Source organism: Clostridioides sp. ZZV15-6388 (genome assembly GCF_020657755.1).
In the GTDB taxonomy this organism is placed as follows: Bacteria; Bacillota; Clostridia; order Peptostreptococcales; family Peptostreptococcaceae; genus Clostridioides.
This window is the reverse complement of record NZ_JAGWCU010000003.1, coordinates 115,343-173,013: the sequence shown is the minus strand read 5'-3', so window position 1 is coordinate 173,013 and position 57,671 is coordinate 115,343. Positions and strand designations below refer to the sequence as shown.

Genomic DNA, 57,671 nt, shown 5'->3' with positions numbered 1-57,671 from the left:
ATTTCCACTGATTTTTTACTTAGCATAAGTAACGACAAATAAAACAGAAATATTATTATGATACAAATTCATGATATTTCTGTTTTATAAGTTATAATTTATAAATATTTAATTATCTTTATATCCTTACTTTGGTAATAAAAATAATATAAGTTGAGTAACAAAAAGAACATATAGTTATAGCCTAAAAGACTATAACTATATGTTCTTCATTTACATGTATAATTTATATTTATTTTGCAGTGTATCCAGCCTTGATTAAAGTTTCAACAGCTAAATCACCTTTAGCATCATTTACAAGAACTATTGGCCCTGTACAACCCATACCACTTTCAGCATAGATTCCATTTTTCCATAGTTCAGATACTGCATCTTCTAAATCCATTATATCAACACCAGCTATTTGACGAGTAACAACCTCTTTATCTGGCATTTTAACTTCTACTTTTTCAGTTTTAACTTCTTTTTTAGTAAGAGAAGCTATAATATCATCAAATTTTGCACCTTTAACTTTTGCAAATTCACTTCTTGCAATATTATTTATTTCTCCCTTTACAACATCATAAGCATATTTTAATGCATTGGCTACTACTGGAGAACCTGATGCTCTCGATACTATAAGTACTCTTCTATCATAGTCTTCTCCAACTCCAGGGCCATACCCAAAGCCTTGAGCTTCATAGTCTCCACCTGTAGTATATGAAGAAAATACTTTCATAAATATATTTCCAGATAATGTATCAGTAACCATAACATCAGGTGCACCTACAAGTAAATCATTACCTCTCATAACACATCCACCATCTGCTCTAATTGAATCCGCAAATTCTATATCATATCCATTATCTTTTAACTCTTTTAAACTTTTTTCAACTTGTCTAGCTCCATCAACATTAAGTATTCCAACTTTTGGGCATTTATTTCCCATTGATTTGGCTGTAGCAATACCATAAATAGCATTTCTTACCATTGCTTCTATTCTATTAGTAGCACTTGTTCCTGTTGTTGTTGCAAGTATCATTTCTTTTCCTTTTGCTGGAGTTATTACTCTACCTACTGTAGATACTCCTATTGGAAAATTATAATGCATAGTAACACAAGCATCTATATATCCTGAGTCTAATAATTCTTCCATTTTTCCATGCATTTCTTTTTCATCATTAACTTCAACTACTTCAAGGTCAGTTTCCACCTTTGGTCCAATAAGTACTATATCAAATAAATTAGATTTTGCTAAGTGTGCACCATTAACCATGTTCTCTACACCATGTTCACTTCCAAGTGTAGTCACACCAATTCTTATTTTTTTGCCAAATTCGCCGCTTTCTATTGCATTAGCTACTTCTAAGAATACATCTGCGATTACTTTTTTTGACATATCCTCACCCCTATTCTTCTAACATATCTAATGCTAGTTTTTTCATAGATTCAGCTATTATCTTCTTAATTTCATCTTTAGATATTCCTGAAGTCTCTTCAGTAACACCTGTATTTCTTTCAGCTATAAAAGATACTCCATCAAATAAATTAGTCATTCTTCCTAAGAATAAACTACCTTTTCCAACTATCATAGCTCTATTTCTATCTCCTGTAGTTAAATCATCTATTAAAAATCCTATATAAGGAGCTCCTGATGGTATATGTCCTTGAGTTGGTGCCCATCCTGGTAATCCTTTATTAGCTACAAAATCTTTTAATTCTTTCTTCTCTAAGTCTCCACGTTTAACAGCAAGTGCACCTATCATTTTGTAGTTTGCTTCTGGAACATCTCCTGCTCCTGCTGGCTTAGTTATATCTGGATTTTGCATTTCAACTGAATATACATCAACATCTGTTATTTTTAAATTAGCTCTATCAAGACCTGAAGTTATAAGTGCTGTCATAACTGCTTGAGGTGAAGAACCAGTTCCCACTGTATGCTTACCTGTTAAGTCAGTTCTTATAACTGGGTTTATACCATCATTTTCAGATACAAGTACTGCAAATCCTCCAACAACATCTTCAAGTACAGGAAGACCTTTTTTAACGTGGTCTTTAGCATTCATTCCAAGTTTAGCGCTTGCTCCACCTGCTACTACCATTACATTTTTGTGTATTCCAGATTTTACTAAAGCTGCAGCTTGAATTAATGCATGTGTTGGTGCTGCACAAAATCCTCTTGTATCAGAACCAGTTGCGTTTTGAAGTCCAGCTATTTCAGCTATTGATTTAGCAAAGTTTCCTCCACCTCTTTGGTTTATATCTCCACAAGCTTCTTCTGAACACTCAATAACATAATCTATTTCAGCAGGGTCTATTTTGCTATGTCTTAGCATTTGAATAGCAGATAAAACTCCAGATGCTTTTACTACTAAATTTTCAAACATTGTATGAGCATTTAAGTTAACATCTACATCATGTGCTCTTTTTACATAGCCAACGAATTTTCCATCATGGTATAATCCTTCTGCTATGTGTGTTGCTACTAATTCCTTACCTTCTTCTATATCATCACCCTTTAATTTCCCTACAAATGGTGCAATTTCAGGGTAGTTATTTTCGATTTTTGGTTTTACTTCATCAATAAATTCTTGTGACAACTTTACTAAGTCAAATGCATCACTTATTTGCATTAAAGCTATAAACTCATCTTGAGGCATTATTTCACCAAATTTACCATTTCTAGTTCCCTCAACTTTTTGTTCACACCATGGCATTGGTAAATCTCTTAATTCTTCTGGTCTTCTGTTTCCTATGTAAACTTGATTTGGCATGTAGTTAACTACATCCTCGTAACTTCTTATATGACTACCTACTTCTTGTAAAAATTCTGAATCTGGATTTGTTGCTCTTTCAACTGTACAAGTACTTCCATTTTGCACTATCATATCTGGAGTATGAATAAGTACATAGCCTGCCCCTTTTAAAACTGGATAAGTCATTTTGTGCACCTCCATAAATTTTATGAACACCTAATTTTAATTTCATTAAAGACTTCAATTATTATATTTTTATTTTATTGTATATTTGATTTTATTCTTTTTTTATGTATTTTGGTATTTTTTAAGATTTCATGAATGAATAACTCACATTTACCCATTCATGAAATCTATATTATTTTTTTGTGTATAGTTATTTTTTATTTTTAGTGTGTGTTTATATTTTTATCTATATAATATATATGTGTGTTATTTTTATTTTTCAAATACTGTTTGACCATCTACTTCTGTAGTTAAAGCGTTTAATGCTTTTTCTACAAGGCCTCTTCTTAGGGCTTTTTCTTCTGTAGGGTCAAGTGCTGGATTTCCAAGTGGATGAGGTATTGCTATAGTTGGAACTATTCTGTTAGCCCCTACTGTTAACGAAATAGGTACTACTGTACACATATGAACTACTGGAAGTCCAGTTTTTTCTATTTCTTTTACCATCGTTGCACCGCAACGAGTACAAGTACCTCATGTAGAAGTTAAGATTACTGCATCTACACCATCAGCTACCAATGCTGCTCCAATTTCAGAAGCATATTTTTTAGAGTTTGCAACAGATGTACCATTACCTACAGTTGTATAGAAAGTTTCATGTAATTTTCCTATTACACCTTCTTTTTCTAACTCTCTAAGAACATCAACAGGTAATACTCTATCTGCATCTAAGTTTGCATATACTGGGTCATATCCACCATGTGCAGTTTCATAAGTTTCTTCTGTTAAATCCATAACTCCTGCTATAGAATAAGTTCCATATTTAGAAGCTGAAGAAGATTCTATTCTATCTGGATTTCCTTTAGGAACTATACCACCAGAAGTAACTAAAGCTATTTTGCATTTTGATAGGTCTTTTACAGGATTACTTGGGTCAACTCTATCAAAGTTTGGCATTGGATATTCAGTTTCAAATGGCTCACCTTTTATTTTCTTAACTAACATGTCAACAGCTCTCTTAGAACCTCTGTCTTCATGGAAGTAGTTAACTCTTATTCCTCTAGCTATGTATCCTTCTTCTTTAGGAGTTCCAATTTCTTCTTCTTTAGCAAGTTTTATTGCAAGTTTAGCTATCTTAGGAAGTGCTTTTCTCATACCTGCTGCAGAATCAGAAGTTTCTACTACATAAACATCCTTTTTGAACATATCTGCACCTGGATTTTCAATGTACATACCTGTTAAAGCTGGTATATTTAAAGCCTCTTTTACAACTTTAGTTATTGTTCCAGCAGCAACTCCGTATCTACCAGCGTTAAATGCAGGCCCAGCTATGAAAAGTTGTGGTTCAAAACCTTTTATCATTGCTAAAACTTCTTCACTTGCACTATCTATATTTTCATTGAAATAACTGTCTCCGCACACTACTGTACCAACTATTTCAATATCTTCACCTAATAATTTATCAAGTTGTAAACTTATTGGAGGTAAAGTTTCTGCCACATGTGGCTTAGTATCAGCTTTTTCTTCTCCACCTATACCAGCAAAGAACTGATTAATATAATGTACTGCTCTTAGTTTTCCCATCTCTTAGTTTCACCCCTTTTGCTTTTAGGCATTAAAATTTGCAAAATTCTTCTCTTATACCAGACATTTCTTCTGCTATTTCTTCAACTTCTAAAACCATTTCCATCATACTTATTTGATCTTCATATACAGTGTCATCAAATAATTCTTTCATTTGTTCCTCTACAACATGGTAAACACTTAATCCTAAGGCAACTCCAGCAAGTGGTCCAGCGAAAGTTGGATCCCCTGCAGTTACTGTTTCGGCTGCAAGACCTGCAGCTTCGGCTTCAGCAGCACCTAGTAAAATCACAACATTTTCAGCTCCGAATTTATCAGCAGCTTCTTTAACTCTGTTTTGATTTTCTAAGTCCATAGCCCCAGCAGCTGTTCAGACAAAGCATTCTGTAGATGAGAAAACAACCTCTGCTCCTTCTACTGTTTTTACACATTCTTCTATTGCAGGTCCTGGTATACCATCACGGTCACCTATTATAAGAACCTTTTTATTACTAAGTAAACTCATAATAATCCTCCTTATTATATTTCTAATTATTTATATATCTATAACATTCATTATGTTTTGATAGATTTATTTACAATCTTTTTAATTGATATTACTCAATCATAATATTACTAAATCGTTTAATGAAATAAATCTTAATATCCTTTAGCAGTTAAATGACCAAATCCTGTTTCATTAGTTGCACCTGTTATAGCTTGGATTTCAACTTCAATAGTTCCATCAGCTTTTAAACTTCCATCAGAACCACCAGCTATTACATCTACTACTTCTAAATGGCCAATTACCTTATCTAACTTAGGAAGTACTACAACTTGGTTAGCATTTCCACCTGTTACAACAGCATCTGCTCTTACATCTGCATCTGCAAGTGATTGAGAACCTCCATCACGTCCAGCATATTCATCTGTAACTATAACTGTTTTTACACCTTGCATTTCTATTTTTTTGCAGTTCATTATAAGGTCAGTATCTGGATTTCCAAAACCTTCTTGTGAAACTATAACTGCATCTAATCCTAAGTATTTACATAGCTTAGAAGTCCAGTTTGAAGATCTTTCTTTATCTGCTAGGTAAACATTTTCATTAGTTATAATTACACCTACAAAATTTATATCTTTACCATGTCTTGCATATAAGTCTTCAACAACTCCATTGTTTATATGAACATAACTTGGGTTTTTGTCACATGCAGAAACACAGTTACCACTTACAATTGCTCCGTCCATTAATTCTGTTGGATATAATAATGTTGGCACTATTTGTTTTGCATCTACACCATATACATAAGTGTCATGTAATAATCCTTGAGTTTGAAGCATGTAAACATATCCTACTTTTGGAAGTTCTGGATACTCTTTTATTGACTCAAGAAGAGGTTTAGTTTCATATACTGAAACTTCATCTGGAGTAAGATTTCTTGCTGCTTCTCCTAAATACATTGCTGCTTTGAATCCTATCATTCTAACAGCTTTCTCATGAGCATATTGTTTTAAACCATCAATAGGTTCAGCTACTACTACTACATTATTTAATTTAGAAAATGGAGTATATTTAGCTCCTTCTCCAGTCATATCTACTATACCTTCTTGGAAACCTACTATCTTTCCAGTAGTTACAACAGCTACACCTTTTAAAGCATGAGTTTTTCCTTCTCCTACAGTGTCAACCTTTGATATGATACCTGGGAATATTCCCCCATTACCTTCAACTTTTACTCTTGGCTCAATAACATCTTTTACAGGTGTTATTCTTATGCTTTCACCTGGACGAGCTAATTCTATATCTATAGACTTAATATGCTCATCTCCACCAATTTCTTGTAGCATCTCTTGCTTATTGATGAATAATACTCCATCTTTCACTTCTGTTACATCACCAAATTGAATATCTTTTATAAAGATTTTCCCTAATTCAAGACGCATACTTGCACCTCCTGTTATTTAATTTTGTATATATGCATTTGAGTTTTTCTCAAAGTTATATCAATATTTTCTAACTTATTTTTAAAGATGTTTCCATATTATGTTTTTATGTCTTGATATTTGTTTTATTACTAAAAATTCTTTATCGTAAAAAAAATATTTTATCTAAAATTATTTTTTTAACAAACTTAGACATAAAAACCTTTTTATTTTACTTCTAGACTCAAATAGATTTTTTCTTTGTTTTTGTTAATATTATATCAACATATTAAAGATATTTTTTAATCATGTCTTCTATATTAGCAATTGTAGCATCATCCTTAGTAACTTCGTCTACTTTTTCTCCATCTTTGTATATAGCCATAGTTGGAAGTCCTAATACTTTTTGTTTTATCGCTAATCTTCTAGCTTTTGTTGTATCCATTTTACAGAACTTTATTTTATCCCCATAAGTTTCAGCTAATTTATGAACATCTGGCATTAAAGCTTTACAAGGTTCACAACCTTCACTCCAGAAATCAACAAATACAAAACCTTCTGCATTTAAAACTTCTTCATCAAAAGTACTTTTATCTAAATCTAACATTTTCATGTTCCCCCTTAAAATTTTTATTTTATTTTAATATTTTAAATATTATTCATTGACTTTACCTTACAGCTTTTTAGTTTTCAAACTTTTCATCAATATATTTTTCAGCTACTATAGATGCAATTGCTCCATCGTTAGTTGCAGTTACAACCTGTCTTAGAGTCTTAGATCTACAATCACCTGCTGCAAATACACCTGGTATATTAGTTCTCATGTCTTCATCAGTTATTATATAACCTTTTTCATCCATATCAACTTTGCCTTTGAATAAATCAGTTTGAGCATCTAATCCAACGAAAACAAATACTCCCATTGTTCCATCTTCTTCATCTGCAAAGTACTCATGAGTTTCCCCAGTAACTTTGTTTTTAAATACAACTGATTCTAATATTCCATCACCTTTTATTTCTTCTATTACTGTATCTAGTAAAAACTCTATCTTTGGATTAGCCTTTGCTTTTTCTTCAACACTTTTAGCACATCTAAATCCTTGTCTTCTATGTACAATTGTTACTTTTCTAGCAAATTTAGTTAAATACATTGCTTCCTCTAATGCACTGTCTCCTCCACCCACAACAAATACTTCAAAGTCTTCAAAGAAGTCTGCATCACAAGTTGCACAATATGAAACCCCTTTACCAGTAAGTTCTTTTTCTCCTGGACAACCAATTTTTCTTGGTGTTGCTCCTGTTCCTATTATTACTGCTTTTGCTCTATATTCTGCCTTTTGTCCTTTTAAAACTTTTATATCTCCATCTAGTTCAGTATCTACAATGTTGTCTCTTAACATTTCTGCTCCGAACTCTTTACATTGCTCAACCATTCTAGCTATTAGACTTGGTCCTGTTGCATTTGGAACTGACCCTGGATAATTTGCAATTTCATGTGTTATTACAATTTGCCCACCAGTCTTATCTTTTTCTAGGATTAGAGTTTTCAACTTTGCTCTTGCTCCATAAAGACCTGCTGCAAGCCCTGCTGGTCCTGAACCAATTATTACTAAGTCATACACATTTTCCATTTTGACTTATCCTCCCCAATTAAATTTCTTAATTTTTATTTAATATTAAATCAGATTTAATATTTAGGCTATTTTAACAACTTTTTAACAAATTCATTTATTCATACTGCATTCTTTGTATTGTATTATAAAATATGTCATAATCGATTACTCTAAAGTCATCTTGAACGCTTTCTGTCCATGCTGGAGTCTTTTTATTATTCTGAAATTTACTTGCAGTGATGATTGCTTCTTCAATTAAGGTTAAAGAGTTTATATCCAAACGATTTCCTTGTTTTAGTATAATTGTTCTATAAGGTGTTTCATTTGGTTTTACACTCCCATATAGTGGATGAGATAAAAGTTCATATCCTTCGTGTATCAAATCTCTACTTGTTTCTAAGATTCCAATATAAGTTGTATCTTTAAATAAAACTTCTCTGTCTTGAACTTCTTCTTTTACTTTTGGATTATTTGTAATTATTATCATCTTTTTACTCTCTTTCAAACTTTTATTTATTACTCGATAAATAAAAAACAGGAAAAACAAATCTCCCAATTTGTCTTCCCTGTTAAAATCATTTTCAGAGACCCGTCCAAGCACAGTCATCTTTACCTGAGAATTTCATTTAATCTTCTGGGTATGTAAGATTAAATTTGTCCCTTCGGTCGCTTTTTTATAAAGCAGTCTCCCATACTCTTCGCCCGGATTATTATATTTTCAGAAAATTGAAAAGTTAGCAATTTATCTTTTATTTCTATAAATAGCTTTTTTCTATCTCTGTTGACTTAAGTATATAAACATTCTATAAAATTTGCAATAGTTTTTTCATATGTATTTTGTATACATTTTTACCTTTTTTTCCAAATGTTGATATTACATATTTCCTGTATTTTCTTTTTTTTTTAAGTACAAATCTTTTTTGGTTTATTATTTCGTATTGATTAAAAATATAACTATTTTTGTAAGAAAGATATTTTTTTTAAATTTTTGCTCTTACAGAATAAATTTCTCATAATTTTTTACAAATTGATGTCATTTATTTCATCAAACCATGATTTTACATCGTCTATAACAGATTTTATACAGTCATTATCAAATGGAGAATATAGATTTCCTATACTTACAATATCTAAAAATGACTTTGTTCCACCTACTTTACAGATGTTTATATAATCATTCCATCCAGATTCTTTGTCTTTAATCATTTTTTTCCAGAATTGTAATGCGCAAATTTGAGCTAATGCGTAGTCTATATAGTAAAAAGGATTTTTAAATATGTGACCTTGTTTAAACCACCAGCAACCTCGTTCTAAAAAAGAATTATCATCATATTTTCTATGTGGTAAGTATTTTTTTTCTAAAAATCTCCATATTTCTTTTCTTTTTGATTTGTCGATATTAGGATTTTTATAAATATAATGCTGAAATTCATCAACAACTACTCCATATGGTATAAACTTAATTGCAGATGATAAATGAGTAAACTTGTACTTATCTGTATCTTCCTTAAAAAATAACTCCATCCATGGCCATGTTATAAATTCCATACTCATTGAATGAATTTCGCAACTATCCAGTGTAGGAAAATTAATCTCTGGCATTTCAATCCATCTGGACATATACAATTGAAATGCATGACCTGCCTCATGCGTCAATACATCTATATCATCAGATGTTTGATTAAAGTTAGAAAAAATAAATGGTGACTTATAATCCGGTATATAAGTACAGTATCCACCAGCCCCTTTTCCTTTCTTTGTTTCTAAATCCATAAGTTCATTTTTCAACATAAAATCAAAAAATTCATCAGTTTCTTTAGATAATTCAGCATACATTCTTTTTCCATTTTCAATTATGTATTCTGAATTACCCTTTAAAGTTGCATTTCCTGTTAAAAATTCTAAGTCTTCATCTATGTAACTCAAAGATTCTAGACCTATTCTTTTAGCTTGCTTTTCATAAAGTTCATCAGCCAGTGGCACAATATATTTTAGTACTTGTTTTCTAAAATTTTCAATCCTATCTTCTCTGTAATTACTTCTCATCATTCTAATATATCCAAGCTCTACAAAGTTTTTAAAACCTAGTTTTTTTGCTATTTTATCTCTCAGTTTAACTAACTCATCAAATATATCATCAAATTTAGATTCATTTTCTTCAAAGAAATTATAATATGCCTTATTTGCTAATTTTCTTGTTTTTCTAGACCTAGAACACATAAACATTCCCATTCCAGATAAGTTTCTTTCTTCTCCTTCAAACATTATCTGTGCAGATGCTAAAAGTTTAGTATACTCTGAACACAATTTATTTTCTTCTTGTAATTCCTTTATTATCTCTTTGGAAAAACTTTTTAAAGAGTAATCCACTATTGTAAAAAATTGTTCTCCAAATTCTTTTTTTAAATTAGATTTAAATTTTGAATTTGCTATAGAATTATAAAAATATGAATTTAATTCTTCATATAAAGGCATGTATTCATCCCAATAATTTTTTTCCTCTTGATAGAGTTTATCAAGAGTGTTTATACTGTATCTTATAGATGCTATGTTTGACAACGTTTCTATTTTATTTCTCAACAAATTAATTTTATGTATATTTTCTTGTTGTTCATCATAACAACAAGAATTATCTATTTCTTCTACACACTTTAAAAACTCTTTTTTTATACTATTATAATTTGGTCTTTCATACTTAAACTCTGAAAACTTCATTTAAAACTCTCCTTTATAAATTTGTTCTTTATATTTATAAATATAGTTTTATATGTATTACATGCTATTATTTACATGTATTACATACTACTATGACTTTATAACTCATTATTTTGAATAACATTTACATTGTAATCATGTTGAATAATAACATATGATTATTGTAATTACAATATTTTATAGAATAAAACTAATTACTGTACAAACTTTAATAAAGTTTGTATATAAAACTATTAACCTTTATAATAGGCTTATATCTATATCAAAATGCAAACGATACCATTTTTTATAGATAACATTTATATACTCATAAAAGATACAATATTACATGAATATGTTGTATAAATAATAACTTTATCAAAAAATTAATACTATTAAACTTTCTAAATTGCTTATCTCTTGGTATAATAATATACACATTAAATTTTCTACTGAAATTTTGTTCAACACTAGCTGTGTCAACGTTTTCATTAGAAAATTGAGGATATAAATTACTGGAGGTTGATATGTACAGATTAATCGCACTAGATATTGATGGAACAATATTAAATACAAAAAGAAAAGTTACTCCTGAAGTATTTGAATCTATTCAAGAAGCAAAGAAGGCTGGAGCTAAAGTAGTTATAACAACAGGTAGACCCCTTCCTGGTGTCAAAGGACTTTTAAATCAGTTAAATCTAACAGATGAAGGTGATTATGTTATATGCTTCAATGGAGCTATGATTCAAGAGGTTAAAAGTGAAAAAATAATACATGATGTAGAGATGACTTTAGACGACTTTGATTTTATATACAACAATGTTTGTAAAAAATATAATACCAAAATACACATAAATACAATGACAAATTTAGTTACGCCAAACGAAACTCCTGGTAAGTACACACTTCATGAAGCTAAATTGAATGATATAGAAGTTAAGTATATACACAAAGATAAAATTGATAAATCTATTAAAATCTGTAAGGTTATGATAGTTGATGAACCAGAAAGATTAGAAGAAATTATAAAACAACTTCCTAAAAATTTATTCAATAGATATACTATAGTAAGGTCTGCCCCTTTTTATTTAGAATTTTTAGGTAAAACTACTAATAAGGGTACTGCACTTCAAACATTATGTAATAATCTAAATATACCTATAGAAAATGCTATTGCTGTTGGTGATGAAGAAAATGACCAACATATGATAAAATATGCAGGACTTGGTGTGGCTATGGGAAATGCACGTAGTAGCATAAAAGAAATTGCTGATTATGTTACTGATACCAACAATGAAAATGGAGTTGCAAAGGTTATAAACAAATATATACTTAATAAAGCTATCTAAATACCTAAAAAAACTAAAAATATCCCTTTAGATTTAAATCCATCTTGTATATATGTCAAATACTAATAATGTATATTACTGATATTATATGGTGTTTTTGTCTAAAGGATATTTTTAGTTTTTGATAGATGTATTCTTATACTAATACTTTTTGTTCAAGTTTAAATATTTTATATGACTCTACTATTGCTTCATTAATATCCAAACAATATATATCTTCATCATCTGATAACCCTGCTTCTTTTGTCCATGCATCAAAATCATTCTTCGTCCAGAAGAAATTCATTACATTTCAGCAACTTGCTGCCCAATTTGAATGCTTATCAAGATTTATATGAAGCACTCTTAAATCTGGATTGTTTACATATTCAATTTTTTCATCTTTTATAAATATTTCTATTTCTTTACCTGTGGCACTACAAATAGAATTTATTCTTACATCTTGATTAAATGTACAAGAAGTTCCTATTGCATCTATAGCACACATTGCACTAAAGCTTCGATTATCACTTAATGTAACTTTATGATTAGTAGGTAATGCTGATACTGGATATATAAAATTTATACTATCTTCATCAACAACCATTATATTTTTATCAATAAAATGTTTTAGTGTAGTTTCTAGATATTCTTCTTCTAAATTTAAATTTTCACTTATATGTTCAATTACTTCTTTAAGTGTAACACTAGAACATTTATCTATTATCATATCCATAATATATATTCTTATTTTTCGTTGTGTATCATCTAAACTATTGTATTTTTCTATTTGACTCATTTCTACTCCTCTTTAAACATCATAACATTTTGACAAAATGTCAGTTAATTTATTCTTATATTCTTCATATTCTTGGCTCCCTCTAGCCCTAGGTCTTGGAATATCTATATTTATATCGTCAAGAATCCTTCCCTTATCTCTTGACATTACTATAACTCTATCACTCATATATACAGCTTCATCAACATCATGAGTTACCATTAATGCAGTTATTTTCTTTTTTATCCATATTCTTTCAAGTTCTTCTTGTAAGTTTTGTCTCATTTGAAAATCAACTGCTCCTAATGGTTCATCCATCAATAATACTTCAGGATTACATGCTAAAGCTCTTATCATAGCAACTCTTTGTTTCATTCCTCCAGACAATTGATGAGGAAACAACTTTTCTTTCCCTTTTAAATCAGACATAACCAAAAGCTCTTCCAACATCTCTTCTCTCTTTTCTTTTGGTATTTTTTGTTGTTTCATAGGAAATAGAACATTGCCTCTTATAGTCTTCCACGGAAATAGAGCGTAGTTTTGAAATATAAAAGCTCTATCTATACCTGGTTTTTTAACTTTTTTATCATTTATAAAAACATCTCCACTCTCTGCCTTTTGAAATCCACCTATTATAGTAAGTAAAGTTGTTTTTCCACATCCTGATGGTCCTAAAAGACAAACAAATTGACCATTTTCTATATCTATACTTATATCTTCCAAAACCTTTGTATCTACTTTGCTATTTACAAATGTTTTATTTATATCTCTCACACTTAATTTCATTAATCTGCAAACCTCCATCTACAAAGGATTTTATTTATAAATTTTAGTACTCTATCTATTATAAATCCTATTAAAGCTGCAAATATCATAAGCCCAATTAATACATCTGTATGCATCAATGTCTGAGCTTGTACCATGGAGTAACCGAGACCGGCACTCGTAGCTATAAACTCAGCTCAGATAACAGACATCCATCCTGTACTTATAGCAATTCTTGAACCAGTCAATATATCTGGAAGAGATGCTGGTACTATTACATTTGCAAATATTACAATTGGTGATGCTCCCATACTTCTAGCTGCATTATAATAATCCTTTGATATTGCTCTTACACCTTGAATAGTATTTAAAATTATGGGAAAAACACCTGAAAAAGCTATTAAAAATATTGTTGGACCATCTCCTATACCAAACCATACTATTGTAAGAGGAACCCATGCCATTATAGGAACTTGTCTTACAGAATCTACTACTGGAGATAAAAGCTTTTCAAAAGTCTTAGAAAATCCCATAATAAATCCTATTGGAAGTCCAAACAATAATGCATACATAAATCCTTTAAGCACTCTTTGCAATGTTATAAACAGATTAGTCACTGTCTCTGCATCTGTCACACAGTAAAAGAAACCTTTTATTACATCTACTGGCATTGGGAGTAATAAAGAACTCCCTATATCTTTTGCTGCAAAATGCCAGGCTAAAAATATAATAACTAAGAGTATTATTTTATATAAAATGTCCATACTACTTTTAGATTTTTTCTTAGCTATTCTATCTCCTCTATCTTTAGAAATTTTAATTTCCAACTTCTTATTTCCTCCATATCTATATTTCTTATATTCTTATACTCTTTTAATGATTTCTTAAATATAGCTTCATTCTTTAAATCATCAACACTTTTATTGTATAGTTTTATAAAATCACTATACGACTTGCTTTTCTTAAACTCTTTATTCACAACTAATACATATGTATCATAGTCACCTAATTCAGCTGTAGATTTTTTTTCGCCTTCTAACCCAATTGCTTTTATGCAATCTATTACAACACCATCTACTAAATTACTTTCTAGTCCATATGCTAGCGCTGTCCCTAATAATGGATAAACTTTTATATTTTCATAGTATTTTTTTACTAATTCAGATTGATAATTTCTATTTTGAATTATTCCTATTTTTTGAGGATTGTTCTTCTTTAATAAAAATATATCTGAATTTTGAACTACTGTACCAACAATTTCAAACTCACTCGTTGCATTTACATACTGCTTTGCTGCATCTTTACATATGATTGCTATATCTATTTCCTCTGAACTCAGAGCCCATTGCATTGTACTTGCTCAGCAATCATTAATTGTAAAAGTCTCCATTACATCGCTTACTTTTATGTTTTCAAAGTAATCTTTATTTATCATATAATTTATTACAAAACCAGAGGTATCATCAGATACCCCTATTCTTAATTTTCCTCTTATTTCTTCTTTATCTTCAAAATTAAAAAATATTATAAATATACTTCCTAAAATAATGATAAAAAGTATTATTATATTTTTTATTCTCTCCATTTACTTATAATACCTTTGCCTTCCAATCTTCATAACTCATGCCTTCTGGAAACTCTGGATTAACTTTTTCTTTTATAAACTTATCGAAATCGTCTGCCCCACAAGAATCTAATAAACTTGTATCAATTGTATCTTCATATTTAGGTATATCGTCTAATGCCTTTAAATCTTTATACATTTGTAAATTGTTTTTATATTCTTCTCCTGTAACTTTCCAAGTAAGCGTTCTACCTTCTCCAACTGTCTTTTTATAAATAGTTCTAAGTGCAACTTCTTCTTCTACATTATAATATTTTGCAAATATTTTAGCTGCTTCTGCTGGATTTGTATATATATATTCTATTGCTTTAGTATGAGCTAAAACCAATTGTTTTGCTAAATCTGGATGCTCTTTTATAAAGTTTTTATTCAATGAGAATGAGCAACAGTTATATTCTTTATCATTAGCTTTTTCTTTATATTGAGTTGATGCTATTATTTTTCCTACTCCATCATTTTCAGCTACAGAACCCCAAGGGTCACAAGATGTAAATGCTTGTATCTTTCCAGTTTTAAGAGCTAAATATTTATCTTTATCTGAATCCATATTTACAACTTCATATTTTGATGAATCAGTTGGTAATCCTGTTTCTGGTCCATAATCACTTGTCCATAAGAAATCACTCATATCTGTTGCAATTTTTTTACCCACTAAATCCTTAGGCTCTTTTATATCATTTGAAACTATTAGATATTCAGACCCACCTGTGTGATTATTTGCTGCTATTGTTATTGGTGAACCTTTAGGTATGGCTCCTACTAGCCCCTTTGTTCCTATATAACCAGCATCCATCTTACCTGCTGCCATGGCTTCAGGAACTTTACCATTCCCAACAGTTTTTACATTAAGACCTAAATCTTTATATATTCCTGCTGCTTCTGCTACTGGTCCAGCTGTCATATGGTCACAATTATAATACCCTACTGTTATCGCATAATCATCATTTCCAGCTTTTTTCCCCTCTTCTTTCGGTTTACTGCTACATCCAGTTAGTATAGATGCTCCCATTACACTAACTAAGATTGATGCTTGAATCTTTTTAGATACTTTCATTTCAATTCCCCACCTTATTATGTATTATTTTTATTTTTAGCAACACTTGTCCATATCTTCTCCAAATAAATCAACAAGTTTTTTACCCTCTACTCTGTAAATAGCGTATCCTACATTGCCATTTTTAGAACCTGACACTATTACTTCTATTGGTGGCTTCTCATCAATATTTTTAAAAGTTATAGTTTGATTCTCTATAGGTGCTGGTATTGGTTTTGTTATATAATGACCATCTTTATCAGAAACTACCACTACCATTTCATTTGAATTATTACCTTTTTTATATATAACTACTAAATCTTTTTTTCCATCATTGTTTAAGTCTTCTTCAGCACAAGTTATTATATCTTCCTTATAATTTTTCTTGAAATATTTTAATGTTTCTTGATTTACATTTGGAATAGAGCCATTTTGTTTAAGGTTATCATCAACTACCCTTGATAAAACTATTAATGCAATCACTACACATGATATTATAAGTACCTTTTTAAGCATGATTTCCTATGACCTCTTTCATCTTTGGTATTACTGCTTTAAGTGCAAATAAAATAATTAAAATAGTACATATATATTCAAAACTATCTGGTATATTTAACATTAGTTTATTTGCTAATTGTATTGAAGAATTTGTTGTCTCTAAATTCACAGTATTGTTGTTTGCAAAAAGTAAATTTGTTATATAACCTATTATTATTGAACAGAGTGTTAGTGTAACTGAATATATAACAACAGTTCTTTTTCCAATAAGTTTACACATGCTTATAAGTTCTGGTAAGTTTGTCGCTGCCCCAGCTATCAAAAATGTTATGGCTATCCCAGGAGATGCTCCACTTGCAACAAGAGCTGCTATAAATGGAATATGTCCTACAGCACATACATACATAACACATGCAAGTATTGAGATACTTCCAAGAGATAGTAAACCTGGATTGCCTAAATATTTTTGAATTATACTATTTGGAAAAATTGTTGTTATAAATCCGGCAAAAAGCATCCCCATTATTACATATTTACTAATAGTAAGTGCTAACTCTCCAAAAGACCATTTAAGCCCATCAATCATATTTTCTATAAAACTTCTCTTTTCTTCTTCTAATTCTATAGCTTCTTCATCTGAGTCATTTTGCAGAAATAATTCTTCTTTTCCAAAAGTATTCCCCAAAACTCCTACTAAAAATGGTACTAAAAATCCAGATATAAGATAAATGATTGTAATTTTAGGTCCCAAAAGACCTAAGCAAAGAACTACAGCTATTGGATTTATTATTGGAGTTGATGTCATAAAAGCAAGTACTGGACCTAAGTATGCTCCCGAATAGTACATACTTATCCCCAATGGTATTACACCACAACTGCAAATTGGTAAAAACATCCCTGAAATAGTGCTCTTAATCAAAGAAGAAAACTTCTTATTTCCAAGTTGTTTTTGAAACCTTTTTGGCGTTAAAACATTGTGAAGAACTCCTGCCAATACAAAACTTATCATAAGCCATCCCGATGCTCCATTTAGTGTAACTATGGAAGCTACTACAGTGTTTTTCACTCCACTTAAAACAATTTCTAATATATTCATTTTTACTGCTCCTAATTTTTAAACTTTTAACTATTATTTATAGCTTCTACTATTGCCTTTTCGATTGTATCTTTATTTAATCTATCGTACTTCTTTTTTTGGTTTATTATTAATGTTCCTTTTGTTATAATTCCATACTTCTTGACATATGAGAAATCCTTACCTGCTTGGTAAAGTTTTACTTCTAATTTATCAGTATACTTCTCAGATATTTTTTTTATAAACACTCCATGCTCATCACAAGATGGTCAAGTATTTATGAATTCAACTAAAATTTTAGCCATTTGTCCATCCCCTACTCTAAACAATTTATCTTTTACTTAAAATAATCCATAGAAAATTTTTTCTATGGATTGTATACCTCAAGATTTTATAATGTTATAACTTGGTCCACACCTGCACCACCTAAACAAGCATATAAATTTGGGAAACATCCAATTGTAGCTCCATCAACCAAGTTATCCTCTATACCTCTTTCTATAGCACACTGGTCACAAGCCATTATTATCATATCTGTCTTTTCATGTAATTTACTTAATCTTTCTCCTACTGGATTATCTTTAGACAAAAATAAGGTGTTATCCATAAAGAAAAACATACCTAAGACATCTACTCCATGAGTTCCTTGTTCTAATTGTGGTATTATCATTTTGTCTAGAATTTTGTGTGCGTTAGTACTACTAAAAATATAAGCTACTTTCATTTTTATTCCCCCTATACTTTTTCATCTAAATTTTATACAAAATTTTACATATGTAATTATATTATAAGTTTATTCGTATTTATCTGTAAAATTGATAATAACTATATTATGAAAGTTGTATATAGCGTTTATCTATATTTATTCAATTACTTTTTTATTATTTTGTCTTTTCAGTTAACTTTAATAAATAAAAAATAGATTACTTAAATTTATCTAACTTATTTAAGTAATCTATTTTAATTATTTATCATATTATTAAATTAAATCTATTTTAATACTTTTTTATATATTTCTTAAGTTTTTCATACTTATATCAAGAGCTTTTACTGAGTGTGTAAGCGCTCCCACAGAGACAACATCAACACCAATTTTTCCTATAGATTCTATTGTATCTAAATTTACATTTCCAGAAAACTCTACAACTGCTCTCCCATCTATCATTTCTACAGCCTTTTTTGCTGTCTCCAAATTCATATTATCTAACATTATTATATCTGCTTTAGCCTCTATAGCTTCTTTTACCATCTCTAGAGTTTCCACTTCTACCTCTATTTTTCTGACAAAAGAAGTGTTTTTTCTAGCTAATTCAACTGCATTTTTAACACTACCTGCAGCTCCAATATGATTATCTTTGAGTAATATTCCATCAGATAAATTAAATCTATGATTGCATCCTCCACCTACTTTTACAGAATATTTATCTAAAATTCTAAGATTAGGTATTGTTTTTCTACTATCCAATAGTTTAGTATTTGTACCTTCAAGTTTTTCCACATACATGCTTGTAGTAGTAGCTATTCCGCTCATTCTTTGTAAATAATTTAAAGCTACACGTTCTCCCACAAGTAAGTTTCTAGTATTTCCAGTTAATACAGCTATCTTTTCACCATTATTTACCCTATCGCCATCATTTTTATACAACTCTATCTCTACATCTCCAAGTATTTCAAAAACCCTTTTAAACACACCTAAACCTGCTATTATACCATCTTGTTTACAAATTAAATCTACAGTAGACTTAGAATTTTCATCTACAATAGAATTAGTTGTTATATCCTCACTTGGAACATCTTCTATTAAAGCATCTTGTATCATTTTATCAATAATCAAATAATTCATCGCCAAAATCCTCACTTGTTCTTTCTATTTCTTTTATAACTAATATTTTATTCTCTTCCTTTACTTTTTCCACATCCACATCTATATTTGGTACATCTATAAACTTCACTTCTATACTACCTATAACTGAGTTTATATTTTTAGCTGCTCTTTTTGAAAATACAAGACCTTCAAGTAGTGAATTGCTTGCTAGTCGATTAGCTCCATGAACACCTGTACAACTAATTTCACCTACTGCATATAGGTTCTCCATAGATGTTTTTGAATCTAAATCAACATGTATTCCCCCCATAAAATAATGTTGTGCAGGAGATACCTTTATGTATTCTTTGGTTATATCTGTTCCTCTATTTAAACATTCATTGTATATAAAAGAAAATCTATTAATTAAATATTCACTATCTAAGTGTGTTGCATCTAAGTATACATAAGGTAAATCATCTTTTTCCATTTGTTCAAAAATAGCTTTTGAAACTACATCTCTTGGAAGGAGTTCATCTACAAATCTTTCTTTGTTTTTGTTTAAAAGCTTAGCCCCTTCTCCTCTTAAAGATTCAGATATAAGCATCCTTCTGCCTTCACTATTTTCTTCATAGAAAGCTGTTGGGTGTATTTGAATATATTCTAAATTTTCTATTTTAATATTATTTCTTAATGCTATGGCAATTCCATCACCTGTAAGGTGTCTTTGATTAGTAGAATTTTTAAAAAGTCCACCAATTCCACCTGTAGCTAAAACTACTACCTTTGAAAAGATATGAATTTCTTTTTGAGACTTAAAAATTCTAGCTCCTACACACTTATTACCATCTTTTAATATATCTAAAAGATAAGCATCTTCTATAAGAGTTATATTTTCTCTAGTTTTAGCTTCTTTTAATAGAGTCTTAAAAACAACCTCTCCTGTATTATCTTTGCTATGAACTATTCTATTTACGCTATGAGCTCCCTCTCTTGTATAATCTATCTCTCCATTTTCTTTGTCTAAAGGCATACCATAGTCTACTATTTGACCTACATTTTCTATAGATTCATCTGCAAGAACTTTGACTGCTTCGACCCTATTTTTATACTGACCAGCCTTCATTGTATCTTCTACAAAAGACTCTATATCATCAATATTTCTAGCAGTCGAAATTCCACCTTGTGCAAGATATGTATTATTGTTTTCAATTGTAGATTTTGATACTACTAACACATTTAAATTTTTATCCAAATTTAATGCACAATATAATCCCGAAACACCACTTCCAATTACTAAAACATCCTGTTCTAAATTCATAAGTCTATCCCTCTATCCTTCTGCTAATCTGTGCATATTAAGCAGTGAATTTAAAGCTTTTTCCATAATTTCATCTTCTACAATAACTTCGTTTTCCATATTTTTAAGAGTACTATGCAAATTCTCTAATGTCGTTTTTTTCATATCTGTACATAGTATTCTTCCACCTGGAATATAAAAATTTTTATTAGGATTGTTTTTCTTTAATTCATGTAAGATACCCTCTTCAGTTGCTATTATAAAATCTGTATTTTTGCTGTTAGTAGCATATTTTATTATTCCTGATGTACTCCCTACATAATCTCCTAAGTCTCTTATTTCTTTTTTACATTCTGGATGTACCAATACTTCTGCATCTTTATACTTTTCTTTTAATTCAATTATTTCTTCAACTTTTATATTGTTGTGATATTTACAATATCCATCCCAAAATATAAATTCTTTATTAGGGAATTTTTCTGCAATATATCCTCCTAGGTTCTTGTCTGGAAGGAATATAATTTCTTTATTATCTATGTTTTCTAATATTTTAATTGCACTAGATGATGTAACTGAAACATCACAATGTGCTTTAACTTTAGCTGTAGAGTTTATATAACATACAACCAAAGCATTTGGATACTGTTGTTTTAGTTTTATCACGCCTTCTTCATCTACCATATCTGCCATAGCACATCCAGCATTACTTACTGGCATCAATACAGTTTTTTCAGGTGATAATATCTTAGCACTTTCTCCCATAAATCTCACACCACAAAATACAACCACTTCTTCTTTACAATCTCTAGCAATTTCACTTAAGTAATACGAATCTCCAACTGCATCTGCTAATTCTTGTATTTCTGGTGGTTGATAAAAATGAGCAAGTATTATTGCATTTTTTTCTTTCTTTAGCTCTTTGATTTGATATGTTAAATCTTTATCCATAATTGCACCGCTTTCTATATGTACTAGTGTATATACACCTGTAAATTCATTATATCACTTGACTATTTTTTCTTCAAGAATTTTAGATCTCTTAATATTGTTAAGATATAGACACTTACACTATCAATTGATTTATCATTTTTTCATAGCTATTTAAATTATTTTTTTGTATTTTTTAATTTTTTGTAGAGTATTATCAGAATATTTTTTATATTCTTTCTCGTTATAATATTGAATTTTTTTCCAAATACATGTATACTAAGTGCATGATTATGTATATGTATTTATTTCTGAAATTATATTAGTTTTAATACTTTATAGAATTTGTAAGCACTTTAAGTATAAAATCTTATAAAAACTTACACATTCAGATAATATGTATACAGAATCCAAAAAAATTTTATAAATGGGGTGATGTTATGACAACATTCTTAATTGGTTTGGCTATTTTACTAATAGGAGGTGCTTTATACGGCGCTTATTGTGAAAAAGTATTTGGCCCAGATGACAGAAAAACACCTGCACTTGCTCAAAGTGATGGAGTAGACTATGTTCCAATGAAAAAATGGAAAAATAGTCTTATTGAGTTGCTTAATATAGCTGGTACAGGACCGATTTTAGGACCTATACAAGGTATTTTATTTGGTCCAATTGCATTTATACTAATTCCTATTGGTTGTGTATTGGGGGGAGCTTTACATGACTATATGAGTGGAATGATTAGTATAAGAGAAAAAGGAGCACAGATGCCTTCTCTTATCAGCAGATTTTTAGGTAATAAGGTCTTTCAAGTTTATAATATCTTCCTTTGCTTATTAATGCTTTTAGTTGGTGCAGTTTTTATTTATACACCTGGAGATTTGGTAGTTACTCAAATTTTAAATATGAAATCAACTATCAATAATCCAGTCGTTTGGATAGTTTATGGAATCATCTTTGTATATTATTTATGTGCAACACTATTTCCAATTGATAAAATAATAGGAAAAATATATCCAATATTTGGAGCCATTCTACTTTTATCTGCTGCTGGCGTTGGAATTGGAATATTTACACAAGGTTATGACTTAGCTAATTTAAGCCTAGCAAACTGGAAGGGCATCCATCCTAATGGAATTCCTCTTATCCCTACATTCTTTGTTACAGTTGCTTGTGGTATTGTTTCTGGATTCCACTCAACTCAAGCTACTCTTATAGCAAGATCAGTTTCAAATGAAAAAGAAGGTAGAAGTACTTTTTATAATATGATGATTTTGGAAGGTTTAATTGCAATGATTTGGGCTGCAGCTGCTATGGGTATTTACAATAAAGGAATACCTAGTGAATTGGTAGGTTCTCCTGATGTAATAGGTTTAGTTGCTAGAGACTTACTTGGTTCTGTTGGTGGCATTATAGCTATAATAGGTGTTATTGTTTTACCAATAACTTCTGGAGATACAGCTTTAAGATCTTTAAGATTAATGCTTGCAGATTACTTCCATTATGACCAAAAAGAAAAGAAACATCGTGTTATATTATCAATCTGTATATTTATTCCTGTTATAGCTATCCTTATATTTGCAAAACTTAGTGCTTCTGGATTTAATATATTATGGAGATATTTCTCTTGGAGTAACCAAACTATTGCTATATTCGCCTTTGCTATGATTACAGTTTATCTTATAATCAAAGAAAAAAATTATATCATAAGCTTAATCCCAGGTATGTTTTATTCTTTTGTAATTTCTAGTTATATATTCAATGCTCAAATTGGATTCAACCTAAGTATAAACATATCATATATTTTAGCTACCATTTTTACTGTTTTATATGCGGTTTTAACTGTATACTATGGTAGAAAACTAAAAAACAAAACGGATACAAATCTAGCTAGCTAAATATAAATATTATTAGATTTTTATTAAAACTTTTAATTTTAAATAATTCAATAAAAAGAGGCTGTCTCAAAATAGAGATTAGCCTCTTTTTTATTAGACACATTAATAAATAAACAGATACCTTTTATTGGAATATTTATCCTATATATCTAATATAAATAAATAAAAGATTTAAAATAATCTACTTGTTTATATACTCAAAATAATTTTTTGGAGGAATACTTATGAATAATAAATTACATGAACTAGAAAAAAATTTACCAGAAACATCTTGTTCTTTTTGTACACACCTTTCATTGAAGGGGCCTAGCCTAGATTACAGATATGATATTAAATGTGTTATTTCAGATACCAAACCTGATTTTAGAGGATGCTGTGAATATTTTGAACCAGAATATACAGACTTAAATACAGGAGATTTAGACAATCTATACATAAACTTTCTTGAAACATGCCTTAAGGTAAACTATAATGATTATATTAATTCTATATATTGGAAGTTGTTTAGAGAAAGAGCTTTGCTAGAAAATAACTTTAAATGTTCTATATGTGGTTCAACTGAAAATATTGATGTGTATCATGTTAATAAAAATTTAGGAAGAGAAACTTCTGAAGATGTAATTGTTAAATGTAAGAAATGTAATTGTAAATAAGTGTATAAAATTTAAATAACTTCACATAATAAGTTTAAATAAAAAACTTAGGAGGTTATTTATGAAAAATAATAATTTAAATTGTGACGCTACTAACTGTGCTTATAATACTAGTGGATATTGTTATGCTGGTAGCATAAAAGTAGATGGAATGCAAGCAACTACTACAGGAAATACTTATTGTGCTTCTTTTGAAGACAAATATACATCTGGTATAACTAGTCGTTCTAATGACACTAACCAAGTTGATACAGATAATATTCACTGTGAGGCTGTAAAATGTAAATACAACAAAAATGAACTTTGCAAGGCTGAAAAAGTTCATATAAACTCAGGAAATGCAAGCTGTGAAACTTTTGAAATGAAATAATTTCATTGATACTTAACTATATAGTGTTTATAAAAAATAAAATGGAACCTATAAAACAGACACCTTTTAAAAGATATCTATTATAGGTTCTTTTTTACAATTAAATCATTATGTATTAGTAAATTAACATCATATAAGTTATCATCTTGAGGTAAACTTCACACCAAATATATCCATAAGGAACATAAATGTTGGAACTCCAATTAATAATCCCCATACACCTAAATAATGCTCTCCCACAAGTAAAATAATGAAAACAAAGCAAACTGGAAGTTTTGTTCTATTTGACATCAACTTAGGATTTAATATATATGTTTCCACTGCATGCACTATACAAATCATAGCCAAAACACCAAATACTTTTGCTACCCCTCCTATATTAAGTGCTATTACTGTTAATGGAATTAGAGACACTATAACTCCAGCTACTGGAATAAGACCCAAAACAAAAATCATAAGCCCTAAAGCCCATATTTGAGGAAAACCCATAAATCCTAAAAAAATCATAGAAACAATAGAATTTATAAATGCAATCATTACTTGTACTTTCATTACATCGCCAAAATTTTTCACAAAACTTTTTCCAAAAAATACAAGAGAATTATAGATGAAAGATATCTTACTTTCTGCAAGTTTATTTCCAAATTTTTTAATATCATTTTTTTCAAGTAAAAGCAGTAAACTCAGTAAAAAAGCTAGTAATATATTTATCCCAAAACTTCCAACTTTGGTTGCTGCCGATGCTATTAACAATCCTGCCTGTGAAATATACTTATTAAAATCCAACTTTGAAACAATAGGATAAATCTTTGGCCCTAAAGACTGAGCAAATTGATTTACATCAAAATTACTTAAAATCCTGCTTAACTCTGTAAGTTGAACTATAATTATTGGCACAACTGCATAACTAATCAATACTAATAATATAGCAAATAATGAATATAATACTATAATTATCAATGAATCAGGAATATAGAAAGAAAATAATTTCCTAATTCTTTTTCTTATGGAAACCAATAAATTATAAAAAACAAAAGTCATTATAAATGTTAAAAGCACCATATTTAACATATACCAAAATGTAATTAAAATAATCACTACCACAGATATAGAAACAATCTTATATTTTGAACTCTCAGATGTCAATTCTTTGTTATTCTCCACATCATAATCCTCCCCAAATTTTTACTACTTAACAATCAAACTTATTACTCTAATTCTAAAATCTAATTAGGATAACATTAAAAATAATGTATTAATTCTCCCTAATAAAACATTAAATTTTAGAGAAGATAATTTTAGATAGTACATACTTATATCTAATTCTGTCTACATTATATATTTAAATCATAATTATCTATATCAGATAGTAAATCATATATCTCTGGATATTCAAAAAATAAGCCTTCTTTTAACAATTGTCTTATTTCACCTGTACTTACCCATTTTATATCACTTACTTCTTCTTTTTGCAAAATTGCATTTGATACATCATACTCTTTTTTAACTAAATATACATCCCAAAGAGTATCTCCATGAATCATACTTCTAAAAATCTTTATCTCATCTTTGGATATATCAATTCCTATTTCTTCCTTAGCCTCACGAATTGCACCATCTAAACTTTCTTCTCCAGAAACAATACATCCAGTTGTCATACCCCATATATTTGGCAATGTCTTTTTGTTTTTAGACCTTTTCTGAATTAAAATCTGAGAATTACTATTTACAATCCACACTTCAACTGCTAAATGATAATATCCTTCTTCAATAGAATTATCTCGCTCTATAACATTTCCTGTTTTACTTCCATCAGCATTATACAAATCCCATAATTCCACTTTCAAATCTCCTTACTTTCATTATAAATTTAAATAAAATATAAATATATTTTAGTATAATTAATTTTGTTCATTTTTTATTACAATGCTTGATTTGCACTCATGTGTATCACTTTTCTTTTCTTTCCACTCTTTTATGTCATCTATAATGAATCTATGTTTAAGAGATTTTGTATCAAACTTAAATATCCTAAACACTATTTGTAATACATATCCTAACCCTAAAGCACTTACAAGTGTCCCTATTCCTACAGAACCTCCTAATAGCCAACCAGCCACAAGTGCTAATATTTCAAGAATTGTTCTAACAAGACGTACAGACCTATTAGTTTTTTTCTGAAGGGCAATCATAAGACCATCTCTTGGACCACTTCCAAGGCAAACACCTAAATATAGAAAGCTTGCTATAGCAGCTAATATAATTCCTATAACAACCATAAATACTCCTATATACGTATTACTTGCATGAGGTATCACTCCTGAAAATATTACTAAATCAATAAAAATTCCTATAAAAGTCATATTTAACAAGGTACCCCATCCTATATTTTCGCCAAAAACTGCATCCAATATAACGATTATAACACCTACTATTATGGATGCCTGACCTATAGTTATACCTAATTTTATAGATAAACCTTGGTGAAGTACATCCCAAGGCATCAGACCAACATGTGCATTAATCATAAGCACCGAAGAAATTGCAAATATAAAAAAACCCGAAAACAACCTTATCATACTTTTTAAATTAATTTTTCCCATTAAAAATCACTCCCCATAATAATAATAACAATAAATACCAATAAAATATATATATAAGTACAAAATTTTACAGAATTTTTCATTATTTTAATATATAATTTCAACTATAAAAAAAGTGGCAATCCATATTTTACACATCCCCACCTATATTCTAAGCTTTAGTGTAAAAAACAGATATACCACTTTTCTAGTATTTAAACATTTTTAGTTACTTTAATTAATTTTCACTATAAATTCTAGCTTCTTCTTCTCCATTTAGCACTCTAAGAGTTCCAAAAGCAAGTGATTCTAATTCATTTTCTCCTGCCATAATTTCTACTGGTGCTATAAATTCAACTCTCTTTTTAACCATTGAAGTAAACATTTCAGAATATGCAATTCCACCTGTTATAATTATAGCATCAACTTTTCCATCTACTACAGTTGCTAATTCCCCAATCCCTTTTGCTAATTGGTATGCCATTGCTTCATAAATAATTTTGGCTTCTTCATTTCCCTCTGCTATCATCTTTTCAACTTCTCTAGCATCTACAGTATTTAAATATGAAACTATACCACCTTTACCTCTTATCTTTTTAGTCATTTCTCTTTCTGAGCATTGACCTGAATAACAAGCAGCTACTAATTTTGTAGCAGGAACTCTTCCTGATCTTTCTGGTGAAAATGGTCCTTCATCATCAGATAACATATCAACCATTCTTCCTTTTTCATGAAGATAAATACTTACTCCTCCACCAATATGAGCTACTATTAAGTTTAAACTCTTGTAATCTTTACCTCTATCTTTAGCATATTTTAAAGCCATTGCTCTAGTATTTAGTGCATGCCCTGCGCTTGCTCTATCCATTCCACAAAGCCCAGATACTCTTGCTATATCTATAAGTTCGTCTACTGCAACAGAATCATAGATATATGAGTTTATTCCAAGTGGTTCTGATATTGCATGTGCAACAACTGCTCCTAAATTTGAAGCATGCTCAAGTACTGGTCTATGTTTAAGTACATCAATCATTTCTTCATTTACTAAATATGCTCCTGATTTTACTGGTGGTAAAACTCCACCTCTTCCAACTATTGCACTAAGAGATTTTAAATCTATATTATTTTCTTCAAGAATACTTAAAACTGCCTCTTTACGCATTTCAAATTGGTCTTGAATTGTATTATATTTTGCAATCTCCTCAGCTGGATGGTCTATCGTCTTCACAAAAATTTGTTCTTCTCCATCATATACTCCTATTTTTGTAGAAGTAGAACCTGGATTTATGGCTAATATTCTATAAGTCATACTTTTCTTCCTTTCACATTAATTTCTATAGTTTATCCTATATATATTATAAACTATTTGCCAATCATTTCCATACCTTCATGGAAAGCTTTTATATTTAACTCGACAAATTTTGGTTTAACATTTTCACTTATAATTTTTTCCCAGTCAATAGATTCTAGTTCCATAGATTTAACTAGACATCCTAATAAAATAACATTCATTATCTTTGCATTTCCTAACTCTTCAGCTTTATCTGCTGCATTTATCACTTTTGCATTTAATCTATTTAATTCCGCATCTATGTCTTTTTCTTGATATTCAGCTCCTCCGATTAAAACAGTCATAGAATCTATTCTATGATTATTTACTAAAGCTTTTCCTTCTGGTTTTAGATAATTAAACCATCTTAGAGCTTCCATCTTTTCAAAAGATACTAAGATATCTGCTCCTCCAATTTCTATAACTGGAGAATGAACACAATCTCCATATCTAACTTGTGAAGAAACTGAACCTCCTCTTTGGCTCATACCATGTATCTCACTCATTTTTACATCATATCCAGCTTCCATCAATCCCATAGTTAATAATTTACTAGCAAGTATAGTTCCTTGACCTCCTACACCTACCAAAAGTATACTCTTAGTCATATTATTTTTCCTCCTTAACTATTGCTTGTTTTGGACAAACTTGTGAACATACTCCACATCCTACACACTGATTTCTATCTATATTTGATAATTTATTTTCTTTATCAAATGATAGTGCTGGACATCCAGTTTTTAAGCATAATTTACATCCTATACACTTATCATGGTCAACCTTACACTTAGTTTTAAATGGATTATCAAACTCTTCTATATCTTCTTTAGAGAATTTCTTAAGTACACATGGCCATCTTGTGATTATTACAGATGGTTCATCTTCTATAGCCAAAGCCCAATCTAAAGCTTCATTTACTTCTTTTAGATTATTAGGGTCTATAACTCTTACATGTTCTATTCCACAAGCTTTAACTAATCCTTCTATGTCAACATCTTTAGTTTTATCACCTTGTAAAGTATATCCTGAACCTGGATTTTCTTGATGTCCTGTCATTCCAGTTATTCTATTGTCTAATATTACTGATATAGAGTTACCTCTATTGTAAACTACATCTAAAAGACCATTTATTCCTGTATGGAAGAAAGTTGAATCTCCAAGTACACCTACTAATCTCTTTTCATTTCCTTCTTTCATATTAAGAACTTTTTGAGCACCATGTGCAGTTCCAAAAGCAGAACCCATACAAACAACATAATCTATTCCATTATATGGAGGAGCAAATCCAAGAGTATAACATCCTATATCTCCACCAACTATTAAATTTTTTCTCTTTCCAAGTTCATAGAAGAATCCTCTATGTGGACATCCTGCACAGAAACTTGGCGGTCTTGGTGTTACTAATTCAGCTTTATATTCTATAGTATCATTTGTTTTTCCAAATATAGCTTTTCTTAAAACATCTGGTGTCATTTCTCCATATGGAGGTATTACATCTTTTCCAATACAATCTATCCCATATGCTTTTATTTGTTCTTCTATAAATGGGTCGTTTTCTTCTATTACATATATTTTATCTACTTTGTCTGCAAATTCTTTTATTTTTTCATAAGGTAATGGATTTGTAAATCCTAACTTCATATATGATGCATTTTTTTCAAATACTTCTTTAGCAAAATTACAACACATACCTGAAGCTATAACACCTATTTTTGTATCATTTATTTCATAGTAGTTTAAGTCAGTTTCATTTGAGAATTTTTTAAGAATTTCCATTCTCTCTTCAACAACGCCTCTTCTTATTTGAGCATTTGCTGGAACAGTAACCATTTTTTTAGCATTTTTCACATACTCTTTAATTTCAACTTCTTCTCTATCATAGCACTCTACTAAACCTTTTGAGTGACAGAGTCTTGTTGTAACTCTATATAAAACTGGTGTATCGTATTTTTCACTTACTTCAAAAGCTTCTTTTATCATATCTTTAGCTTCTTGGCTAGTTGATGGTTCAAATAAAGGTATCTTTGCAAACTTTGCATACATTCTATTGTCTTGTTCATTTTGAGATGAATGCATTCCCGGTTCATCTGCAGTAATAAGTACCATACCACCATTTACGCCTGTATATGCATAAGTAAATATTGGATCCGCTGCAACATTTACACCAACATGTTTCATAGAAGCCATAGTTCTTGCTCCTGCAATTGAACCCCCTATAGCAGCCTCAAGTGCTACCTTTTCGTTTGGAGCCCATTCTGCAACTATTGCATCTTTATATGTTGCTAAATTTTCTAGTATTTCTGTACTTGGAGTACCTGGATATGCAGATGCATATTTAACACCAGCCTCATAGGCTCCACGTGCAATTGCCTCATTACCTGTCATCAATTGTTTCATATAAAATTCCCTCCATCTACAATTATTAAATTCATAGTCCACCCAATTTGTTCAATGAAATTAATTATTTATTTTTACTTCTAAACTTTCAAGTGCTTCTTTTATAATACTTGGTGCTTTCTTACATTTTTCTTCTGAAACTGCACAAACTGCAAATCTTAATCCCATTTTCAATGGAATTGCGAATACACTGTGTTTAGTTAACTCTTCACATACTTCTCTTGGATTATCACATGGTATACTTACAAAGAAACCTGCTATATATGGAAGAATTTCTAATCCTACTCTTTCAGCTTCTTTTACAAATACATCTGCTCTTCTAGTCAGCATTTTTTTGTATACTTCTTTTTCATCCTCATATTCTTTGAATTTTTTAGGGTCATTCACAATATTAGATAGAACTTCCATAGCACTTCTATTACAATTCGACCAGTTTGCTCTACATGAATGAACACATGAATAATGGAATTCTTCAGCTACATCTTCACTTGAAGATATACAAATTATAGCTCCCATTCTCATTCCATAAGCTGTAAATCCTTTTGACATACTAAAACCAACTAATACAAGAACGTTTTCAGGCAAGTTAGAAAATTTCTTAAAGAATTTTCTACATACATCATCATCGCCTGCAAAGTCAATATATGCTGAATCTACGAAAAATATTATCTTTTTATCTTTATCTTTTGCAACTTCTTTTGATAAGTCTAATATTTTATCCCACTCATCATCTGCAACACTATATCCTGTTGGATTGTGAGCTGGTGTATTTATAATTGTAAAAACTCTTCCTTGTTTTTCTGCTATATTCACAAAATTTTCTTTGAATGAATCAAAATTAAACTTTCTATTTTCATCAAACAATTGGTAGTTTACTACTTTTCTATTAGCTTCTTCAGCTATACTAACATATGGACTCCAAAACCAATCAGATGTTAAAACTTCGTCACCTTCATTTGTATAATTCCATACTGCTAGTTTTATTGCACCACTTCCTCCCGGTGAAGCTAATACTCTTATATGTCCTTCTGGTAAGTAATCTCTGAAAAATACTTTTTTAACTGCTTCTAAGTAGTCTGGCTGACCTTCAAGAGCTGCATATGCACCTATGTCACAGTTATCTAATGCTTTATATTCATCATATACAGTTTTCATTGTTATTAATTTTCCTGAGTCATCCATTAGAGCGCCTATTGTTGCATTTATTACATTATCCATACCTAAAGCTTTTTCTGCTGCTTGAGCTCTTCCAGATAAGCTAAATATAACATCATTTTCTTTTGGCCACACTGCATGCTTACCAACCATACTTTGACTCATACCATCACCCCTAAAATTGTATTTACTCTCACATTTATATTAAGCAATTAGCATGCCAACAAATTTAACTTTATGTAAAACTACTTTTGTTTAGAATTCTGATTTTTTTCACTACTAAAATTAAGTATTTAAGTTATTTTTCTTATAAATCTATGTGCTTGTCTGAAAAAATAAAATTCCACAAAAAAATAATGTTAATTTTTCTTAACATTCGTTCTGAAAAATTAACATTACTTCAAAATAATCTATATGTAATTATATCTAAATATTTTTATTATATTTTTTCCATAAGGATGTTCTACTTATTCCAAGAACTTGTGCTACTTCATTTTTGGAAAGCCCCTGAGCAAAAAGCATGCTTATTATTTTTTCTTCAACATATTTATTTACTTCTTTTATATCTATACTTACCTTACCATCATTCATCTTACTTATATCTATGACTTTATCTGTGGTTTCCATACTTGCTGTTGTTTCAACATTAAATTCTTCTATACTAGAACTAGGTACTGCTTCTTTAGCCTTAAAGTTTTGCTCTTTTCTTAATTTAATTTTTCCTGTCACAACATACTTTTGAGCTATTGTTTTTAGCTCTCTCACATTTCCAGGCCAACTATAATTATACAGCGCATCTATCTCATCCTTAGTTAGAGCAAAATTTTCATCTATACTGTTTATTCCATTTAAACCATCATCCTTTAGCACTTCATTTACAAAATTATTGAACAATGGTATTATATCTTCTCTTCTATCTCTTAAAGGAGGGATGTTTATCTCTAGACTACTTAATCTATAAAATAAGTCAGCTCTAAATGTACCCATAACTATTTTTTCTGTTAAAAATTCATTGGTAGCTGCTATGATTCTAATATCCAAAGGTATTATATAGTCAGAGCCAATTCTCATTATTTGTCGTTCCTCTATTACTCTTAATAGTTTTGTCTGAATATTAAATGAGAGACTGTTTATTTCATCAAGAAAAAGAGTTCCTCCATGAGCAAGTTCAAATAACCCTCTTTTTCCACCTTTCCTAGCACCTGTAAATGCACCTTCTTCATATCCAAAAAGCTCACTTTCAAGTAAGTTTTCTGCTATAGTAGCACAGTTTATGGCCACAAAAGGTCTATCTTTTCTTTTGCTTATGTTATGTATACTATGAGCTATAATTTCTTTACCAGACCCACTTTCTCCATAAAGTAGCGTTGTATAATCACTTTTTCCGATTTTTTTAGCTTCTTCAATAAATTCCTTAGTTAATTTATCTTTAAATAAAAAATCATCAAAAGTATATCTAGCATATAGACCTTTTTGATTTAAATCAAATCTTATTTTTCTTTCTAAATTTTGCAGTTTAGTTATATCTTGTATTATTCCTAAAACTCCATAAGTGCTATCATCTACTTTTATTAATGTTGTTCTAGTATTAACAATCAAGTTGTTTATATTCCTTATCTTTCTATCTTCTGCATCATCTTTTTCATGTAGACAATCTAATAGCCATCCCATTTTTGGAAATACATCTAGAATATATTTATTAAGTGCACATTTCCTTTCTACTTTAAGCATGTTTTTTGCACTTTCATTGTACAAAATTATACTTCCGCTACTATCTATAGCAATTACTCCATCTTTTATACCATCTAATATATTTCTCAATACTTCATTATTAAACTTTTCCTCGCCTAATGTATCTAATAATTTCTTACAATACTCAACAGCTTCTCTTATAGATTCGTCACTGGCAGTTGCAAATACACTATCAATACCATATTGTCTTGCAAAGGAGCATGCCAAACCTCCACCAACTATTACAACTTCATCTTTTTGGTCTCTATATTTTATAACCTTACTTCTTATTTCGTATTTGGATTCAAACCATTCTTCAGTTATTTCAGTACTTATGACATTTCTCCAACCAACATAATCAAAAGAAACTTCATTATCTCCAAGTATTAATACTACTTTTTTAGAATATCTCTTTGCCATTTCTATTGCTCTTAGAAGGTCAGTTGATTTCATATTCATGGGTATTACAGGTACACTTACTGTGTCTATTACTAAACTATAACCTCCACCTCTACCGATTATAGCTTGAGCACCTTTCTCAACAAGTATACGTCCTTGATTTTCCATTAAATCAAGATTAAGTATGTCGATTATTATAGTTCCATTTTCTACATCTTCTCTATATAATTCTTCTATTCTTTCTTTTAATTCAATATCAGAGGCTATAATTCCTATCTTCTTTTGCAATAAAATCACCTCAATTTTAAATTATAGTATATACTGATTTCTACCTGCTTTTTTGGATTTATATAGGTTTTTGTCTGCATCTTCAATTAATATTTCGACATCTTTTCTACTACAACATCTTTTTATACTTACTCCAGCACTTATAGTCACATAATTTTCTACTTTAGAGTATATATGTTCAATTCCTTCAAATTCAAGAAGTTTAAAAACTCTTTTAATATATATTTCTATCTTATCGATTTCTTCAACATTTATTGATTTTATAGAATCTACTAATATTAAGATTTCCTCTCCTCCATATCTAATTATGTGTTCAGTAATATCTATAAATACATTTTTTATAATATCAGTTACTTTAATTATAACTTTATCTCCTGCTGGATGACCATAGTTATCATTATAGCTTTTAAAATAATCTATATCAATCAATATTGCCATCATATTTTTATCTCTACCTTCATTGAATAAATTCAATTGCTGTTCTAAGTATCTTCTATTATATAGTCTAGTTAGTCCATCAGTTAAAATATCATTTTCCAATTTCTTATTATCATCTACAAGTAATCTTAAACTTTCTTGTTTTTGTCTTAACTCATATTGTTTATGAATACCTTGTGATGTTTTATAAGAATTGTTTTTTTCCCACTTATCTGAATACCAATCCATACTTTTATAATATTCAATTGCTAGTTTGAACTCTTTTTTCAATTCATATCCTTTTGCTATTAGACCATAAAACATCGACATTTTTTTAGGATTTAATGAGCTTTTTTTAACTAAGTTTAAACCTTTTAAATAATATCTTATTCCTTCATCTACATTGTTAAATTTTATATATAAATCTCCATACAACTTATAAATATAATCTAATTTAGAATTATATATAAAAACATCTCCAAAACTTTTATATATGTTTTTTGATAAAATCAAATATGCATTTACTCTTTCAAAATTACAAGTATCTTTCTTTAACTCAATTTCGGCTGAATATAAAAATATGAATGAATACAAATAATCTTTATATACACCTTCAACAACATCCATCAGTTTTATAGTTTTTTCTAAAACAACTTCTGCTTCTTTATTCATATCTTCTCTTAAATATGCCCATATAAGGTCTATTTTTATTGCTACTCTTTCAGTTGAACATACTGAATTATTATTATGTGCAACATCTAGTGCATTTTTTATATACTTTATAGCTTCTCTGTTATTCCCACTTTCTAAATAACAGAGGCTTATTATACATTTGCAAAAAGCTTCTATAGAATATAGATTATTTTCCTGGGCTAGTCTTAGACATTCAATCAAGTACTCCATACTTTTTATAAAGTTGTTAAATAAGTATAGATATACCCTACCAAATATATAATTTGCTCTACTTACAAGAACTTTATTTTTTAATTTTTTAAAAAAAGATACTTCCTCTACTAAGAGTACTACTTCAGATTTAGTTTTATATAATGCACTTATTTCTACACATAAACTCATATTGAACAAAACCAATAATTCATTCAAACGTTGTTGTTTTATAATTTTCTTGGCTAAAAAATAAAAATGATTTGCTTTATCATATTTTTTTATAGAAATAGCAGATAGAGTAAGATAAATATAAATCTTAGATATTATATCTGCATCATCTTTTAATGATAATTGTTTAATATCTTTTAGTGAATCCATCAAATAGTTATACGATGCTTCTCTATCTTTTTTTACATAGTTTATTAGACTAATTAAATATAAAATATATACTTTATCTTTAGCATCTATTTTTGTATTTAAAAGGTCTTTGTGATAATCCAAGATGTAGTTTAAATCGGTTAAATTTAGATAGAACTTAGTCAACATATCATATTCTATCTTTTTTATATTTCTCTTTAAATCTTCTATTAAACTCCCTTTCAAGTAAATCACCAATCCTATTTCAACAATTAAAAATTCTTAAAATCATAATAATGCAAACATCTATTTCTTCCATTTTGTTTTGCTTTGTATAAGGCTTTATCCGCATTTTCAATTATTTCACTTATATCTATACTACTATTTTTACATGTATCAATACCAATACTAATCGTCAAATTATCATTCAAGAATTTTTTTACAACCTTACATAACTTTTTTCCAAATACCTTGCTTTTTCTATAATCTTTGCATATAGACAATATTAAAAATTCCTCTCCTCCATACCTTATAACAGACATGTCCTCTTTTAAATATTTTTTTATTATCATAGTTATATTTTTAAGAGCAACATCGCCATTATAATGACCATGAGTGTCATTGTATTCCTTAAAATAATCTACATCTATCATAAATGCAGTACTGTATTCACTAATCTCTTGTTTTTCTAAAAAATTATTCAAATATACCCTATTATAAGCATTTGTCAAAGGGTCGATGTATTTTTTCTTATCTAAATCGAGTTTTATTTTTTTCATATTATTTATTTCTTTTTCGATATGTTCATGTCTATAATTTAAAGAGTCTATATAATTTCTATTCCTAGCTTTCATATACATCTGTTTTAACTCATAGTACATTTTAAAGTATTTCATACTCATTTCATAATCTTGTATCTTCTCAAAACACATGTGTATAGTTTTATATGCTTCTTTTACATAATTATAATTTTTAGCCTCTTTAGCCTTTTCAAGAAGCTTTTTGCTTGTAATTAAAGCATTTTCATAATTTTCAAATATATAATATATATTAACCTGATGATAAATTAATTCTAAATCATATATTATATACTCCTCTACACTATTTATGTTATTTAATAAACTCTTAGCCCGATTTAAATAACAAGTTGATTGCTCAAATGATTTCTCATTACTTTCTGTATAGTACATAGCTAGATTTATACATAAGTCTAATTTTTCTACTTCTTTTAAATCTTGATTCTTAAATTTTTCCAAATATACTTCAGATTTTGCTAAATTATTTATAGCACCTGAATAGTCTTTAGTTTTTATTAATAATTTAGTTATATTATTTGATGCTCTATACTTTTGAATCATATTTACGTTTGTATATTTCTTATTCTTTATTACTTCATTAAAGTATTCTCTTGCTCCTTCATAATTTTCAAATGAACATTCACATTCCCCTAGCTTTATATCGCATAGTGAGCATACTTCTATATCTTTTGATAAGTCTGCATATTTTCTTGCTTTTAAGAAATTCATTTTAGCAATTAATGCATCATCTAAAAATAAAAAATATATCTTCCCAATTATAAAAAAATATATTTTCTTACAATTAAAATCATTAGTTTCTTTTACTTTTATATATAAGTCTTCTATTTCCTTAATTATTATAGAAGAATCAATACATTTACTTGCTTTAATATAAATCAATTGAGATTCAAAAATAATTTCTTCAACTAAAAAGTTGCTATCCTTACAAATAAGATTAAATTTATCTATATATAGATTTGCTCTATTTACATCTTCATTCTTTAAACTTAAAATAGCTATTTGTGAATAAAATCGTGCTAAAAACACATAATCTTTAGGTAAGTATTGTTCAATATATTTACAGGAAATCAAAATATACTTTTTCATTTTTTCACTAAATCCTTGAATACCATACAGTAAAGCTATCAAAAAATTTAATTTTAATAACATTAAACTACTTTGTTCAGTTTTATAGTAATTAATTGAATTGTTAATTTCATCAATTCTTTTTTCAAAAAAGTCATTATTATTTAATAGTTTCTCATTCAAGGTCAGTTTAAACATTGAGTCTAAAATTATACTATCTATATCTTCCAAATATTTATTATATATTGTAACCCACCTCCGACTTTCATTATCTCATAAATTTAGTAATTTTCCATACTATTTTTAAAAAAAGTCGGTGTCTCAATTTAGAAATTTCTCCTAAATTAAGACATAAGTTACCCTAAACTATACAATTTTCTATTTGAATTATATAATCTTGACAATTTTCGCAAATTATCACACTTACAATGTAACTATTATCAACTTTATTTGCTCTTGATAATTTATTAAAAGACATCCCTTTATAATCATTAGATATATTACTTATTACATATTTTCCATCTTTACTAAAAATATAAAAATGATATTCTAAAAATGGAAAGAATTTCTTCTTTTCTTTTACACCCTCTAAGCATAATGGGCATGCTTCTTGATAGTATTCTATATCAAAATCAACCTCTTCTGATTCATTAAGTATCTCAATTATTTTTGGAATACTTATTCCTTGAATTGGACTTTCTTCATCATTTATTAAGCCACTGCAATTATCCTCTTTTAATGAATATTCCTTATCTTCATATATAAACTTGTACGAACTCATATTATATCCTCCTAATAATTATTAATCTCCCAAGTTATTCTACCACTTAAACATTCTTAATAAAAGTAATTGTTATATAATTTTATAATATTTGTAATTAAGTAAGTTATATATATATATTGTATACATATAACTTGCTTAATTATCTTAAAACCCAATTTTACGTTTTGAACATCCAGTTTTTCAAAACCTATTGTCAAAATTCACTTTACCTATTAATATAAGGATATAAATATAGAGATTGAATATAAATGTAACACACTTAACTATTTTATAAGATACGATTTAGTATCAAATTTTATATATTGTATAGGGGGAGATACAGATGTATAAAGATAAAAGTGATGAATGTATACACTTAATGACTGCATATATTGATAGCATAAGTGGATATTATTCATTTATAGACACACAATTAGATGACTTTATGTTGAAGTATGGTGAAAACATTGTTGATTCAAATTTACATAGCATTATGATGTTGCTCTGTAAATGGGGATTAGCCTAACATTTTGAGCAACTTTTTTGTATATTGTATTCTATATTATTTATTCATTAATAAAAAAGAAATTGACATAAATTTAAAAGCTATATTGAAAGGCTATATATAGATAAAAAAAATCTATATATAGCCTTTTTGAATTTTAATAAATATCTTATATATACACGATATCAATAAAAACAATTTAAGTTTATTTAAATTTTATTTATTTCATATGCTATAATTTACTTACCTACAATAATAAAAATATCTAATATGTATTATTCAGTTTAACTAATCACAATATCATCTCTTCATTTACAATTAAGATATTTTCAATATAGTAATACTCAATTTTAATATAACGAAAAGGAGAATTTGATATGAACTATAATGAATTATTAAAATCTGCTAGAGAAAACTTTAATGGAAAGTGTAAAGTCTGTAAGATTTGTAATGGAGTAGCTTGTGCTGGAAATGTTCCTGGCATGGGAGGAAAAGGAAGTGGCTCTTCTTTTATAGAAAATAGAAGAAGCTTGGAAAGAGTAAAGATAAATATGAGAGTAATACATAATGTTTCAAATCCAGATACTACTATCGAGTTATTTGGTAAAAAAATGAGTGCTCCTATATTTGCTGCACCTGTATCAGGTACTATGTTAAATATGGGTGGTAAGATTTCTGAAAAAGAATATATCGAACCTGTTGTTAGAGGTTGCTCTAATTCTGGAATCTATGCCATGGTTGGCGATACTAATGTAGATACTTTTTTATTGAATAATTTAGATGTTTTAAAAGATAATGCTGGAAATGGAATTGTATTTATAAAACCTTGGAAAAATTCAAAGATAATAGAAAAAATTAGATTGTCTGAAGAGGCTGGTGCTTTTGCAGTTGGTGTAGACCTTGACGCTTGTGGATTGATTAATAATCAGCTTCAAGAAAATCCTTTTTCACCTAAGACAGTTGAAGAGATTAGAGAGTTGGTTGAAGCGACTAGATTGCCTTTTATAATAAAAGGGATTATGACTGTTGATGATGCTTTGATGGCTGTAGAGTCTGGAGCTAGTGCTATTGTTGTTTCAAATCACGGTGGAAGGGTGCTTGATTATACTCCCGGTACTTGTGAGGTACTTCCAGATATAGCTAAGGCTGTAAAAGGAAAGATAACTATACTTGCTGATGGAGGTGTTAGAACTGGTGTTGATGTGGTTAAGATGCTAGGTTTGGGTGCTAATGCTGTTTTGATGGGAAGACCTTTTGTTACTGCTTCTTTTGGTGGTGGTCTTGATAGTGTTGAGTTTTTTATAGATAAGGTTAGAAATGAGTTATGTGAGACTATGATTTTGACTGGATGTCAAGAGGTTAAGGATATTGATAGTAGGGTTATAGGGAAGTAATTATAAAATAGTTTTATAACATTCATATTTAAGTAGTATATCATTTCACATGTAAAAATAGTGTCTCATTTAAATTAAAAAATCAAATTGAGACACTATTTAATATGTTTTTTAGATTTTAATCCTATGAAAGAGTAGGGTCAGTTAGTCTACCCAATTTATCCCAAGTAGCTGGCCCAACTATTCCATCTGCAGATAAACCGTATTTTTTTTGGAAGCTTGCAACTGCATTATATGTATTACTTCCAAAAACACTATCTATACTTACACTATAACCAAGTAAATTTAACATAATTTGTGCAGCTTTAACTTCTTTTCCACTATCACCCTTACCTATAACTTTTGTTGTGCTTATAGTCAGATATTCATTACTCATAATTGTTATAGTTTTAGCACCTATGTTATAAGAAACAGTATAACGTGCATAAACACCTCCACTATTATCATCATTCATTAGATTAGCTGATTCTGGAACAAATATCTCATCATCTGGCTTAGGTTCTATATTTACATCTTCACAATTCTGTTTATGTTCATCTCTTATTTCTTGTGGCGCATTTTCATATGTATATATGTATCCAGAAAGAGTAAAAGAATCTATATTTTTCTCTGAAACAGCCTCCTTACTTCCTCCTTCTCCTTTACTTGTGTCAGCAAATGCTACACTTGTAAAAGTAAGCATTAAGCAACACATAATAGCTAATGTTTTTTTTGATTTTTTTAACATAAAATCCTCCTTATAATTATTTTATTAATTGATTATAATCATCCATACTTATTACTATTATGTCATAATCTCTAGGTATTTTACCTTGTGATTTGCATTCTTCTTCATAAAATTTCCTAATTTTATTTGGTGCATCTTTATAATAAATCTCTCGAATTGTATCACTTGTCTTATTCAATAAAAATTCGTTACTATTGCTGTTTGTTTCATCATTGCTCTTATCAACTTTAACCTGAGCATCAACTTCAATAAAAGATGTTATAGAAGTCATAAATACTAAAATAGCAATTAATATTCCACTCCTGCCTTTCTTCTTAACAATACTCTCAAGTCTCTTTTCTAAATTTGTCTTACTAAACTCTGTTGTCAAAATCCCACTCTGATAATTCTTACTCATCTTAATTGACTTTATAAGTGCTAATGCATATTCTTTCTTCTCTTTTAGAGAACAATCATTCAAAACACTTTCATCACAACATAATTCACACTCAATATTTATTCTATTGCTCATTATATAAACAAGTGGATTAAACCAATATATTATTTTCACAAATAATACAGCAAACTTTATTAAAATATCTTTGTTTTTAAAGTGCATCAATTCATGTCTTAAAATCCAATTTAACTCATCCTTACTATAAGGATAATCTGGTAAAAATATGTACGATTTAAATAATCCCATACCTGCTGGACTTATAAGTTCATCGGAACCTCTTAATTCAATTTTCTTTTTTACATTTAACTCTTTCAATAAATCTTTATAAAGACAGTTAATATCATCATCTTCTATGTCATAAGATACATCAACAACAAGATTTTTAAATTTTATATACTTTACAAATGTATACACTGCAATAACTATAGCTACAAATATCCATAAATAAGCTAAATACAATATAAAATTATTATCTGTAGGAACATTGATTTCTGTAATATTATTTCCTACTGGTGCATTGCTTTTAGATTCTTTTACTTCATACACTATTGTATAATTAAACAGAAAAAGCAACATTCTAAAGACTATTATTAACCAAATATAATAATTGAACTTTTTACTAAAATTCTTAAATAAATATCTTTTCAAAAATAATAATAGACAAATACCAATACTACATATAATAGTTGTCTGTATAAGATTTTCAAAAACTTGTATCATATAACTATTCATCCTTTAAATTATCAAAGTAATTTTCTAGAAAATCCAGCTTATTTTTATCTATAACTTCATCCTCATGTAAAGCTGAAATTAAACTTACCAAAGAATCATTATGTATATTACTTAGGAAATCCTTTGTCTCAAAGTTTAAATATTCCTGGTGCTTAACCACTATTGTGTAATGTGTATATCTGTCTATTTTTTGAGCATGTAAGAATTCTTTTTTTACTAGTCTTGATAAAAGTGTCAGTGTTGTAGTTTGTTTCCATCCATATTCTTGCTCCATTGCTTCAATAACATCTTTTGATGTTACTGTAGCATCTACTCTCCAAATAAATTTCATTACTTTCAGTTCTGCTTGTGGTATTTTTTTTATCATGATTTACACCTCCCCCAAAACTCTTTCTAACATAATTCTACAACAAGAGAATTTTTTAGTCAAATACTTTATGAAAAAATTGTGAATTTTTACATTTTATGTTAATTTTCTAATCTTTTTTAAAATATTAAAAGTTAGATTTAATAATATAATTCATTAAATCTTTTACTATATTGTTAATAACGACAATATATTAATATTTTTTATCTTGAGTAGTATCTAATATGAATATTCCTTTTTTACACACAAAGAACATTATAATACTTTTGGGGGAAATAAACTAGACTAATCTTTAAATTACTTTTGATATTAAATTTTTATGTATATTTTTTAAAAATCTCTTGTTTCAAAGCTAAAATACTTTCTTTATTTTACTACCACACTATAGTGTAAGTCAATTTATGCATAAATAAATTCTATCTCAATAGAGTCTTATATGCAAGAGAATTAGAGCAAACCTTTTCATCCAATTTTTACCATATAAGTTTTTTTAAATTCTTCTTTTTTCATACTCTGTCATTTTCTAAAATTTTCTCTAGCCTAAATTAATGATAGGTGCTTTTTAATACACAACTATATACAAGTATTTCCATATAATTTATGCATTCATTTTGTTTTTTGAAGCAAAATATTTTTCATAATTTAAAATTTTTTTTATTTTCTCATAATAATATTGAATAATGGATTACATTCTAGTATTATATAGGTGTAGAATAAAACTAAATCGGCAAAACTAGAGAAATTTAGTGACGCAAAGCTATAGGGACTAAGACTTATAAAGTATCTTATGAGTTATGTCAGCCAGTTGCCAAAAAGATATTTTCTTTTTGTTTTTATGAAAGTTTTTTAGGGGGATGTAAAATGTTTATGGAAAAAATAGATACGTGTACACATGTATTAACTGCTTATATTAGTAGTTCACATGATTATTGTAATTTTATAGATACACAGCTAGATGATTTTATGCTAGAATACGGAGAAAATGTAGTAGAATCATATTTATATCAAGTGATGGTCTTGGTAAATAAGCATAATTAGATAGATTTTATTTTCTAGAAAATCCTTTTTAGTTTTATCTACTTTTAAATAATCTTATAATAAATGATACAAATTTAATTCAAGTATATTTATTTTTTATATTATAATCTTTATAGTTTTATTTTTTATAAAATTATATATAATGAAGATGTAAAATAATATCAAAAACAAAAGAAGAAACTACAATCTATTGCTCTAGAGTGAAGTTTCATAATCAACTGTAGTAAGCTATTTTTTATAACACTCAATTTTTATATCAAGCTCAAAATCACTCTTTCACTAAGAGTGACTTTTTACTTTTTGAGAAACAATATATATATCTTAAGAAACAATACTAAGGTATATAAATCTAACTGTTAAAATAACACTTTAAATAAAAACTCACTCATTTCTCTAACTCATTTCTTATTAATAGATTGATTGTAGAATATAAAACTATAAATATTTTCAAGAATATATAAAATAATTTGCCACCAAATTATAACTTATAGTAGCAATATGGTGGCAAATCAAACTTTTATTATATTCTATATATTGGAAACACTAGATTTTTGCTTTTTTAATCAATCTCTGACTTAAATGGAGTGTCATCAGCCTTTGCTATTCTGTATTCTTTATCAGTTATATAACCAAGTTCATGCATCTTATACAATACAGTCAACTGTCTCTTTTTAGCCTCTCCATGGTCAATATACCTAGCAGGATTATTGGTCATACCTGCAAGCATAGCACATTCAGCTAGGTTTAACTCTCCAACTTTTTTACCAAAATACACTTCAGCTCCTTTTGCAGCTCCATATGCATTTTTTCCTAGGTACATATTATTTAAATAAGCTTCAAGGATTTCATCTTTACTCATAATCTTATTCATCTGCTTTGCATTATACATATCCCTTATTTTTCTCTTCATAGTTTTATCGTCACTTGTAAGCAGATTTTTTGAAACTTGCATATCTATAGTACTTCCTCCTTGTGTTGTATCTGTAAACACATTATTAAGTACTGACCTAGCTAAAGAAATAACATCTACTCCTTTATGCTTATAAAATCTCTCATCTTCTATGGAAACTATAGCCTGTTTTAAGTCCTTTGGCATTTGTTTTATACTGACAACCTCACTACTTATATATTTAGACTTAATTAATTTCTTAGTAACTTCAGGTGAACCTTTTATAGCTGAAACTGTAAAAATTGCACCTGCAACTGAAAATATAATGAGTGCCACTAGCATAACAGATAATAATGCTCTAGCTATTTTAATTCTCTTTTGCTTTCTTCTTTTTTTACTTTTTAACTTTCTATCTCTTTGCTTGTACTCAACTCTTCGTCTATCTCTTTGACCATAATCTGTATTTAAAGGTCTTACATTATCTCTTGTAAAACTATCTCTTTTTATAATATTTTGTGAATCTACCTTTTCATTCATTCTTTTACTAGAGGCTGTCTGAGAATTTTTATTTTTTTTACTTGTTGAAGTATAAGAATGTTTAGATTTTTTATTACTATCTTTATTATTACTGACTTTTTTACGTCTTATTTTATTATTATCATCATCATTGTAATAACCCATTTTAGTCTCCCTTCTTTATATAAGGTACATTATACATTGTTCCACAAAATAAATCAAAGAACAAAATTGTAAGTTTAAGGGTCAATTTTATAAAGGATATTTTCACTAATTTTCTCTATATTTGCGATTAATATTCATCTTTTATTTTTAAAAATAGCTTTGCAGTTGCTAAAGTGTCACTATCAGCTCTATGAGCATTTATATTCTCTATATTGTAATAAGCACAAGCTGTTTCAAGCTTCTTATTTTTTCCTTTATAACTTTTACATTTTTTTAATAATTCTAGTGTACATATATAATTATTTATTGGCTCTAAGTCCAACTTTCTAAGATAGTAATTTAAAAACTTTAAATCAAATTTTGCATTATGTGCAATTATAGTTCTATCACCTATGTATTTTCTAAATCTAGGTAAAACCAACTCTAAAGACTCCTCTTTTTCTACCATTTCATTACTTATATGTGTCAATTCTGTTATAAATGAAGAAATTATACCCTTAGGTTTTATTAACCTCGAATAGTTTTTTACAATTTCGTCATTTTTTATTTCTGTTACTCCTATCTCTATTATTTCACAACCTTTATATGGATCTAATCCTGTAGTTTCTAAATCTACAACTACATATTCTTTCATATCTCTTCTCCTTATTATCAAATGGATATATTTATATTCTATATTTATACAATATACTAATCAATACTTAATTTTATATGATATATGAAATTTTTACAAATTTTACTAAATATACAGTAGATATTCCATTATGAATAAAGATTATTTTACTATAATAACTAAATTTTTATCTTATTATCACTTAATCTATTTTGATAAACATTATTATTTAATTCTTTATTGTTTAATTCTTTAAAATCTAAGCTTTTACATTGTTCATCATTTTCCCATATTCCTGCCTGCTTATTTCCATCACTTTTATATAATACACCTTTTCCATTTTTTTTATTATCTAAAAAATAGCCCTTATATATATCATTATTTGGATAAGTTAATTTTCCTAGACCATTTTTTAAACCATCTTTAAATTCCCCTGTATATATTGAACCATCTTTATAAGTATATTTACCTATTCCATGCATCTTATCATCTTTCCATAACCCTTCATATCTTTCCTTACTTGAAAAAATATATGTCCCAAATCCATTTTTCTTCCCATCAATAAACTCACCTTTATATAAATCTCCATTATCATATTTGAATACTTTTTCTCCCTTTAATTTCTTATCAATATTCTTATTTTTATCACTATTTCTATCTTGTGTATATGTTTTTTCTCTCCTTGTCTCAATTAAATCTCTATCATAACGAAAACCTTTTTTTGACTTATTTTTTATACTAGTTTTTTTCTTATTAATAAAAACTCTAGCTAATTGAATAAATATAAATGCAGACGATAAACATATAAATACACATACTATTGTTCTAAAATAACTAGTTATATTTTCCATAAAAAATCACCCTTTTATTTTCAAAATTTATTTAAAATACCGATTTAAAATACCTAATATAATATATATTTTTATTAGTTAGCATTTATACTCTTAAGACTATATATTAAGTAAATCTCATTTTAAAAGAATCTCTCTTAAAATAAACTAAGTACAATAAACACAGATAATTAATAGATACATATGAAATATCCTTGAATACTTCATATAAATATTTCTATATAAGGAAATAAAAAAGATGAACGCTAGAAAACAGAGTTCATCTTTTAATAAAAAAATATCTATTTAATAGTAATTAAAAGAAAATACCTATTTACTATTAAACATATTTTTTAAATTTATTTTATCTATTCTTTTATAAGAACCTTTACAACTTCTGATATATACATAGTATGATAATCTTTCTTTGGATACCACTTTTCATCATTTTCTTTAGCATCAAAGTTTTCTGGTGGCATAGTATCATGATATAATTTTTTACAAACCATAATCATATTAGCTTCTTCAAAAGCTACTGTATCGTCTACAAAATATGGTGTAAGTTCTGCTTTTTCTACTTTATTTATATCTCTACCAGAAATAGTACCACAAATATTTAAAGCTTCTCTGTATTTTTCATCAAAAAATGCAACTGTAAATGTGTCATTATTATCTACAAACTCTTTTGTATATCTCTGTGGTCTTATGTAAGTTGTTACAACATTTTTACTCCAATACACTCCAACACCACCCCAGCTTGCAGTCATTGTATTAAATTTGTCTGAGTTTCCTGCTGTTATAAGTAACCACTCTTTACCAATTTTAGTGAATGGATTAAATTGTAGCTCTTCAATTTTTACTTCTTTAAATCCCATAACTTCATCCTACCCTTCATCTTTTAATAAATAAGTTATTTGTTAAAAATTTAAATATATGCACTTTTATAATACAGCTTTTAAGATTATCTTCCATATTCATGTAAATTATAATACAACAAATCAATTACTTTCGCAAGAAGTAGTTTTTATATTTTTCAATCATAAAATGTCAATAAAATATATTAATTATAAAATATATAATACATTTTTTAAATTTAAAATACTATAATATTAAAAATGTAGAAAGCATATATACTTTCTACATTTATTACTATTTTATATATTTTTATAGAAGTTTAATTCCATTTAAATCTAGTTTTATTCAAAAACTATCATAATCATCAAATTTTGTTCTATTAGTTGTAACTTTCTATACTTTATTAATAGCATTTAAATTATTATTCTTATCAATATATATTTTCTCACTCTCTAAATCTTCATCAAACATCTTTATTATATTTTCTATTTCATTTTTGTATTCATCTTCATGTACTCTATAAAGCATTAAATCTTCTAATAAATCTTTTATATCAAAATACACATCTTCTAATAAATAAAAATAACCATCTTCTATATTCTTCAATTTATCTATAGTATCCAATTTTTTATCTATATCTTTTATAACTTCTATGTTTTGTATATTTATATTTATAATTGTCAATAAGTACATTCTCACAGTTTTTATTATCTCAATAGAAAAATCTACAATATCATAATTTCCTTCTTTTTTATAAAGTGATTCTTTAAATTTATCAAAACAATCATTTAAATCTGGATTTATGTTATTAAACGGTGGTCTTATTATATCTAGCATTATTAAAATATTTTGTATATCTACATTATTTGTAATTGCCTCATCTAAAATAAATAAATTATATGCATCATTCAATGGGTCATGTGCATCTCCACTAAACTCTAAATTAGCAAATTCAAGTAAATTTTTTAGTGATATATAGTTCATACATTTTATACCACACTCTATATATTTCTCTTTTATATCCACAAATAACTCTCGAATGTTGTTTACGAACCTTGGATGATTGTTTTTTTTAGAACTTCTCATATCAGTGTTATTGAAACATGTTAAATCTAAATTACCAAAAGTATATATTCCTTCAATCTCAGAAAATATGCCTAACCACTTTTTAAACTTTCTCATGACCTCTTCATAGCTTGGTGCATACTTTAATGCTTCTGAAGATATATGAGTCAACTCTTGTATATGAGGATACAACTGGGCATTACTTACTGGCTTTATTAAAGATTTAAACTTATCAATATTTTTTGTCTTTTCATCATACATAACTGCTCCAATTGCAATTATATCTGAATTTAATATATCTCTCTTTGATTTAGAATTTGGCATATTCATCTCAAAATCTATATATACTCTCTTCAATATAAACACCCTTTCCAATTGTTTATAGTGATTCCTTTAATTACTTTTATTCATAATTTTCTAAGAAAGAATGTTTCTCCCCATCTTTTTGCCACCCTAGTATTGAATCAAGATTTACATTTTCTGCTGCTTTAAATATGGATTTTTCTACATTTTTAAAATTTGGCTCTAAACTTTTTATTAAATCTTTTATCTCATATCTTTTATTTCCAGTTTTTTTAGCAGCAACCATACATGCACAATTTAAAGGCCATATACCACTATTTTGGATAAATCTTATAATATGTTCTTCTCTTATATAATAAAGTGGTCTTATGATTTTTATTCCTTCAAAATTAGTAGAATTAAGCTTAGGAAGCATAGTTTTAAAATTTCCTGCACATAACAAATTAAGCATCGTTGTTTCTATTACATCATCATAGTGATGACCTAATGCAAGTTTATTACACCCTAATTCTTCTGCTTTTGAATATAGTGCTCCCCTTCTCATTCTTGCACACATATAACATGGATAATCTTTTGCAATTTCATCAGCTATTTCAAATATTCTTGAATCGAATAAATGTATTGGTATATTTAAATACTCACAATTATCTACAAGTAATTGCCTTATATTCGCATGGTATCCAGGGTCCATAGCAATAAATTCAACATCAAAATTAACTTGTCCATGCCTTTTTAATTCTTGAAACATTTTAGCCATAAGAATACTATCTTTTCCTCCAGATATTGCTACAGCTATTTTATCCCCTTCTTCAACTAATTTATAATCTCTTATTGCCTTTATAAACTTAGACCATAAATGTTTTCTATATTTTTTTATAATACTTTTTTCTATATCCCTTAGTGAAAGTCTTTCCTCAAAAGGAACTATAATTTCACAGCCTTTTCCTGATAGCTCACTCATTTAATCACCTCGTATATTTATGTTAATAATATTTTACAAAAAAGTCTACCTACTTCTATAAAATACTATAATTTTTACTTTAATTTTAATAAATACTTTATAGTTTACAATAACACATAAACTTATAATAACATAAATAATGCCTTTCTTTTATTATCTTTTTTATTTTTCTCATTTAATATTTTATTATGAGTAACGATTTTTAAATGGATGAATATTATACACTAGATAGACTTACCTATCTATTTACAACAAGGAGGTTTTCATCTTGGAAAATAAAACTAGAGACATTAAAAAAAATTGTGGTTCATCTTTGGCTAGACCATATATTAATAATCAAATTTTCACAGAAATGTACTGCCTTTCTGATGCATTAAAATTTGGAACTATATTTCCAGAACTAAATTTATTAGAATCTGAAATGTACAACAAAGAATTATATGCTAAGCCAAAAAAATTAAGAGGAGGTAGAAGATAATGAAAGATTCATCTAGAGCTGAACTTATGAGAAAAATTCAGGAAACATCTTTTGCATGTGTTGATATGAACTTATATTTAGACACTCATCCTGATGATAAAAATGCTATCAACACTTACAATTCATTGTGTAACCAATTTGCACAGGCTAGATATGCTTACGAAAATAAATATGGTCCTTTAACTAGCTTTGGGTATGCTCCAAGTAGATGCCCTTGGCAATGGGCTGAGCAACCTTGGCCTTGGGACAGAGAATTTAATTATTAGACATCAAGTATTGGAGGATTGAAAATTCATGTGGATATATCAAAAAACTTTACAACACCCAGTTAATATAAAAACTTGTGACCCAAGAATGGCTAAGTTTCTTATAACTCAGTTTGGCGGACCAAATGGAGAACTTGCTGCATCTTTGAGATATTTAAGTCAAAGATATACAATGCCTACTGGTAATATGCGTGCACTTTTAACAGATATTGGTACAGAAGAACTAGCTCACGTTGAGCTTATATGTACTATGGTTTATCAGTTAACTTCTGATGTAACTCCAGAAGAATTAAAAGCTGCTGGTCTTGGCTCAAACTATGCACAAAATGGATATGGAATTTATCCAACAGATTCAAATGGAGTTCCATTTGATGTAAGACCTATCGCGGTTATGTCAAATCCTGTAACTGATTTACATGAAGATATGGCTGCTGAACAAAAAGCACTTGCAACATATTATCAACTTATAAACTTAACAGATGATGTTGATGTTATAAATGTACTAAAATTCTTAGGCCAAAGAGAAATAATTCACTATCAAAGATTTGGTGAAGCTTTAATGGATGCTTATGACTTAGAAGAATCTCAAAAAATATTCTAAAATTCTTCTTTATATGTAAAACTACAACCATTTACTAATTTACTAACTTACTCTTTTCGCTTAAATCCGCTTAAAGATATAAAAAACTATAAAGAACTGTCCATTTTCTATACGCAAATAGAATAAATAAACAATAAAAAGCAGGTACTAAATCAACAGTAATATAGATAGTAATCTACAATACTATTGACATCTTACCTGCTTTTATTTTGTAAGCAATAAAGAAATATCTATTTGTAAAATTTTATAATTAAATCTAAATGATTATAAAACTCTTCTTGCATTTACATATCTACTTGAATAGTAACTACTATTTATATTAGATATTGTTACCTTTTTTGATGAACCTGAAGATGCGTGTATCATCTCTCCATTTCCCATATATATTCCAACATGACTTACAGAACCATTATTTGAGCCTTCTGTATCAAAGAATATTAAATCTCCGCTTCTAAGGTCTCCTCTATTTACATATGCTCCATACTTACTTTGGTCTCTAGATACTCTTGGTATACTAACTCCAGCAGATTTTTTCATAACATATTGTGTGAATCCAGAACAGTCAAAACTATTTGGACCTTCTGCTCCCCATACATATGGTTTTCCAAGTAGTGTCTTTGCAAAGCTTATTACACTATCAGCTCCCTGACTTGGAGAATTAGTTGAATCAGATGGACTTGAAGTATCAACAGAACCTTTTTCTGCAAGATATTGACTTGATACATATCCTGTTTGGTCATCATGATTTACTTTTGTCCATCCTCCATCTTCTGAGATACTTCCGACTTCAGTACCATAACTTAATGTAGCCACTTTAGAGTGTTCTGTTCCTGGTCCTGTTCTAAGGTTTAATGATTTTGCTGTTACAACTTTTGTATCCTTTACAAGATCACTTGAACTGTTTCCAGAATTTCCATTTGCAGAATCACTTAAGTTAGTTCCTAAATATTTACTTGAAACATAACCTACTCTACCATTAGAACTTATTTTTGACCATCCATTTGACTCAGATATGTATCCAACTTCAGTACCATATCCCAAAGTAGATATTTTAGAACTTCCTGTACTTGGACCTGTTCTAAAATTTAATCCCTTTGCTGTAACAACTTTTGTTGATTTTACTGAAGCATCATTACTTTCATTACTATTTCCTAGGCTATTTATTGATACATAGTTTTCATGTACATAACCTGTATTCCCATTATATTTAACTTTTACCCAAGAACCATCTTTTCCTATGTACTCAACTTTATCACCTTTGTAGAACTTTCCTATAGATGCATTATTTGTACCTGGTCCTTTTCTAAAATTTACTGCATTCCCTGTTATTGTTCTACTTTCTACAGTTGAACTTTCTATTTCAGACTCATTAGCATATGCTAAATTCCCCATTGTAGGCATTATTATCGCGGTGGCCATTATACTGGCTGCTACTCTCTTTTGATTAAAATTCATAACTTTCCACTCATCTCCTCTTTTCTAGTAGATTTATTTTTTATTTCTAACATAAAAGAAATAACTGACACTATTTTTAAATATCAATTATTTCTTTTATATTAATATTATTACAAATTTGTAACTATTTGTCTATAGTAATAATTCTATACCATAAATTACCATAAATATTTTTTAATCACAAAGAGCTTGAAACTCAGTTATATAGCCAATCTATATTTTATTAAACAATTTTATATTTTTTAACTTTTTTGTAACTTTTTAGAATCCTGTTGAACCAAATCCACCTTTTCCTCTTTCAGAATCACTTAATTCTTTAACTTCTTCTATATTAATCTCGTATATAGGTTTTACTACCATTTGAGCAATCTTCATATGTTTTTCAACTTTAAAATCATTTTTTCCATGATTTATTAATATGATTTTAAGCTCTCCTCTATATCCTTCATCAATAGTTCCTGGTGTATTTAACACAGTAATTGAATGTTTTAAAGCAAGTCCACTTCTAGGTCTCACTTGTGCTTCTGTCATAGCAGGAAGTTCTATACATATTCCAGTTTTAATAAGTTTAGTCTCTCCAGAAGGTATTACAACCTCCTCTATAGAATACAAATCCATACCCGCATCACCTTTGTGAGCAAAATTAGGTATTATAGCGTCGTCATTTAATTTTTTTACTTTTAAATTGTACATTTTATATCTCCTTTCAATTTCCTATAAATATTATAACTTAAATTTCAGCCTCTTGAAGTTTTTTATTTTTTTGTGGTAATATAATTATTAGTGTTTTAAAGGAGGATTTTTTATGAAACTTGTACTTGCTGAGAAGCCATCCGTTGCAAAAACTATAGCATCATTTTTAGGTGCAAAGACTAGACAAGATGGTTACTTTGAAGGAAATGATTATATAATTACTTATGCAGTTGGACACTTAGTATCATTATATGATATGAAAGATTATGATAAAGATAAGTATTCTGGCTCTTGGAAAATGAATAATTTTCCATTTGTGCCTGAAAATAAGTTTAAATTCAAAATTGATAGTTCTAAAACTAAACAATTCAATACTGTAAAAAAACTTTTAAACAGAAAAGATGTGGAATATGTAATAAATGCCACTGATAATGACAGAGAGGGAGAACTTATAGCATTTTTAATATTTTTACTTGCAAAAAATAAAAAACCAGTAAAAAGAATCTTGGTAAATGAATGGACTCCAGAAGACATTACAAGGGGTATAAAAAACTTAAAAGATGAAGATGAAATGAGAAATCTTCAAGCTGCTGGATATACAAGACTTATTACTGATTGGCTAATTGGAATAAACTTCACTTCTGTTGCTACATTAAAATATGGAAATGGAAAATTATTAAATATAGGTAGAGTAATTCTTCCAACAGTCAAATTAGTCTATGATAGGGATATGGAAATACTGAATTTTGTTCCCAAAACTTATTATGAGGTAGAGGGTCATTTTAAAGCTGAAAATGGTGAATATAAAGGTAAATATATTAAAGGTAAAGAAAGTAAATTTGATACACTTGAAGATGCAAATAAAATCATAGCTTCAATTACATCTCAAACTGGCAAAATACTAGATAAAAAAATTACTATGTCAAAAGAGTATGCACCAAAACTTTTTAGTTTAACATCACTTCAAGGATATATAACTTCTAAGTACTCTAATTTTACCTCTGATAAAGTTTTAAATGTCTGTCAATCTCTTTATGAAGGTAATGGTAAAGGTGGGTATATAACTTATCCAAGAACCGATTCTATTTTTTTAGAAGAAAGTTTAGCTTCAAAGGCTTCTCAAACCTTAGAAAAATTAAAAGTTGGTCTTGAATATGAAAATAAAATTAAATTTTCTAAAACAAAAAGGGTCTTTGATTCATCTAAGGTAGATTCGCATAGTGCTATAATTCCTACTTATATAATACCCAAAAATTTATCTAAAGATGAGCAATTGGTTTATGATGCTATAAAAGATAGATTTGTAGCAAATTTTATGCCTCCTGCTGAATATGAGAACACAGAAATTAAAACTAAAGTAGATGATTGCACTTTTTTAACAAAAGGAAAAGTACTTAAATCAAAGGGATACCTTGAAGTATATAATAAGGAAGAAAAAAACGATTTACTTCCATTTGTAAACAAAGATGATATTGTTGATGTCTTAGAGATAAAGCCATTAACTAAACAAACAACACCCCCTAAATCATATACTGAAGATACACTTTTAAAAGCTATGAAAAATTGTGGTAAAAATGTACCTGAAGAAGATACAACTGTACTTTCAGGATATTCAATAGGAACATCAGCCACACGTGCCGATGTACTAAAAAAAATAAGTCAGGTTGGCTATGTAAAGAAAAAAGGCAAATCTTACTTTATAACAGACCTTGGAAAAAATTTAGTTGAAATTTTTCCTGTTAAGGACTTATTTGATGTGGACTACACTGGTAAACTTGAAAAAAGTTTAAGTGATATTCAAAAAGGCAAATACACCAGAAAAGAATATCTTACTCATATTATTAGTTTTATATATCAAAATGTTAATATCATAAAGCAGGATGCTTCAAAAAATATAAATACAGAGGCTTATACTTTTGATTCAAAAACTAAAAAATTTACTAAGGTAAAAGCAAAAGATTCAAAAAATAGCTCAAAAAAAAGTTTGACTGATTCTGAAAAGGAAATTGCTGTATCAAAGGATACAGATATTAAAAAAGAAAATACTTCTCTTGGTAAATGTCCTATTTGTCAAGGTGATGTCCTTGAGTTTGATAAAGGATTTGCTTGTAAAAATCATAAAGAGTGTAAGTTCGTTATTTGGAAAAATGACAAATACTTAAGTCTCTACAAAAAGAAAGTTAATAAAACTATGGTCAAAAATATTTTAAAAAAAGGTGAGACCAAGGTAAAATCTTTAACTTCTAAAAATGGAAATAAATTTGATGCTACATTAAAATACAATAAAAATCCAGATACTGGCTACTTCAACTGGAAAATAGAATTTGAGAATTAAATAATATTCATAAAAGCAGAAATAGCAGTAGTATAATATTAGATATATTATACTACTGCTATTTCTGCTTTGTGTAAAAATTCAACTTTATAATGATAGCTTCTCCTATGTACATTTAAACTAATTTTTTTACTATTTCTGATAGTTTAAGTGTATGTTCATCTAATAAAGTTAGCTCTTCATCAGAAAGATTTGATAGTTTTTTTACTATAGACTCTTTAAGAATAGATTGTACAATATCAAATAATTCAAATGCTTTATCTGTCAATTCAACTCTAAGAACTCTTCTGTCTTTTGGGTCAGGAAATTTATTTACTAAATCATGCTCTACCAATCTATCAATAATTGGTGTCATATTTGATTTTAATATTCCTAAATTAGAAGCTATTTGAGAAATTGATGATGAGTTTGATGTCATAAGATAAAGAATTACCTTTGCATGTGATGGAGCCATTGGACATTCTCCAAAATACTCTTTCATCATATCTGAGTTGTTTTGAAATTTTTTTAACAAATCGTTTTCTTTGAATATATTATTTTGAAGTACAAATAAAAAGTCTAAAAAAGAGTCCGCTATTTTAAGTATATTATCGTTATCCATATTTGTAACATCCCTTCAATAAATACTGTAATAAAATATTCATTCTCTATTATATATATTATAAATTATAAACTATTAATAAATTTAAAACAAGAAAAAGTTATTGACTCATAATAATTATAAATTTATAATCAAATTAGAGAATTATAAAATGCCAAAAAAGGGAAGTTTTTTAATTAGCCTAAAACTAAACTTAAATTATAAGACACTTTAAATTCTACAACAAGCTAGTGTAAAATATAATAGGAGGATATATGAAAAGATATTTAGTAGTTTTTTTAATGTGTAGTTCACTGTTCTTAGTTGGATGTGGAAAAACAGATGAACCTGAACCAGAAAAACCTATAGCAGTCTCTGTTCAAAAGGCAGTAGGTGGAGAAATAGAAAATACAAATGCTTTCTCAGGAACTACAAAAGTTAAAGATGAGACATCAGTTACTGCTCAAACTGCTGGCACAGTTCAAGAAGTTTATGTAAAACTTGGGCAAAATGTAAGAAAAGGTGATGATTTATTGAGTATAACCAGTGAAGATCTAGAAAACAGTGTAAAACAGTCTAAAGCATCACTGGATTTAGCAAAAGCAAGTTATGCAAGTGCCACTGGAGGTGCATTAGAAGCTCAAGTAAATCAAGCAAAAACAGCTCTTGATAGCGCAAAACTTCAATATGATGAATCCCAAAGAAATTATGACAATAATAAGGTTCTTTACGAGCAGGAAGTAATTAGTTTAGACCAATTTAAAAAAATAGAAGTTGCTTTAGAGCAATCAAAACAACAACTAGATTCTGCACAAAGGGCATACAATACAGCAACTTCAAAAAGTATACCTCAAGCTAAATCACTTGCTAAAAAACAACTTGACCAAGCTCAAGTATCATATAATTTAGCAATGAGTAACTTAGATAAGTT

56 protein-coding genes and 2 riboswitches (1 of these 58 cut by a window edge) are annotated in these 57,671 nt (G+C 28.4%); of the genes, 12 read left to right on the top strand and 44 right to left on the bottom strand.

The genetic code is table 11. The features are described from left to right. Nucleotides 1-232: 232 nt before the first annotated feature. The 9 genes from grdD to KGF48_RS03525 form a co-directional block, all read right to left on the bottom strand. Complete coding sequence (grdD, locus tag KGF48_RS03565) at nt 233-1,378, bottom strand: glycine/sarcosine/betaine reductase complex component C subunit alpha (protein WP_227829253.1); 1,146 nt, start codon at nt 1,376-1,378, stop codon at nt 233-235. Between the two features lie 10 nt (nt 1,379-1,388). Next, a complete protein-coding gene (gene grdC / locus KGF48_RS03560; protein WP_227839260.1) occupies nt 1,389-2,921 on the bottom strand; it encodes a glycine/sarcosine/betaine reductase complex component C subunit beta in 1,533 nt (510 codons plus the stop codon). A 252-nt stretch (nt 2,922-3,173) separates the two neighbouring features. After that, nucleotides 3,174-4,484, bottom strand: a complete 1,311-nt coding sequence (gene grdB, locus KGF48_RS03555) for a glycine reductase complex selenoprotein B (RefSeq protein ID WP_227839261.1) — start codon at nt 4,482-4,484, stop codon at nt 3,174-3,176. Nucleotides 4,485-4,515: 31 nt separating this feature from the next. Then, nucleotides 4,516-4,989, bottom strand: coding sequence for a glycine/sarcosine/betaine reductase complex selenoprotein A (gene grdA, locus KGF48_RS03550; protein WP_227829256.1), 474 nt, complete (start codon nt 4,987-4,989; stop codon nt 4,516-4,518). 134 nt (nt 4,990-5,123) lie between these two features. After that, on the bottom strand, nt 5,124-6,410 hold the full coding sequence (locus tag KGF48_RS03545) for a glycine/sarcosine/betaine reductase component B subunit (protein ID WP_227829257.1): 1,287 nt from the start codon (nt 6,408-6,410) through the stop codon (nt 5,124-5,126). A gap of 268 nt (nt 6,411-6,678) precedes the next feature. After that, entirely contained in the window at nt 6,679-6,996 is a 318-nt protein-coding gene (gene trxA / locus KGF48_RS03540) for a thioredoxin TrxA (protein WP_227867747.1), read from the bottom strand. Between the two features lie 76 nt (nt 6,997-7,072). Further along, nucleotides 7,073-8,020 carry a thioredoxin-disulfide reductase gene (trxB, locus tag KGF48_RS03535; RefSeq protein WP_227432680.1) on the bottom strand — a complete coding sequence of 316 codons (948 nt, stop codon included), beginning with the start codon at nt 8,018-8,020 and terminating at the stop codon, nt 7,073-7,075. A 97-nt stretch (nt 8,021-8,117) separates the two neighbouring features. Then, nucleotides 8,118-8,489 (bottom strand): GrdX family protein, encoded by a 372-nt coding sequence (locus tag KGF48_RS03530; protein WP_227829258.1) that lies wholly within the window; start codon nt 8,487-8,489, stop codon nt 8,118-8,120. A 103-nt stretch (nt 8,490-8,592) separates the two neighbouring features. Next, a riboswitch (glycine riboswitch) is annotated at nt 8,593-8,704 on the bottom strand. A 318-nt stretch (nt 8,705-9,022) separates the two neighbouring features. After that, nucleotides 9,023-10,717 (bottom strand): M3 family oligoendopeptidase, encoded by a 1,695-nt coding sequence (locus KGF48_RS03525; RefSeq protein WP_227867746.1) that lies wholly within the window; start codon nt 10,715-10,717, stop codon nt 9,023-9,025. A 506-nt stretch (nt 10,718-11,223) separates the two neighbouring features. On the opposite strand from KGF48_RS03525, the gene yidA reads away from it, so the two are divergent. After that, nucleotides 11,224-12,045, top strand: coding sequence for a sugar-phosphatase (yidA, locus tag KGF48_RS03520; RefSeq protein WP_227829260.1), 822 nt, complete (start codon nt 11,224-11,226; stop codon nt 12,043-12,045). Between the two features lie 136 nt (nt 12,046-12,181). On the opposite strand, the gene saoL is transcribed toward yidA, so the two are convergent. The 12 genes from saoL to nadA all read right to left on the bottom strand — a co-directional run bounded on the left by saoL (nt 12,182) and on the right by nadA (nt 21,849). Further along, complete coding sequence (saoL, locus tag KGF48_RS03510; protein ID WP_255642474.1) at nt 12,182-12,823, bottom strand: MerB-like organometallic lyase SaoL; 642 nt, start codon at nt 12,821-12,823, stop codon at nt 12,182-12,184. A gap of 12 nt (nt 12,824-12,835) precedes the next feature. Next, nucleotides 12,836-13,588 carry an ABC transporter ATP-binding protein SaoA gene (gene saoA, locus KGF48_RS03505; protein WP_227839264.1) on the bottom strand — a complete coding sequence of 251 codons (753 nt, stop codon included), beginning with the start codon at nt 13,586-13,588 and terminating at the stop codon, nt 12,836-12,838. Further along, nucleotides 13,588-14,394 carry an ABC transporter permease subunit SaoP gene (gene saoP / locus KGF48_RS03500; protein WP_255611287.1) on the bottom strand — a complete coding sequence of 269 codons (807 nt, stop codon included), beginning with the start codon at nt 14,392-14,394 and terminating at the stop codon, nt 13,588-13,590. Before saoP ends, saoA begins: the two co-directional genes overlap by 1 nt. Further along, nucleotides 14,355-15,152, bottom strand: coding sequence for an ABC transporter substrate-binding (seleno)protein SaoB (gene saoB / locus KGF48_RS03495; RefSeq protein ID WP_255642473.1), 798 nt, complete (start codon nt 15,150-15,152; stop codon nt 14,355-14,357). The genes saoP and saoB overlap by 40 nt, the downstream gene beginning before the upstream one ends. A 4-nt stretch (nt 15,153-15,156) precedes the next feature. Continuing rightward, nucleotides 15,157-16,245: an ABC transporter substrate-binding subunit SaoX gene (saoX, locus tag KGF48_RS03485; RefSeq protein WP_227867745.1), complete on the bottom strand. Its 1,089-nt coding sequence runs from the start codon at nt 16,243-16,245 to the stop codon at nt 15,157-15,159. Nucleotides 16,246-16,281: 36 nt separating this feature from the next. Then, the gene (gene saoC / locus KGF48_RS03480; protein WP_227839268.1) at nt 16,282-16,740 is read right to left on the bottom strand and encodes a Cys-Cys-COOH (seleno)protein SaoC; all 459 of its coding nucleotides are present in this window, start codon (nt 16,738-16,740) and stop codon (nt 16,282-16,284) included. Then, nucleotides 16,733-17,818, bottom strand: coding sequence for an efflux transporter SaoE (saoE, locus tag KGF48_RS03475; RefSeq protein ID WP_227867744.1), 1,086 nt, complete (start codon nt 17,816-17,818; stop codon nt 16,733-16,735). The genes saoC and saoE overlap by 8 nt, the downstream gene beginning before the upstream one ends. 26 nt (nt 17,819-17,844) lie before the next feature. After that, nucleotides 17,845-18,102 carry a thioredoxin-like (seleno)protein SaoT gene (gene saoT, locus KGF48_RS03470; RefSeq protein ID WP_255642472.1) on the bottom strand — a complete coding sequence of 86 codons (258 nt, stop codon included), beginning with the start codon at nt 18,100-18,102 and terminating at the stop codon, nt 17,845-17,847. A gap of 86 nt (nt 18,103-18,188) precedes the next feature. Beyond that, nucleotides 18,189-18,521, bottom strand: a complete 333-nt coding sequence (saoD, locus tag KGF48_RS03465) for a DsrE-related protein SaoD (protein ID WP_227829271.1) — start codon at nt 18,519-18,521, stop codon at nt 18,189-18,191. A 282-nt stretch (nt 18,522-18,803) separates the two neighbouring features. Then, entirely contained in the window at nt 18,804-19,640 is an 837-nt protein-coding gene (nadC, locus tag KGF48_RS03460) for a carboxylating nicotinate-nucleotide diphosphorylase (RefSeq protein WP_227829272.1), read from the bottom strand. Further along, nucleotides 19,621-20,922 carry an L-aspartate oxidase gene (locus tag KGF48_RS03455; RefSeq protein ID WP_227839271.1) on the bottom strand — a complete coding sequence of 434 codons (1,302 nt, stop codon included), beginning with the start codon at nt 20,920-20,922 and terminating at the stop codon, nt 19,621-19,623. The genes nadC and KGF48_RS03455 overlap by 20 nt, the downstream gene beginning before the upstream one ends. 12 nt (nt 20,923-20,934) lie before the next feature. Next, on the bottom strand, nt 20,935-21,849 hold the full coding sequence (gene nadA / locus KGF48_RS03450) for a quinolinate synthase NadA (protein ID WP_227839272.1): 915 nt from the start codon (nt 21,847-21,849) through the stop codon (nt 20,935-20,937). Nucleotides 21,850-22,268: 419 nt separating this feature from the next. On the opposite strand from nadA, the gene KGF48_RS03445 reads away from it, so the two are divergent. The 3 genes from KGF48_RS03445 (at nt 22,269) to KGF48_RS03435 (ending at nt 24,749) form a co-directional block, all read left to right on the top strand. Beyond that, complete coding sequence (locus tag KGF48_RS03445; RefSeq protein WP_227867743.1) at nt 22,269-23,726, top strand: carbon starvation CstA family protein; 1,458 nt, start codon at nt 22,269-22,271, stop codon at nt 23,724-23,726. Between the two features lie 224 nt (nt 23,727-23,950). Then, a complete protein-coding gene (locus KGF48_RS03440; protein WP_227839274.1) occupies nt 23,951-24,379 on the top strand; it encodes a hypothetical protein in 429 nt (142 codons plus the stop codon). Nucleotides 24,380-24,440: 61 nt separating this feature from the next. Continuing rightward, nucleotides 24,441-24,749, top strand: a complete 309-nt coding sequence (locus KGF48_RS03435) for a DUF1540 domain-containing protein (RefSeq protein ID WP_021385244.1) — start codon at nt 24,441-24,443, stop codon at nt 24,747-24,749. 141 nt (nt 24,750-24,890) lie between these two features. On the opposite strand, the gene KGF48_RS03430 is transcribed toward KGF48_RS03435, so the two are convergent. The 11 genes from KGF48_RS03430 to KGF48_RS03380 all read right to left on the bottom strand — a co-directional run bounded on the left by KGF48_RS03430 (nt 24,891) and on the right by KGF48_RS03380 (nt 38,954). Next, the gene (locus KGF48_RS03430) at nt 24,891-25,913 is read right to left on the bottom strand and encodes an AI-2E family transporter (RefSeq protein WP_227867742.1); all 1,023 of its coding nucleotides are present in this window, start codon (nt 25,911-25,913) and stop codon (nt 24,891-24,893) included. 170 nt (nt 25,914-26,083) lie between these two features. Next, nucleotides 26,084-26,590 carry an NUDIX domain-containing protein gene (locus KGF48_RS03425; protein ID WP_227839276.1) on the bottom strand — a complete coding sequence of 169 codons (507 nt, stop codon included), beginning with the start codon at nt 26,588-26,590 and terminating at the stop codon, nt 26,084-26,086. A gap of 60 nt (nt 26,591-26,650) precedes the next feature. Then, complete coding sequence (locus KGF48_RS03420; protein WP_227829279.1) at nt 26,651-27,352, bottom strand: YczE/YyaS/YitT family protein; 702 nt, start codon at nt 27,350-27,352, stop codon at nt 26,651-26,653. Nucleotides 27,353-27,569: 217 nt separating this feature from the next. Beyond that, nucleotides 27,570-28,640, bottom strand: a complete 1,071-nt coding sequence (gene buk, locus KGF48_RS03415) for a butyrate kinase (RefSeq protein WP_227829280.1) — start codon at nt 28,638-28,640, stop codon at nt 27,570-27,572. A 53-nt stretch (nt 28,641-28,693) separates the two neighbouring features. Next, on the bottom strand, nt 28,694-29,269 hold the full coding sequence (locus KGF48_RS03410; protein WP_227839277.1) for an indolepyruvate oxidoreductase subunit beta: 576 nt from the start codon (nt 29,267-29,269) through the stop codon (nt 28,694-28,696). A 1-nt stretch (nt 29,270) separates the two neighbouring features. Further along, nucleotides 29,271-31,058 carry an indolepyruvate ferredoxin oxidoreductase subunit alpha gene (gene iorA, locus KGF48_RS03405; protein WP_227829282.1) on the bottom strand — a complete coding sequence of 596 codons (1,788 nt, stop codon included), beginning with the start codon at nt 31,056-31,058 and terminating at the stop codon, nt 29,271-29,273. Between the two features lie 60 nt (nt 31,059-31,118). Next, the gene (locus tag KGF48_RS03400; protein WP_227839278.1) at nt 31,119-32,378 is read right to left on the bottom strand and encodes an aminotransferase class I/II-fold pyridoxal phosphate-dependent enzyme; all 1,260 of its coding nucleotides are present in this window, start codon (nt 32,376-32,378) and stop codon (nt 31,119-31,121) included. Nucleotides 32,379-32,639: 261 nt separating this feature from the next. After that, nucleotides 32,640-34,640 (bottom strand): sigma 54-interacting transcriptional regulator, encoded by a 2,001-nt coding sequence (locus KGF48_RS03395; protein ID WP_227839279.1) that lies wholly within the window; start codon nt 34,638-34,640, stop codon nt 32,640-32,642. Between the two features lie 12 nt (nt 34,641-34,652). Beyond that, nucleotides 34,653-36,479, bottom strand: a complete 1,827-nt coding sequence (locus tag KGF48_RS03390) for a diguanylate cyclase domain-containing protein (protein WP_413894727.1) — start codon at nt 36,477-36,479, stop codon at nt 34,653-34,655. Nucleotides 36,480-36,562: 83 nt separating this feature from the next. Then, nucleotides 36,563-38,194 carry a GGDEF domain-containing protein gene (locus tag KGF48_RS03385; protein ID WP_227867741.1) on the bottom strand — a complete coding sequence of 544 codons (1,632 nt, stop codon included), beginning with the start codon at nt 38,192-38,194 and terminating at the stop codon, nt 36,563-36,565. 340 nt (nt 38,195-38,534) lie between these two features. Continuing rightward, the gene (locus tag KGF48_RS03380; protein ID WP_227839282.1) at nt 38,535-38,954 is read right to left on the bottom strand and encodes a DUF3785 domain-containing protein; all 420 of its coding nucleotides are present in this window, start codon (nt 38,952-38,954) and stop codon (nt 38,535-38,537) included. Between the two features lie 325 nt (nt 38,955-39,279). Here KGF48_RS03380 and KGF48_RS03375 point away from each other — a divergent pair, with 325 nt between their 5' ends. Both KGF48_RS03375 and KGF48_RS03370 read left to right on the top strand, forming a co-directional pair. Next, entirely contained in the window at nt 39,280-39,462 is a 183-nt protein-coding gene (locus tag KGF48_RS03375) for a hypothetical protein (RefSeq protein WP_227829288.1), read from the top strand. Nucleotides 39,463-39,818: 356 nt separating this feature from the next. Next, nucleotides 39,819-40,835: an alpha-hydroxy-acid oxidizing protein gene (locus KGF48_RS03370; RefSeq protein ID WP_227867740.1), complete on the top strand. Its 1,017-nt coding sequence runs from the start codon at nt 39,819-39,821 to the stop codon at nt 40,833-40,835. A gap of 124 nt (nt 40,836-40,959) precedes the next feature. Here KGF48_RS03370 and KGF48_RS03365 read toward each other — a convergent pair whose 3' ends face one another. Genes KGF48_RS03365 through KGF48_RS03355 form a run of 3 tightly spaced genes read right to left on the bottom strand, consistent with a single transcriptional unit; the run spans nt 40,960 to nt 43,097 of the window. After that, nucleotides 40,960-41,562 carry a peptidoglycan-binding protein gene (locus tag KGF48_RS03365; RefSeq protein ID WP_227841297.1) on the bottom strand — a complete coding sequence of 201 codons (603 nt, stop codon included), beginning with the start codon at nt 41,560-41,562 and terminating at the stop codon, nt 40,960-40,962. Nucleotides 41,563-41,578: 16 nt separating this feature from the next. Continuing rightward, nucleotides 41,579-42,730, bottom strand: a complete 1,152-nt coding sequence (locus KGF48_RS03360; RefSeq protein ID WP_227867739.1) for a M56 family metallopeptidase — start codon at nt 42,728-42,730, stop codon at nt 41,579-41,581. After that, nucleotides 42,723-43,097: a BlaI/MecI/CopY family transcriptional regulator gene (locus tag KGF48_RS03355; RefSeq protein WP_255612733.1), complete on the bottom strand. Its 375-nt coding sequence runs from the start codon at nt 43,095-43,097 to the stop codon at nt 42,723-42,725. Before KGF48_RS03355 ends, KGF48_RS03360 begins: the two co-directional genes overlap by 8 nt. Before the next feature lie 716 nt (nt 43,098-43,813). Continuing rightward, a riboswitch (cyclic di-GMP riboswitch) is annotated at nt 43,814-43,910 on the top strand. Between the two features lie 48 nt (nt 43,911-43,958). Between KGF48_RS03355 and KGF48_RS03350 the strand changes: the two genes are divergently transcribed. After that, on the top strand, nt 43,959-44,135 hold the full coding sequence (locus KGF48_RS03350) for a hypothetical protein (RefSeq protein ID WP_227841299.1): 177 nt from the start codon (nt 43,959-43,961) through the stop codon (nt 44,133-44,135). A 559-nt stretch (nt 44,136-44,694) separates the two neighbouring features. Here KGF48_RS03350 and KGF48_RS03345 read toward each other — a convergent pair. From KGF48_RS03345 to KGF48_RS03320, 6 genes are all read right to left on the bottom strand, one after another. Continuing rightward, the gene (locus KGF48_RS03345) at nt 44,695-45,705 is read right to left on the bottom strand and encodes a biosynthetic peptidoglycan transglycosylase (protein WP_227829294.1); all 1,011 of its coding nucleotides are present in this window, start codon (nt 45,703-45,705) and stop codon (nt 44,695-44,697) included. A gap of 127 nt (nt 45,706-45,832) precedes the next feature. After that, nucleotides 45,833-46,339 carry a PolC-type DNA polymerase III gene (locus KGF48_RS03340; protein ID WP_227841300.1) on the bottom strand — a complete coding sequence of 169 codons (507 nt, stop codon included), beginning with the start codon at nt 46,337-46,339 and terminating at the stop codon, nt 45,833-45,835. A gap of 158 nt (nt 46,340-46,497) precedes the next feature. Beyond that, entirely contained in the window at nt 46,498-47,169 is a 672-nt protein-coding gene (locus tag KGF48_RS03335) for an MORN repeat-containing protein (protein WP_227829296.1), read from the bottom strand. Between the two features lie 347 nt (nt 47,170-47,516). After that, nucleotides 47,517-48,023 carry a flavin reductase gene (locus tag KGF48_RS03330; protein ID WP_227829297.1) on the bottom strand — a complete coding sequence of 169 codons (507 nt, stop codon included), beginning with the start codon at nt 48,021-48,023 and terminating at the stop codon, nt 47,517-47,519. 373 nt (nt 48,024-48,396) lie between these two features. Next, on the bottom strand, nt 48,397-49,434 hold the full coding sequence (locus tag KGF48_RS03325) for a 3'-5' exonuclease (protein WP_227850095.1): 1,038 nt from the start codon (nt 49,432-49,434) through the stop codon (nt 48,397-48,399). Nucleotides 49,435-49,471: 37 nt separating this feature from the next. Further along, nucleotides 49,472-50,332 carry a tRNA 2-thiocytidine biosynthesis TtcA family protein gene (locus tag KGF48_RS03320; protein WP_227828253.1) on the bottom strand — a complete coding sequence of 287 codons (861 nt, stop codon included), beginning with the start codon at nt 50,330-50,332 and terminating at the stop codon, nt 49,472-49,474. A 268-nt stretch (nt 50,333-50,600) separates the two neighbouring features. Between KGF48_RS03320 and KGF48_RS03315 the strand changes: the two genes are divergently transcribed. From KGF48_RS03315 to KGF48_RS03305, 3 genes are read left to right on the top strand one after another with little or no spacing between them, the layout of a single operon-like run. Then, nucleotides 50,601-50,810 (top strand): spore coat associated protein CotJA, encoded by a 210-nt coding sequence (locus tag KGF48_RS03315; protein WP_227432638.1) that lies wholly within the window; start codon nt 50,601-50,603, stop codon nt 50,808-50,810. Next, complete coding sequence (locus tag KGF48_RS03310) at nt 50,810-51,076, top strand: spore coat protein CotJB (protein WP_227840469.1); 267 nt, start codon at nt 50,810-50,812, stop codon at nt 51,074-51,076. Before KGF48_RS03315 ends, KGF48_RS03310 begins: the two co-directional genes overlap by 1 nt. 28 nt (nt 51,077-51,104) lie before the next feature. Then, nucleotides 51,105-51,677 carry a manganese catalase family protein gene (locus KGF48_RS03305; protein ID WP_227828251.1) on the top strand — a complete coding sequence of 191 codons (573 nt, stop codon included), beginning with the start codon at nt 51,105-51,107 and terminating at the stop codon, nt 51,675-51,677. Between the two features lie 264 nt (nt 51,678-51,941). Here KGF48_RS03305 and KGF48_RS03300 read toward each other — a convergent pair whose 3' ends face one another. After that, on the bottom strand, nt 51,942-53,132 hold the full coding sequence (locus KGF48_RS03300; protein WP_227840468.1) for a C40 family peptidase: 1,191 nt from the start codon (nt 53,130-53,132) through the stop codon (nt 51,942-51,944). A gap of 261 nt (nt 53,133-53,393) precedes the next feature. Beyond that, entirely contained in the window at nt 53,394-53,825 is a 432-nt protein-coding gene (dut, locus tag KGF48_RS03295; protein WP_227828249.1) for a dUTP diphosphatase, read from the bottom strand. A gap of 112 nt (nt 53,826-53,937) precedes the next feature. Between dut and KGF48_RS03290 the strand changes: the two genes are divergently transcribed. After that, nucleotides 53,938-56,160 carry a type IA DNA topoisomerase gene (locus KGF48_RS03290; RefSeq protein WP_227840467.1) on the top strand — a complete coding sequence of 741 codons (2,223 nt, stop codon included), beginning with the start codon at nt 53,938-53,940 and terminating at the stop codon, nt 56,158-56,160. Nucleotides 56,161-56,275: 115 nt separating this feature from the next. On the opposite strand, the gene KGF48_RS03285 is transcribed toward KGF48_RS03290, so the two are convergent. Further along, nucleotides 56,276-56,761: a MarR family winged helix-turn-helix transcriptional regulator gene (locus tag KGF48_RS03285; protein ID WP_227828247.1), complete on the bottom strand. Its 486-nt coding sequence runs from the start codon at nt 56,759-56,761 to the stop codon at nt 56,276-56,278. A 254-nt stretch (nt 56,762-57,015) separates the two neighbouring features. Between KGF48_RS03285 and KGF48_RS03280 the strand changes: the two genes are divergently transcribed. Then, nucleotides 57,016-57,671, top strand: the 5' portion of a protein-coding gene (locus KGF48_RS03280) for an efflux RND transporter periplasmic adaptor subunit (RefSeq protein WP_227828246.1). The gene runs 568 nt beyond the window's last position; the window shows 656 of its 1,224 coding nt (coding positions 1-656); it begins with the start codon at nt 57,016-57,018; its stop codon lies off the right edge, out of view.

Bases quoted from the DNA above. Each gene is read 5' to 3' on its own strand.
- KGF48_RS03375 (WP_227829288.1), top strand. From the start codon at position 39,280: ATGTATAAAGATAAAAGTGATGAATGTATACACTTAATGACTGCATAT.
- trxB (WP_227432680.1), bottom strand. From the start codon at position 8,020: ATGGAAAATGTGTATGACTTAGTAATAATTGGTTCAGGACCAGCAGGG.
- KGF48_RS03290 (WP_227840467.1), top strand. From the start codon at position 53,938: ATGAAACTTGTACTTGCTGAGAAGCCATCCGTTGCAAAAACTATAGCA.
- saoA (WP_227839264.1), bottom strand. From the start codon at position 13,588: ATGAAATTAAGTGTGAGAGATATAAATAAAACATTTGTAAATAGCAAA.
- KGF48_RS03525 (WP_227867746.1), bottom strand. From the start codon at position 10,717: ATGAAGTTTTCAGAGTTTAAGTATGAAAGACCAAATTATAATAGTATA.
- saoD (WP_227829271.1), bottom strand. From the start codon at position 18,521: ATGAAAGTAGCTTATATTTTTAGTAGTACTAACGCACACAAAATTCTA.
- buk (WP_227829280.1), bottom strand. From the start codon at position 28,640: ATGACTTATAGAATATTAGCCATAAATCCAGGTTCTACTTCTACAAAA.
- KGF48_RS03320 (WP_227828253.1), bottom strand. From the start codon at position 50,332: ATGAGTGAGCTATCAGGAAAAGGCTGTGAAATTATAGTTCCTTTTGAG.
- KGF48_RS03380 (WP_227839282.1), bottom strand. From the start codon at position 38,954: ATGAGTTCGTACAAGTTTATATATGAAGATAAGGAATATTCATTAAAA.
- KGF48_RS03440 (WP_227839274.1), top strand. From the start codon at position 23,951: ATGAATAATAAATTACATGAACTAGAAAAAAATTTACCAGAAACATCT.
- nadC (WP_227829272.1), bottom strand. From the start codon at position 19,640: ATGAATTATTTGATTATTGATAAAATGATACAAGATGCTTTAATAGAA.
- KGF48_RS03350 (WP_227841299.1), top strand. From the start codon at position 43,959: ATGTTTATGGAAAAAATAGATACGTGTACACATGTATTAACTGCTTAT.
- KGF48_RS03330 (WP_227829297.1), bottom strand. From the start codon at position 48,023: ATGGGATTTAAAGAAGTAAAAATTGAAGAGCTACAATTTAATCCATTC.
- KGF48_RS03420 (WP_227829279.1), bottom strand. From the start codon at position 27,352: ATGGGAAAAATTAATTTAAAAAGTATGATAAGGTTGTTTTCGGGTTTT.
- KGF48_RS03445 (WP_227867743.1), top strand. From the start codon at position 22,269: ATGACAACATTCTTAATTGGTTTGGCTATTTTACTAATAGGAGGTGCT.
- saoE (WP_227867744.1), bottom strand. From the start codon at position 17,818: ATGAATATATTAGAAATTGTTTTAAGTGGAGTGAAAAACACTGTAGTA.
- KGF48_RS03365 (WP_227841297.1), bottom strand. From the start codon at position 41,562: ATGTTAAAAAAATCAAAAAAAACATTAGCTATTATGTGTTGCTTAATG.
- KGF48_RS03545 (WP_227829257.1), bottom strand. From the start codon at position 6,410: ATGCGTCTTGAATTAGGGAAAATCTTTATAAAAGATATTCAATTTGGT.
- trxA (WP_227867747.1), bottom strand. From the start codon at position 6,996: ATGTTAGATTTAGATAAAAGTACTTTTGATGAAGAAGTTTTAAATGCA.
- yidA (WP_227829260.1), top strand. From the start codon at position 11,224: ATGTACAGATTAATCGCACTAGATATTGATGGAACAATATTAAATACA.
- dut (WP_227828249.1), bottom strand. From the start codon at position 53,825: ATGTACAATTTAAAAGTAAAAAAATTAAATGACGACGCTATAATACCT.
- saoC (WP_227839268.1), bottom strand. From the start codon at position 16,740: ATGCTTAAAAAGGTACTTATAATATCATGTGTAGTGATTGCATTAATA.
- KGF48_RS03370 (WP_227867740.1), top strand. From the start codon at position 39,819: ATGAACTATAATGAATTATTAAAATCTGCTAGAGAAAACTTTAATGGA.
- KGF48_RS03335 (WP_227829296.1), bottom strand. From the start codon at position 47,169: ATGGAAAATATAACTAGTTATTTTAGAACAATAGTATGTGTATTTATA.
- KGF48_RS03285 (WP_227828247.1), bottom strand. From the start codon at position 56,761: ATGGATAACGATAATATACTTAAAATAGCGGACTCTTTTTTAGACTTT.
- saoX (WP_227867745.1), bottom strand. From the start codon at position 16,245: ATGAAAGTATCTAAAAAGATTCAAGCATCAATCTTAGTTAGTGTAATG.
- grdD (WP_227829253.1), bottom strand. From the start codon at position 1,378: ATGTCAAAAAAAGTAATCGCAGATGTATTCTTAGAAGTAGCTAATGCA.
- KGF48_RS03435 (WP_021385244.1), top strand. From the start codon at position 24,441: ATGAAAAATAATAATTTAAATTGTGACGCTACTAACTGTGCTTATAAT.
- KGF48_RS03455 (WP_227839271.1), bottom strand. From the start codon at position 20,922: ATGAATTTAGAACAGGATGTTTTAGTAATTGGAAGTGGTGTTTCGGGA.
- KGF48_RS03345 (WP_227829294.1), bottom strand. From the start codon at position 45,705: ATGGGTTATTACAATGATGATGATAATAATAAAATAAGACGTAAAAAA.
- KGF48_RS03305 (WP_227828251.1), top strand. From the start codon at position 51,105: ATGTGGATATATCAAAAAACTTTACAACACCCAGTTAATATAAAAACT.
- iorA (WP_227829282.1), bottom strand. From the start codon at position 31,058: ATGAAACAATTGATGACAGGTAATGAGGCAATTGCACGTGGAGCCTAT.
- KGF48_RS03360 (WP_227867739.1), bottom strand. From the start codon at position 42,730: ATGAATAGTTATATGATACAAGTTTTTGAAAATCTTATACAGACAACT.
- KGF48_RS03390 (WP_413894727.1), bottom strand. From the start codon at position 36,479: ATGTTGACTAAGTTCTATCTAAATTTAACCGATTTAAACTACATCTTG.
- KGF48_RS03410 (WP_227839277.1), bottom strand. From the start codon at position 29,269: ATGACTAAGAGTATACTTTTGGTAGGTGTAGGAGGTCAAGGAACTATA.
- KGF48_RS03385 (WP_227867741.1), bottom strand. From the start codon at position 38,194: ATGAAAAAGTATATTTTGATTTCCTGTAAATATATTGAACAATACTTA.
- KGF48_RS03355 (WP_255612733.1), bottom strand. From the start codon at position 43,097: ATGATAAAAAAAATACCACAAGCAGAACTGAAAGTAATGAAATTTATT.
- KGF48_RS03300 (WP_227840468.1), bottom strand. From the start codon at position 53,132: ATGAATTTTAATCAAAAGAGAGTAGCAGCCAGTATAATGGCCACCGCG.
- grdC (WP_227839260.1), bottom strand. From the start codon at position 2,921: ATGACTTATCCAGTTTTAAAAGGGGCAGGCTATGTACTTATTCATACT.
- KGF48_RS03400 (WP_227839278.1), bottom strand. From the start codon at position 32,378: ATGAGTCAAAGTATGGTTGGTAAGCATGCAGTGTGGCCAAAAGAAAAT.
- KGF48_RS03530 (WP_227829258.1), bottom strand. From the start codon at position 8,489: ATGATAATAATTACAAATAATCCAAAAGTAAAAGAAGAAGTTCAAGAC.
- nadA (WP_227839272.1), bottom strand. From the start codon at position 21,849: ATGGATAAAGATTTAACATATCAAATCAAAGAGCTAAAGAAAGAAAAA.
- KGF48_RS03340 (WP_227841300.1), bottom strand. From the start codon at position 46,339: ATGAAAGAATATGTAGTTGTAGATTTAGAAACTACAGGATTAGATCCA.
- KGF48_RS03310 (WP_227840469.1), top strand. From the start codon at position 50,810: ATGAAAGATTCATCTAGAGCTGAACTTATGAGAAAAATTCAGGAAACA.